Genomic DNA, 57671 nt, shown 5'->3' with positions numbered 1-57671 from the left:
AATACCAGATGCCCGCGCCGACCGCGACGAGCCCGGCAAGCAGCCACGCCCACAGCGGCGGATTGCCGTCACCGCCAGTCGCCGGAGCCGCGCCATCGCTAGGCGACGCCTCCGGCACCGGCGCGGTCGGATCGACCGAGAAGCCGGGCGTGGCGGGCGACGGCGCTTCGACGGCCGGTGTCGCCGAATCGGGAGCCGCCGCCACGGGCGCGGTGGGCTCGGGCGCGCTGGTCGCGGGCTCGGGTGCGGCGCGCGGCGCGCTCGTGGCCGCAGGCGGCGTATCGCGGCGTGCGGTGGGCGCAGATGGAGCGGGCGTCGGCGCCGGCCGGGTCGGAACTACCGTTGGTGTCGTGGTGCGCGGCGCGGGAGCAGGCGTCGGCGCCGGAGTCGGCGGGCCGCGCCGTTCCCCCGGAGCGAGCGGCGGCAGGCCGTTGTCGGACGGTCCCTGCACGCCCGATGTCCGCCCGTCGTCGGCAGGCGGCAGGCGGAAGGTCGAGGTGGGTGCGGGCGTCGGCGAAGGCGCGGGGCTCGGCTGCTCGGTCTGCGCGGCCGCGGGCGGAAGCCCGCCCGCCACCAGCGAAGCCGCCAGCGCCGCCAGCGACAAGCGCGCCGCTCTTTCCCCTCGCCCGAGTTTTCGCACCGTCATTTTCCGAATCCGCAATCCCGTACTGGCCATTCCGCTGCGCCGCTGAATCGGCGCTGAACCCCGGTCCCCCGTCGTTCGCCGGTGATCCGGGATGACTTCGGGATGACAGGGGCCGCGCTGCGCACTAGACGGTTTCCATGTCCGATTCCAGCCATCCCCCGCTCGCGCCGAAACATCTCGGCCAATCCAGCGAACTGCCTGCCTCGCCCGAGGCGGCGGCGCTCGACTATGTCCCCAATCCGCGCCCCGGCGATCTCTATCTCGTCCGCTTCGCCGCGCCCGAATTCACCTCGCTCTGCCCGGTGACCGGCCAGCCCGATTTCGCGCATCTCGTCATCGACTATGCGCCGGGCGAAACGATCGTCGAGTCGAAGAGCCTCAAGCTGTTCCTAGGCTCGTTCCGCAATCACGCGGGCTTCCACGAGGATTGCACCGTCGGCATCGGCCGCCGCCTGTTCGACGAGATGCGGCCGAAATGGCTGCGCATCGGCGGCTATTGGTATCCGCGCGGCGGCATTCCGATCGACGTCTTCTGGCAATCGGGTGCCCCGCCCGCGGACCTCTGGCTCCCCGATCAGGGCGTCGCCCCCTATCGCGGGCGCGGATAATCGGATTTTTCAACGAAATTCATCGAATTTCATCTTTCCGTCATCAAATATTGACATTAGTGTCAACGCCATGACCGCCGCAGCCCTTCCCCACGACCATGACATCAAGGTCGGTCCCGACGCGATCGACTTCATGGGGCATGTCAACAATGCCCATTATCTGAGCTGGGTGCAGGATGCGGTGCTGGCGCACTGGCGCAAGATCGCGCCGCCCGAGGCGGTCGCGCAGCATCTGTGGGTCGCGCTGAAGCACGAGATCACCTATCGCCGCCCCGCCTTCCTCGACGATCAGGTCATTGCGACCGTCATCCTCGAAAAGGTGCAGGGCGCGCGCGCCTTCTACGAAACGATCATCAAGCGCGGCGAGGACGTGCTCGCCGAGGTCAAGTCGAGCTGGTGCTGCATCGACGCCGAAACGCTGCGCCCCGCACGGCTGGCCAGCGACGTGATCGCGCGCTTCTTTCCGGGCGAGAAGGTCTAGGATTTAGGCTTCGGCCCGTTAGCTTTGGGATGGAGAGCGGCCGTAACCTCCTCTCCCCTTGAGGGAGAGGATAGCGCAGCTTGCTCCCCTGGGAGCTAGCGAAGCTTGGAGAGGGGGGCGACGCCAGCGGACGCAAAACCCCCTCTCAACTTCGGCTAGGCAGCAAGCTGCCAAGCCTTCGTATCTCTCCCTCAAGGGGAGAGAGTATGATCCTTACATATGCCCGCTTCCGGTCGCTAGCGGCCCTACGCCGCCTCGAACCGGATCGGCAACCGCTTGAGCCCGCCGACGAACACCGATTCGACCCGCGCCGGTTCGCCCGCGAGTTCGAGGCTCTTCAGACGCGGCAGCAATTCCTCCATCAATATCCGCATCTCCATCCGCGCGAGATGCTGGCCGAGACACACATGCGCGCCGAAGCCGAAGGCGATCTGCTGGTTCTTCGCGCGGTCGGGATCGAAGCCGAAGGGGTCATCGAAGATCGCTTCGTCGCGGTTCGCCGAGACATAGTTCAGCATCAGCCAGTCGCCCTCGCGGATCGTCTGCCCGCCGATCTCGACATCGGCCTTCGCGCTGCGCATGAAATGCTGGACCGGGGTCGTCCAGCGGATCGCCTCCTCGATCAGCCCCGCTTTCTCGGCCCTCGCGTCCTGGAAGCGCGCGAACAGCGCCGGATTCTTCGCCAGTTCCATGATCGCGCCCGCGGTCGAGGCGCTCGTCGTGTCGTGCCCGGCGGTCGCGACGATCATGTAATAGCCCGCCAGCTCACGGTCGGGGATCCGGCCGCCGTCGATCGTCGCATTGGCGATTACCGTCGCAATGTCCTCGCGCGGATTGGCGCGGCGGTCGGCGGTGAGCTCGCGGAAATAATTTTCGAAATCGGCAATGACATAATGGAGCATCGCGATCGCCTGCTCGGCGCTCGTTATTTCGACCTTGTTGCGGTTGAGTTCGGGGTCGGTCGACCCGAAGAGCTGCTGCGTCAGCATCAGCATCCGCGGCTCATCCTCGGCCGGAACGCCGAGGATATCCATGATCACGCGCAGCGGATAATGCGCCGCGACGTCGCGCGCAAAGTCGCATTCGCCTCCCAGCGACAACATATGCTCGACCGCGGCGCGCGCATGGTGGCGGACGCGCTCTTCGACTATCTTCAGATTCTTGGGCATGAACCAGCTCTGCGTCAGCAAGCGGTATTTCATGTGATCAGGCGCATCCATCTGCACCAGCGAGCGGATCAGGTGGCCGTCGTTCCCCGGCGTCGCGGCGCGCGCCAGCGCCTCGCCCTCGCGATTGGTCAGCACGGTCGGGCGGATGGCGCTGGCGAAACGCTGGGGGTCGCGGCCGATCGCCATGATGTCGGCGTGGCGCGTGACCAGCCAGAAGGGGTCGTGATCGGGGTTCTCGGCGACCGCGAGCGGCGCGTTGGCGCGCGCCCAGGCAAGCTGTTCGTGCAGCGCGTCCCATTCGCCATAAGCGGCGGGGTCGACGACGGCGGCGGATACCTCTCCGGGCAATATAGGTTTTGTCATGCAACCGAAGCTGCCTCAGTTTTCGTCGTCTGTCGAGAGCCATGGACCGCTCGCCGAAAGGGGCCGTTGCGTGGACCCGGGCATCGGCGTAGCCCGGTCCGCATCATAACCGGGGATCGCAGCCATGAAAATTTCGACACGCCTTCTGCTCGTCAGCGCCGTCTCGGCGCTCGGCCTCTCCGCCTGCGCGACGCAGCCGGGGGTCGCGCCGCCCGCGCCACCTGTCGCGCTGATGCCGGCGCCGACCGGCGCGCCGCTCGATGCCAGCGTGCCGAGCCAGCTTCCGCGCATCGCGCGCCCGCTCCATTACGACATCAGCGTCACGCCCGATGCGAAGGCGCTCACCTTCACCGGCGACGCGGCCATCGATCTCGAACTCTATGCGCCCTCGGCGACGATCGTGATGAACGCGCTCGATCTCGATTTCGCGGACGCAACGCTGACCGGCCCTGACGGCAAGCCGATTCCGCTGACCGCCGCGATCGACGCCACGGCGCAGACAGTGACCTTCACCGCCCCCGCGCCGATCGCGCCGGGCACCTATCGCCTCGCGACTCATTATAGCGGCATCATCAATACTCAAGCGAACGGCCTTTTCGCGCTCGATTATCCCGACAAGACGAGCGGCGCCGACACGCGCGGGCTGTTCACCCAGTTCGAGGCGCCCGACGCACGCCGCTTCGTCCCGAGCTTCGACGAACCGAGCTACAAGGCGACCTTCAGCCTGTCGGCGATCGTCCCGGCCGACGACCTCGCGGTGAGCAACATGCCCGTGGTGAACGAAACGCCGGTCGAGGGCGGCCGCAAGAAGGTGACCTTCCGGATTTCGCCGAAAATGTCGTCCTATCTCCTCTTCTTCGCGACCGGCCCGTTCGAGCGGCTCGCCAGGAAAAGCGAAAGCGGTGCCGAGGTCGGCATCGTCTCGCCCAAGGGGTCGGGCGAACAGGCGCGCTTCGCGCTCGACAGCCTCGCGCCGCTGCTCACCTATTATGGCGACTATTTCGGCCAACCCTATCCGCTGCCCAAGCTCGACAATGTCGCGGGGCCCGGCCAGTCGCAATTCTTCGGCGCGATGGAGAATTGGGGCGCGATCTTCACCTTCGAGCGCATCCTGCTCGACGATCCAAAGATCACCAGCGAAGCGACGCGGCAGGACATCTATGCCGTTCAGGCGCACGAGGTCGCGCACCAATGGTTCGGCGATCTCGTCACCATGGCGTGGTGGGACGATCTGTGGCTCAACGAAGGCTTCGCGAGCTGGATGGAAACCAAGGCAAGCGACCATTTCCACCCCGACTGGCAGCCCTTGCTCGGCCGCGTCGGCGGGCGCGAGGCTGCGATGAGTCTCGATGCTTTTGCAACGACGCACCCGATCGTCCAGACCATTCGCACCGTCGAGGATAGCAATCAGGCGTTCGACGCGATCACCTATCAGAAGGGCGAAGCGGTGATCACGATGCTCGAGGCCTATGCCGGGGCCGACAAGTGGCGCGACGGGCTGCGCGCCTATATGGCGCAGCATAAATATGGCAACACGCGCACCGACGATCTGTGGAACGCGGTCGAGGCGGCGGGCGCGACGGGGCTGACCGCGATCGCCCACGATTTCACGGGCCAGCCGGGCATCCCGCTGCTGCGCGTCGGCGCCATCGCCTGCGCGGGCGGAACCACGACCGTCCAGGTCACGCAAAGCGAATTTTCGCGCGACCGCAAGGACAGCATCGATGCCGAGGGGCGCCGCTGGCAGGTGCCGGTGCTGGCGCGCGCCGGTGACGGCGCGGTGGCGCGGCAGGTGATCACGGGCGGCGCGGGGACGCTGACCCTGCCCGGCTGCGGGCCGGTGCTAATCAACGCGGGACAGGCGGGCTATTATCGCACCCTCTATTCGCCCGCCGCGCTCGCCGCGCTGCGCGGCCGCTTCGCCAGCCTCGCGCCGATCGACCAGCTCGGGCTGCTCGGCGACAATTTCGCGCTCGCTTATGCGGGCTATCAGCCGATGGGCGCGGCGCTCGACCTGCTCGCCGCGGCGCCGGAGGCAGCGAACCAGAAGCTGACCGGCGACGTCGCGGGCCGTTATGAAGCGCTCTACGACCTCTTCGACGACCAGCCGGCGGTGCAGAAGCAGATCGCGGCGCGCGGCGCCGCGGCGCTTGCGCCGGCGATGCGACGGCTCGGATTCGACGCGCGGCAGGGCGAACCCGCGCTCGACAGCGTGCTGCGTTCCGATTTGATCGGCGCACTGGGGGCGATCGGCGACGCCACGGTGCTTGCAGAGGCACGCCGTCGCTTCTCCTTGCTCGACCACGATCCAGCGGCGCTCGACGGAGCGCTCAAATCGCGCTGGCTCGGCATCGTCGCGGCCCATGCGGGCGCGGCCGAGTGGGACAAGCTGCGCGCCATGGCGAAGGGTTCGAAATCGGCGGTCGAACGCAGCACTTTCTATACGCTGCTCGGCAACGCCAAGGACACGGCGCTCGCCAGGCGCGCGCTCGACCTCGCGCTGACCGACGAGCCGGGCAAGACGACGAGCGCCGCGATCATCGGCGCGGTCGCCCGGAATCACGCCGAAATGGCGGTCGATTTCGCGCAGGCCAACCAGGCCGCGGTCGACCGGCTGATCGACGCCTCGGCGCGGGCGCGCTTCCTCGCCGGGCTCGCCGCTTCCTCGACCGATCCGGCGATGGTCGCCAAGCTGGAGGCAATCGCGGCACCGCTGCCCGCCGACGTCCGCAAGCCCTATGACAAGACGATCGCGACCCTCAAGGAACGCAGCGTCAGCCGCCCGCGGATCAAGGGCGAGGTCAGCGCCTGGCTGAAGGGGAAATAGGCGGCCGAAACCATCCTGTCTTCGTCATCCCCGCGAAGGCGGGGATCCAGCTTTCCGGCATCGCGTTGAAGCTGGACCCCCGTCTTCGCGGGGGTGACGAGGATGGGTCTGTCGCGCATTATTTGAACAGGCTGCCCAAAATCCCGCGCATGAGCTGGCCGCCGAACTTGCCCGCGACCTGACGGCCAAGGCTCGTCGCCGCCGAGCGCGCCGCCGACTGGATCATTTTGTCGGCCATCGAGGGTTTGGCGGCTTCGCGCGCCGCGGCCTTTTCCTGCTGCAGTCGTACCCGTTCCTCGGCCGCCTTGCGCTTCGCCTCTTCCTTCGCGGCGATCGCCGCCTGCTTGTCGGCCTCGGCCTGCGCTTTCGCCTCGACTGCGGCGGCTTGTGCCTGCTCGGCCTTGGCGGCGAGCAGTTCCTCGGCGCTCTCGCGGTTGACCGGCGTGTCATATTTGTCGGCGACGGGCGAGATCGACTTGATGATCGCGCGCTCCTTGACGTCGAGCGGACCGGCGCGCGAGCAGGGCGGCTTGATCAGCGTGCGTTCGACCGGCGACGGCGCGCCGTCGGCCATCAGCAGCGAGACAAGCGCTTCGCCGACCTTGAGCTCGGTGATTTCGCGCGCGACATCGACCTTGGGATTGGGACGGAAGGTGTCGGCGGCGGCCTTCACCGCCTTCTGGTCGCGCGGGGTGAAGGCGCGGAGCGCGTGCTGGACGCGGTTGCCGAGCTGGCCCGCGACCGCCTCGGGCACGTCGATCGGGTTCTGGGTCACGAAATAGACGCCGACGCCCTTCGAGCGGATCAGGCGCACGACCTGCTCGATCTTGTCGGTCAGCGCGGGCGGCGCGTCGTCAAAGAGCAGATGCGCCTCGTCGAAGAAGAAGACGAGCTTCGGCTTATCGGGATCGCCGACCTCGGGAAGCGCCTCGAACATCTCGCTCAAGAGCCAGAGTAGGAAGGTCGCATAGAGCTTGGGGCTCGCCATCAGCTTGTCGGCGGCGAGGATGTTGACATAGCCGCGGCCATTGTCGTCGAGACGGATCATGTCCTGGATGTCGAGCGCGGGTTCGCCGAAGAAATGGTCGCCGCCCTGCGTTTCGAGCGTCAAGAGCTGGCGCTGGATCGTCCCCACCGTGGCCTTCGACACATTGCCATATTTGGTCGTCAGCTCGTCGGCATTCTCGGCACACCAGGCGAGCATCGCCTGCAGGTCGCCGAGGTCGAGGAGCAACAGATTCTGCTCGTCGGCGACGCGGAACGCGATCGCGAGCACGCCTTCCTGCACTTCGTTGAGCCCCATCAGTCGCGCGAGCAGCAGCGGCCCCATTTCGGAGATGGTGGTGCGGATCGGATGCCCCTGTTCGCCGAACAGATCCCAGAAGATCACCGGATTGTCGTGATAGGCCCAGCCGGTATCGCCGATTTCCGCCGCGCGCTTGGCAAAGGCCTCGTGCGTCTTCGCGGTCGCGCTGCCCGCCATCGCCATGCCCGACAGGTCGCCCTTCACGTCGGCGACGAACACCGGGACGCCGACCGCCGAAAAGCCCTCGGCCAGCCCTTGCAGCGTCACCGTCTTTCCGGTGCCGGTCGCGCCGGCGATCAGCCCGTGGCGGTTCGCGCGCTTCAGCACCAGCGATTGGCGCGGCCCGTCGGGCGCCCCTCCACCGCCAAGTCCGATGTAGATTTCGGTCGCTTCGCTGCCGTCGCTCACTATGCATTCCTCCACTCTGGGCACCTTGCCGAAGGTCTAGAACGACGCGCGGCGTCGGGCAATCGGCAAAGCCGCGGGCGGCGGCAGCACGCGGTGAAGATCGGACCGAGAATGGCGGAAAACTGCGCAACTTCATTCGCAATTCGCGGGGATACGGTATCAGCAGCAGGGAATGACTAGTTTCGACCGAAGGCGGAGCTATCCTTCATCGTCATCCCGGACTTGATCCGGGATCCATTCATCCAGTGCTGAGAGAATGGATCCCGGATCAAGTCCGGGATGACGAGATTCTGAAAGAGATCGGAAAACGACGCCTGGCATCTCATAACGTCGTCATTCCCGCGCAAGCGGGAACCCAGTGTGGGGTCAACCGAGGCACGCCCTGGGTTCCCGCTTGCGCGGGAATGACGAAGAGAGGGGGGGAATATCCGCCCCCACCCAACGTCCCTCACCCCATGATGAAGGCGTTGAGCTTGTTGCCGTCGGGGTCGCGGAAATAACCGGCATAGAAGCCTTCGCCGCGCGGCCCCGGAGGACCTTCGCAGGTGCCGCCGTTGGCGAGCGCAATGTCGTAGAGGCGGTGGACCTGCTCCTTGTCCTTCGCCTCGAGCGCGACCATCACGCCGTTGCCCACGGTCGCCGCCTGGCCGTCGAACGGGCGGGTGAGGCCGATGCCGGCGCCGCCGCCTTCCTTGCCCCAGGCGATGAAGCCGTCATAGTCCATCATCCGCGGCACGCCCAGTTCGCCGGCGATCGCGTCATAGAAGACCGCCGCCCTGGCGAGGTCGTTGGTGCCCAGCGTCACATATCCGATCATCGTCTCTCTCCCGACTCGTCATGATGTGAACATAATAGGAACATTTAACCTGCCAAGCAAAGAAAAAGAGCGCCGGACCCGAGGGTCACGGCGCTCTTTTTGCCTGTCGCGCGACGTGCGGAAAATCAGCCGCCCTTGATGCGGATCGCGATGAAGGCCGAGGGGCCGCCACGGCGCAGGATTTCGAGCAGCACCGCGTCGCGGCCCGCCTTCTTCGCATCGGCGATGACCTTGGCGAGCGCGTCGCTGGTCGTCACCGACGCGCGGTTGGCGCTGACGATCACGTCGCCGCGGCGCAGGCCCTTGCGACCGGCGTCGCTGCTCGACGAGGCGGCGGCGATCACAAGGCCCTTGGTGCCCGTATCGACCCCGATCGCGCGGGCGATGTCAGGGGTCAGCGGCTGCACGGCAAGGCCGAGTTCGTTCTGGATCGCGGTGTCGGCGCTGCCCTTCGGATCGTCGGGCATCGCCTGCTCGTCCTCGGGGTCGAAGGTCGTGCCCGCGAGCTGTTCCTCGGGCGGGCGCGTGCCGACGACCGCATTGAGGGTCAGCGTCTTGCCGTCGCGTACCACCTCGATCGGGATGCGCGTGCCGGGCTTGGTGTTGGCGACGATGTAGGACAGGCTCTGCGACGGGGTCACGTCCTTGCCGTTGACCTTGGTCACGACGTCGCCGCGCTTGATGCCGGCCTTCGCCGCCGCGCCGTCGTCCTCGACGCGCTGGACGAATTCGCCGCGGTCCTTGGGCAGGCCGAGCGCCGAGGCCAGATCTTCGCCGATCGGTGCGATGCCGATGCCGAGATAGCCGCGCTCGATCTTCTCGCCCGACCTCAGCGCGTTGATCACCGGGATCGCCGCTTCGGCGGGGATCGCGAAATTGACGCCGATGTTCGCGCCGACGGGCGAGATCAGCATATTGTTGATGCCGACGACATTGCCCTTGAGGTCGAACAGCGGCCCGCCCGAATTGCCGCGATTGATCGCGGTGTCGGTCTGGATATAGCGATCATAGGCGCCGCCGCCGCCGAGGTTGCGCTGCACCGCCGAGATGATGCCCGCGGTCACCGTCGAGCCGAGGCCGAGCGGGTTTCCGATCGCGACCACCCAGTCGCCGACGCGCGCCTTGGCGCTGTCGCCGAACTTGACGAAGGGCAGCCCCGTCGCGTCGATCTTGAGCAGAGCGAGGTCGGATGCGACGTCGCGGCCGACGATGCGCGCCTTATATTCCTTGCCGTTGGTCAGCGTTACCGCGACCTGATTCACCGCGTCGCCGCGCGGGCCGCCGGTGACGACATGGTTGTTGGTGACGATATAGCCGTCGTCGGAGATCAGGAAGCCCGAGCCACCGCCCTGCTGCTCTTGCGTCACCGGCTCGCGCGTTCCCGCGAACGGATCGAGCCGGACGCCGAGCGTCACCTCCTGCTTGGTCGAGATGTTGACCACCGCGGGCTGAAGCTGTTCGACGAGGTCGGCGAAGCTTTCGGGCGCGCCGGCGCGCGGCACCGCCTTTGCGATCTCGCTGCTCTCGTTCTGCGCAACCTGCGCGATCACCGGCGACTGGGTGACGAGCGCCAGCGCCGTGCCGCCCATCAGCAGGGCCGAAGTGATGCCATAAACATAACGCACGATCGCAAATCCTCTTCTGTTCGCGAAAAAACTCTGGCCCCGGCGCGACGCTATCTGCTCGGCGCCGGCTGAACCTCATTTGAACATGAACGGGACTTGCAGGTTCCGTTCACGTGCCGAACTTTCGTCAGCCTCCCTTGAAATGCCGCAGATATTCATTGTCGGGCGACAGGATCACCGATGTCGTGCCCTGGTTGTTTTCACCCAGGAAGGTCTGCCGATAGCTCTGCATCGCACGGTAGAAATCATAGAATTCGGGATCCTTGCCGAAGCTCGCGGCATAGATGCGCGCCGCTTCGCCGTCGGCGTTGCCGCGGATGATCTGCGCTTCCTTCTGCCCCTCGGCGCGGATCGTGATCGCTTCCTGCTCGCGCGCGGTGCGCATGCGGTTATAGGCCGCCTCGAGCGTCGCGCCTTCGGGCAGGTCGGCGCGTTTGATCCGGACGTCGATGATTTCGGCGCCATATTTATTGGCCTCGCGGTTGAGCGCGATCTGGATATTGTCCATCACCTGCCCGCGTTCGGGCGACAGCAGGGTTGCGAAGGTGCGCTTGCCGAGCTCGTTGCGCAGCGACGAGCCGAGGATCGTCGCGAGCTGCTGCTGCAGCCGCTCCTCGGTGCGGATCGCGGTGTACATGCGCACCGGATTGGTGATGCGAAAGCGCGCGAAGGCGTCGACCTGCAGCCGCTGCTGGTCGGTCGACAGCACCTGCTGCCGCTCCATGTTGATGCCGAGGATGCGCTTGTCGATATATTGGATGCCGTCGGTGAAGGGCACGCGCAGGACGAGCCCGGCGCCCGAATGGCCGAAGCTTTCCTTCGGTTTATAGCGGTTCACCGTGCGCTCGATCTCGCCGAAGCGCAGGATCAGCGCCTGCTTGTCCTCGGGAACGATCGCCAGCGTCTGCGACAGGATGACGAGCAGCGCGACGGTGCCGACGAGCAGGCGCAGCGGATGGCGGAACAGGCCCTCGAACATCATTGGCCTCCCTTCGCGGTGGCTTCGGGGGCCGTATTCGCCCGTCGCTGGATTTCGTTCAGCGGCAGATAGGGGGTCACCCCGCGCGCCTCAACGATCGTCTTGTCGATGTTCGACAACACGCTCTCCATCGTTTCATAATAGAGCCGCTTGCGGGTCACGCCCGGCGCGAGCTTATACTGTTCGTAGATCTTGTCGAACGCGGCGGTATCGCCCCGCGCGCGTTCCAGAATCTGTTGCTCATAGGCGCGCGCGAGGTTGATGTCCGATTCGCGCTTCTGGCGCGCGGCGGTCACTTCCTTGAACGCTTCGTCGACCTGGCTCGGCGGATCGGCCTGGCGGATCGCGATGCCCTGGATCGTGATCCCGGCGCGATACTGGTCGAGCAGATCCTGCATCCGCTGCTGCACCTGTCGCTCGATCTCGACGCGGCCGGGACCGATCGCCTGGACGAGGTCGAAATTGGCCACCGTCGCGCGCATCGCGCTTTCGGCGACCTCGCGAAGCGTTCCGTCGGGGTCGGCAAGCTGGAAGATATAGAGTTCGGGATCGCGGATCGACCAGCGGACCTCATAGGCGAGGTCGACGATGCTCTGGTCGCGCGTCAGCACGAAATTCTCGTCGGTCGCATTGGGCGAGCCGATCTGCATCGTGCGGATAGCGCGGACATCCTCCAGGCGGATGCGTTCGATCGGCGCCGGCCAGGTGAATTTGACCCCCGGCCCGACGGTGCGCGAATAGCTGCCGAGGCGGGTGACGACGCCTTCCTTTTCGGGCGGCACGATGTGGAAGGAGGAAAAGACGAACCAGACCACGACGAGCGCGCCGATGCCCCATTTCCAGACCTTCGCCGAATCGCCGAAGTTGAGGCCGTCCCCGCCGCCCGAGCCGCCGCCCCCGAAGCTGCCGCGCCCCTTGCGCAGCAATTCGTCGAGCGCCGAGGGGCCGCGCGGCTTGCGGCCGCGTGCCGGGTCGGCGGGATCGGGCGTTACCCACGGATTGCGCGGGCCGTTGCGGTCGCCGCCGTCATCCTTGCCGCCGTCCTTCCCGCCCTTGGGGCCGTTGCCCCACGGGCTGTTCGCCATCTGGCTGATCTGATGGAAAAATCGCCGCATTCCCATCGGGAAGCGGCCTGCCATCCTGCCGTCACTTTCGTTGCTCATGCCTGCTTTTATAGGGAGGACCAGCGCGATTAACAGGGGGGCAAGAGAAAATGGCTGGCTTTCACCCGCGCCGCGCCTATCTGCGCAGGGTATGACCGACACCGCACCGCTTGCCAGCATCGCGACCGACCTCAGCGGCGGGCGCACCTCGGGCCTCCGCTTTCTCGACGATCAGGGCACGCTCGCGATCGTGCTCGACGTCACCGGCCTCGCCGAGGCAGAGCGGAAGCCGCTGGAGGACAAGCTCCGCGCCGGATTGCTCGCCCGGCCCGGCGTGAGCTCGGTGCGCGTTGCGATGACCGCCGAGCGCAAGGGGCTGACGCTGATCGCGGTCGGCAGCGGCAAGGGCGGGGTCGGCAAATCGACGCTCGCCGCCAACCTCGCGGTCGCGCTCCAGCGGCGCGGGGTGAAGGTCGGGATCGTCGACGCCGACATCTATGGCCCCTCGCAGCCGCGGCTGATGGACAGCGAGGGGGTGAAACCCGAAGCGCGCGGATCGAAGCTCGTCCCCGTTCCCAACGCCTATGGCGTGCCGATGCTGTCGACCGGGCAGATCGCCGCGCCCGGACAGGCGATCGCGTGGCGCGGGCCGATGGCGGGCAAGGCGCTTGAACAGCTCGTCGATGCGAGTTGGGGCGACGTCGATACGCTGATCGTCGACCTGCCGCCGGGCACCGGCGACGTTCAGCTCACGATGATCCAGAAACACAAGCCTGCGGGCGCGGTCATCGTCTCGACCCCGCAGGACCTCGCGCTGATGGACGCGACGCGCGCGATCAGCTTTTTCGAGCAAGCCGACGTGCCGTTGATCGGGCTGGTCGAGAATATGGCAGGCTATGCCTGCCCGCATTGCGGCGAGGTCAGCGACCCGTTCGGGAGCGGCGGCGCCGAGGCGGCGGCGAAGACGATGGGGCTCGATTTTCTGGGCCGCGTGCCGCTGTCGATGGGACTGCGCCTCGCGAGCGACGGCGGCGTGCCCCCGGCGGCGGGAACCGACCCGCTCGGCGAGCCGTTCCACGCGATAGCGGCGAAGATCGCCGACTGGCTCGCGGCAAGAAAGGGCACATGATGGCGATCAACGACGAGGGTGAAATCCGCGACCTGCTGGGGCAACCGCGCCGCATTGCCGTCGTCGGCGCCTCGCCCAACCCCGCGCGCGCCTCGAACGAGGTGCTCGCCTTCCTGATCCGGCAGGGGCACGACGTGATCGCGGTGAACCCCGGCCATGCCGGCAAGATGATCCACGGCGCGCCCGTCGTCGCGACCCTCGCCGATGTCGAGCCGCCCGCCGAGATCGTCGACATCTTCCGCAACAGCGCCGACGCGGGCGCGGCGGTCGACGAGGCGATCGTCCATGGCGCAAAGGCGGTGTGGATGCAGATCGGGGTGATCGACGAAGCCGCGGCGCAGCGCGCCGAGACGGCGGGGCTGACCGTGGTGATGAACCGCTGCCCGAAGGTCGAGATCCCACGGCTGGGACTGCTGCGGTAAAGCGGCGTATACAAGCCCATCCCTTTTCCCGTTCGTGTCGAGCGAAGTCGAGACACCCCTCGAAGCAGCGCGACACAGATGGGTGTCTCGACTTCGCTCGACACGAACGGAATTGAGGTGATGCCGATTTAACCGGAAAGCCTTTGCCTCGCTCAACCGCGCCGACTATCAGCGTCGGCAATGACGGGCATCAGGGACAAGGTGGGGCAAAGCGGCACGCGGCTGCCGCATGTCAGTCGCCGCCAGCTTCTCGTCGGCGCGACCGCCGCGGGCGGGCTGGCGCTCGCCTGGACCTTCTGGCCGCGCGACTATGAACCCAATCTCACCACCGCGCGCGGCGAGCATGTCTTCAACGCTTTCCTCAAGATCGGCGAGGACGGCCATATCGCCATGGTCGTCCCGCAATGCGAGATGGGCCAGGGCGTCACCACGCTGCTGCCGCAGATCATGGCCGACGAGCTCGGCGCCGACTGGCGGACGATCGCGGTCGAGACCGCGCCGATCAACCCGCTCTACACCAACACGCTGGTCGTTGACGAGGACAGCGCGGTCTTCACCCCGCGCCGCCTCGTCCCCGATTTCATATCCGACGTGCGTGGCTGGGCGCGGCGCGAATGGGCGGTGCGCCACGCGGTGATGCTGACCGCGAACAGCTCGTCGGTGCGGATGTTCGAAGGGCCGTGCCGCGACGCTGCGGCGCAGGCGCGCGCGCTGCTGATGATGGCGGCCGCGCGGCGCTGGGACGCCGACTGGCAGCAATGCGATACCGAGGGCGGCTTCGTCACCTTCGGCAAGAAGAAGCTGCGGTTCGGCGACGTCGCCGCCGCCGCCGCGCTGCTCGAACCGCCCGCCGAGCCCGTCTATCGCGCCGCGAGCGTCGACCCGCTCTACGGCAAGGAACTGACGCGGCTCGACCTGCCGTCGAAGGTCGACGGGTCGGCCAATTATGCCGGCGACATCCGCCTGCCCGACATGGTCTTCGCTGCGATCCGGCAGGGGCCGCTCGGCGCGACGCGGCTGAAGAGCATCGACCGCAAGGCGGGGATGAAGTCGCCCGGCCTGCTCCACATCGTCGAGCACGACCGCTGGTTCGCGGCGGTGGCGCGCAACTGGTGGGCGGCGAACCGCGCGCTCGACCATTTCGCGCCGGTGTTCGAGACCGCCGGAACCCCCATTTCTTCGGATCGCATCGACAAGGTGCTAGCGGCCGCGCTCAAGGCCGACGGCTATCGCGTCGCAAAGACCGGCGACGTCGCCGAGGCGATGGAAGGGCGGACGAAGATCTCGGCGCATTACGCCGTCGCCCCCGCGCTCCACGCCCCGATCGAGACGCGCACCGCGACCGCCGCGCCCGATCGCGGGCGGCTGCGCGTCTGGGTCGCGACGCAGGCACCCGCCCAATGCCGCGACGCGATTGCGCAAGCGACCGGCCTGTCGCCGTCCGACGTCACTCTCTTTCCGATGATGGCGGGGGGCTCGTTCGACGCCTGCCTCGATCACAGCGTTGCCGTGCAGGCGGCAATCATCGCGATGCAGATCAAGAGGCCCGTCCAGCTGGCCTGGTCGCGCGCCGAGGAGATCATGCGCGACATCCCGCGCGCACCGGCGCGCGCGAAGATGATCGCGACACTGAATGCGGCGGGTGGTATCGACGCGCTCGTCGCGCGCATCGCGGTGCCGCCGACCAATCACGAGGTTCGCGCCCGTCTGTTCGACAATATCCCCGCCGACGTCGCCCAGCGCGATGCCGCGGGCGTACCCGACGCCGTCGCGGTCGAAGGGCTGGCAAGCGCCTATGACATTCGGCATTTCGCGGTCGATCATTGTCCGGCCGACATCGGCCTGCCGACCGCACGCTGGCGCGGCAATGCCGACAGCTACACCGCCTTCTTCACCGAATGCTTCATCGACGAGATGGCGGCGCGCGCGGGGTCGGACGCGCTCTCCTATCGCATGGCGATGCTCGGCAAGTCGCCTTTGCTTGCCCGCTGCCTGCTCACCGCGACCAGCCTCGCGGGGTGGGAGGGCGGCCTGTCGGGCACCGCGCAGGGCCTCGCCTGCCATGCGATGCGCGGCAGCCATATCGCGCTGGTCGCGACCGCGCGGCCGAGCGAGCGCGGGCTGCAGGTCGAACAGCTCGTCGCGGTCGTCGATGCCGGGCGGCTGGTGAACCCGGCGATCGCGCGCCAGCAGGTCGAAGGCGGGCTGGTCTTCGGCCTCGCCGCCGCCGTCGGCGCGACGACCGATTATGAGGGCGGCCTCGCGACCGCGCGCAAATTCGGCCAGCTCGGCCTGCCCCGCCTCGCGCAAATCCCCGAGATTTTGATCGAATTCGTCGACAGCGACCGCGATCCCGGCGGGCTCGGCGAAATCGGCGTTCCCGCCGTCGCCCCCGCGATCGCCAATGCGATGTTCGCCGCGACCGGGCATCGCATCCGCCGCCTGCCGCTGTCCGCGCAGCCGCTCTGATGTCCGGCATCGGCGTCCTGCTCGTCAATCTCGGTACGCCCGACGCGCCGACGCCTGTGTCGGTGCGCCGCTATCTCGCCGAGTTCCTGTCCGACCCGCGTGTCGTCGAGATTCCGGCGCTGCTGTGGCAGCCGATCCTGCGCGGCGCCATCCTGCCGACGCGGCCGCGCAAATCGGCCGAGGCCTATGCACAGGTCTGGACCGATGAAGGTTCGCCGCTTGCCGCGATTACCCGCCGCCAGGCGGCAGCCCTGCAAGCCGCGCTCGGCGCGCATGTCCAGGTCGCTTATGCGATGCGCTATGGCGAGCCGGCGATCGGCGCGGCGATCGACGCGCTGATGGCTTCGGGCTGCCGCCGCATCCTGATCGCGCCGCTCTATCCTCAATATTGCGCCGCGACGACCGCCACCGCCGTCGATGCGGTCGCCGCGCATCTCGCGGCGCTCCGCGAACAGCCCGCGCTGCGCTTCCTACCGTCCTATCCCGCCGATCCCGCCTATATCGAAGCACTCGCGGCGTCGGTCGAGGCAGGGCTCGCCGCGCTCGATTTCACTCCCGACACGCTGGTCGCGAGCTTTCACGGCATGCCCGAGCGGACGCGCGCGCTCGGCGACCCCTATTATAACCAGTGTCTCGCGACCGCGCGCCTGCTCGCCGAAGCACTGGGCCGCCCGGTCGAGGTCGCGTTCCAGTCGCGCTTCGGCCGCGCCAAATGGCTGGAACCCGCGACCGACGCGACGCTCGCGCGGCTCGGCCTTGAAGGCCGCAGCGTCGCCATCCTCGCCCCCGGCTTCGCCGCCGACTGCCTCGAAACGCTCGAGGAACTGGCGATTCGCGGCAAGACGGGGTTTGAGGCGGCGGGAGGGCGGCATTTCGCCTATATCCCCTGCCTGAACGACAGCGCGGCGGGGATGGCGATGCTCGAAACGCTCGTCCGCCGCGAACTCGCTGGATGGTGCTAGACCAGAACCCTAAGGGTTCGCGCTTACCTCCTTTTTAACTCCTTGCATTAGACTTGCCGTCTGGCGGTGCCGGGTCTGGCCGGTGCTGCGCTTTGCAAAGGGTGGATCATGAGCGATCTCGATCGGGCGGCATTGATATTGGCCGGCTTAACGGCGGTGTTTCTGTTCCTCCTGTTCGCAGCGTGGCGCGCGCGCCGTCCGCGCCCCGAACCCGCCGCTCCGAGGTTGCCGAAGATCGCGCGCGAACCGGGCGAAAGCCGCTTTTCAGGCTTCGCGCGCAAGAAGGAGCCCGCGGTCGAGCCCGTTGAAATCGCGCCGTCGCGCCTCGCGCGGGTCAGCCGCGCCGCGGTCGAACGGCCGATCGAACCCATGCCGTTCGATGACCCCGATCCGATCGCCGGGCAGTCCACCGAGGCCGAGCCGGAATCGGCGGACGCGGAATCGGCGGATGACATCGCCGATCTGCACCGCCTCCCCGATCTTGCGCCTTCTTCGCAGGCCGAAGACCCGCTTCCCGAAACGCCCGCGATCGACGAAGCGGCGCTCGACGCGCTCGCGGCCGAGGTCGAACGGCAGGCGCATGGCGCCGATCCGGTCCCGGCCGCAACGCGCGGCGTCCGGCTGATGCCGCAGATTCCGCCGCGCGACGCGATCCTGCGCAAAAGCTGGATGGGCGGCCGTCCGCGCCTTCCCGCCATGACTTCCTGGCCGGTGATCGACGGCCGCGAGGGCGACTTCATCGCGCAGATCGCCTGCGCCGACCTGCCGCCGATGGTGTGGGACGGGCTCGGCCCACGCACCGGCTGGCTCGCCTTCTTCACCCATCCCGACAGCGGCGCGGCGACCGCGCTGCATCTGACCGAAGACGGCGCGCCGCGCGATCCGCCCCGCGCCGTGGGCCCCGCCTATTTTCATCCTTATGGAATGGAGGACGCCGACATGGCCGCGCTGGTCGTTCGGGCCTTGCCCGAATGGCCGGTCGACCTGTCCGCCGAAGCCGCCGGGCCGCATGGGCCCGATGCGGCGGCACTGCTCGCGGCGGATTATGATATCGCCGACCCTGCCTTTCACCCGTTCGACTGGCCCTCGATGCTCGCGATGGCCGCGATGCTCGAAAGCCGCATCCTCGCGCTGCCCACCGACGGCGTGCCGCCCGCGGACGCCAACGACGAACTGGCGCAGGCGATCGAGGACGCCGCCGAGGCCAATCGCGACGCCGCCGAGCGCACCGCCGAGATCGTGGCGATCATCCGCGAAAGCGCCGCCGCCGATGCCGGTTTTCTGCCCAGCGACGCGACCGCGGTGATGGCGGCGCTCCACGCGATCCGCTGGACGCAGGTCGCGGCGCATCCCGACCCCGAAAGCGGTGAGGATGCCGTCGAAACGCTCACCCTGCCGCTGACGCGTCGCCGCCCCGACGGCGACCTGTGGGTCGATGCCTATCGCGCGCTGCTGTTCGATCAGGTCCGGCATGCTTATTGCGCGAATCCCGACCGGCTCTCCGCCCCGGCGCGCGGTTTTTTCGAGCCTTTGTGGCAGGCGATGGCGGCGAACGGAATCGGCATGATGGCCGACCGCCCGTCACGCCCCGTCGCGGGCTTCGACGAAGAGCGCGACACGGTGCTCCTCGAACTGCCGCCGACCGGCATGCTCGGCCTTACGCACGCGAATGGCGCCGCGCTGGTCTTTACGATCCGCAAGGCCGATCTGGCCGTGGGTGATTTTTCCCGGATGCGGGTTCTGGGGAACAATTAGGATCGTGCTCCCTTGACGTTCCGGTCAACTTGCGGGGCGCGAATCCGCGTCTTAAGCAAGGAACAGGATCGCTTTTGGGAGAGCATCGAACATGGCACGAATCGCAGTCGTCACGGGTGGCAGTCGCGGGATCGGCGAGGCGATCAGCCTCGCGCTGAAGGAGGCCGGCGTCACCGTCGTCGCCAACTATGCCGGCAATGACGAAAAAGCGCGCGCCTTCACCGAACGCACCGGCATCGCGGCGCGCAAATGGGACGTCGGCGACCATCAGGCGTGCATCGACAATTGCGCGGCGATCGCGGCCGAATTCGGCCCCATCGATATCGTCGTCAACAACGCCGGCATCACCCGCGACGGCACCCTCGCCCGCATGAGCTACGACGACTGGCACGATGTCATGCGCGTCAACCTCGGCGGCTGTTTCAACATGGCGAAGGCAACCTTTGGCGGCATGGTCGAGCGCGGCTGGGGCCGCATCGTCAACATCGGCTCGATCAACGGCCAGGCGGGACAATATGGCCAGGTCAACTACGCCGCCGCCAAATCGGGCATCCACGGCTTCACCAAGGCGCTGGCACAGGAAGGCGCCAAGAAGGGCGTGACGGTCAACGCTATCGCGCCGGGCTATATCGACACCGACATGGTCGCCGCCGTGCCCGCGCCGGTGCTCGAAAAGATCGTCGCGAAGATTCCGGTCGGCCGCCTGGGCCAGGCCGAGGAAATCGCGCGCGGCGTGGCGTTCCTGTGCAGCGAGAATGCGGGTTTCGTCACCGGATCGACGATGAGCATCAACGGCGGGCAGCATATGTATTGACGGCGGCAGGCGCGTAACGAAGGCGTTCGCAAAGCGAACGAATAAGTCGGAGCATGATCGTCTTCCATTGAAACCCGTGTTCCCCCGCGAAGGCGGGGGTCCATCTCCTGCCGGTGCAAGATAGAACCGGCAGGAGATGGGTCCCCGCCTGCCCCGAAGGGGCAGTTTATCCTGAGCGCCGCCGCAGGCGGCGTCGAAGGGCGGGGACACAGTTGTTTTACGCAAGGTCGATCGCACCCAAGGCGCAGCGCCTGTTCGACAGCCTCTCGACTTGGCGCGATGCGAACGGCAGATAAGGGGGATGGATGGCCCTGCCCCTCTCCACCCGCCCGTCAAACGCTCGGTCACCATCGCCGGTCATCCGACCTCGATCAGCCTCGAACCGATGTTCTGGGCCGCGCTCGAAGACGAAGCCCGGCGGCGGGGCTTGCCGGTCAACGCCCTTGTCGCGCGGATCGACGTCGAGCGGATGGACGCCGACGAGCCGCCGAACCTGACCTCGGCGATCCGGCAATGGTTATGGCGAGAACGCGGGGTGCGGGAATGAACCCCGCTGCGGACGACACGGGCTTCGATCCCGCCACTTTGGCCTTTTATACGAAAGAGGCGCCCGACTATGTCGCGAGCGGCCCCGGCGGCGTCAGCCGATGGCTCGCCGCCTTCCTCGACCGGTTGCCGAAGGGTTCACGCATTCTCGAACTGGGATGCGGCAGCGGCCGCGACGCCGAAGCGATGATCGCGGCGGGGCATGATATCGATGCGACCGATGGCACACCCGCTATGGCAGCGCTCGCCAGCGCGCGCCTCGGCTGCCCCGTGCGCGTCATGCGTTTCGACGAACTCGACGTGCGCGACGCTTATGATGCCGTCTGGGCGCATGCCAGCCTGCTACACGTTCCCCGCCTCGCGCTGCCCGGCATATTGAGGCGCGTCTTCGATGCCCTCAAACCGGGCGGCCTCCATTTCGCGACTTACAAGGGCGGCGGGACCGCCGGGCGCGATGCGGCGGGGCGCTATTTCAATTATCCCGACGCCGAAGCTCTCCGCGCGGCCTATGCCGCGGCGGCACCGTGGCAGATCGACGCGATCGAGGATTATATCGGCGGTGGCTATGATGGCCGGCAGGGGCCTTGGCTGGCGATCAGCGCGCGGCGACCAGACCAGTGACCGCCCCCGCGACCGCCCGCCCGAACGCGGCGCCCTTGTCGGGGGCATGGTGCAGGAACAGCGACGGTTCGATCAGTTCGAGTTCGATGATGCGGAGCGCGCCCGCGTCATCGCCGACCATGTCGACGCGCGCATAGACCGGAGCGGCGGGCGCCGCGGCGAGCGCGGCAGCGGCGAGATCGCGGGCGGCGGGGCTCGCATCCCAGTCGCTCTCGCGGCCGCCGAACTGTTCCTGGACGCGAAAGTCGCCCGAAGCGGGGCGCTTCACGATCGCATGGCTGAAGCGGCCGTCGAAGAAGAAGAGCGACATCTCGCCCTCGACCAATATTCCCTGCATCAGCGGCTGGACGAGACGGCGGCGGCCACGTGCATCCGCCGGGATCGCCGCGCCGGGCGCAAGACGGTGGGTGCCATCGGCGCCGCCCGAGATAGCGGGCTTGATCACCACCTCTTCGGCGCCGAGCGCGGCGCGCGCTTCGGCGAGGCCCGCATCGTCCAGCGCCGCGACCTCGACCGTCGGCACCACCGCCACCCCCTTTGCGCCGAGTTCGGCGAGATAGGCCTTGTCGCTGTTCCAGCGCAGCACCGGCACCGGGTTCGCGACCGGCAGTCCTTCGGCCTCCAGCCGGTCAAGCAGGCCGTACCAGGCGGCAACGTCGCGTTGATAGCCCCAGGCGAAGAGCGGCAGGATCAGGTCGAAACCCGCAAGCTCGCCGGGATCGGTCCACGGGCGCTGCTCGACGGCCAGCCCGGCGGCGGTCAGCGCCGCCGCCTTGCGCGCGAAGGCGGGCTGCCATTTCTCATAATAGCCCGGCGCAGGGACGAGGATCGCGACGCGTGGCTGATAGGGCATCGACTCATTGACTTTCTTTCATTCGTCATTGCGAGCGAAGCGAAGCAATCCAGGGCGGTTTACGCCACACTGGATTGCTTCGCTTCGCTCGCAATGACGAGATCGGCTACCGCCCCAGCAAGCCGCGCGCTTGTCCCGCGATGTGCGAGAGCATCGCGCCGTTCGGGTTGGGGATCGTCCGCGCGCGGTCGACCGTGGCGCGGAATTGCGCGACGCGCGGGGCATTGTCCGCGAGCCATTTGGTCACCGCCTTGTCGAGATCGCCCTTCGGCAGCCCGGCGAGGAAGCCGAGGCGCATCTGCTGGAAGTCGCGCGCAAGACTGTTGACGAGCAGGCGTTCCCACGGGTCGGCGGGGCTCATGTGCGCCGCCAGCGTCTGCGCCCAGTCGAGGCCGAGCGCTTCGCCCAGATGAGTGAAGGCGCTGGTCACCGCAACCTCGTCGTCGCCGCGCCGCGCCGCGAGGTCGACGATGCCGATCGCGCCATCGGTCTTGAACAGCCGCACCACCGCCGCGGTCAGCGCCTCGGGCGCACCGGCGTCGAGCAATTGCTGCGCGAGCGCGTCCCATTGATGGCGGACCGAAGTACTGAGCAGCGTATCGACGGTCGCGGTCAGGCGATCGACGCCGGGTTCGAGCCGCGCGACGATCGGCCCCGGCTGCGCCAGCGCCGGGCTGACGCGGAGCAGGTCGGCCATCTGCGAGGTCATCGCCGACGCCGCCTGGCTGAACAGCGACAGACGAATGCTCTCGTCGATCTTCGCACCGTCGAGCTTGCTCCACAGATCTTTCATGTCGAGCAATCGTTCGACCGCGACGAAGGCCGCCGCGACCTCGCCGAGCGAACAGCCCTCCTCCTCGACCAGTTCGAAGGGATGGACGACGCCCATGCGGTTGATCATCCGGTTCGCGAGCTTGGTCGCGATGATCTCGCGCCGCAATTGATGCTCGGCGATCGCGGCTCCGAAATCGCGCTGCATCTCCACCGGGAAAGCCGCGGCGAGGTCGCCGGCAAGCGCCGGATCGTTCGGCAGCTCGCTGTCCTCGATCGCGTCCTGCAGCGCGAGTTTCGCGGTCGACAGCAGCACCGCGAGTTCGGGGCGCGTCAGCCCGCGCCCTTCCTGCGCGCGGCGCAGCAGCTCGTCGTTCGCCGCCAGCCCCTCGACCTTGCGGTCGAGCCGGCCCGATGCCTCGAACGTTTCCATGATCCGCACCAGCGACGGCACCGCCGCCGATCCGCCCTTTTCGGCGATCGACAGCGCAAGCGCCTGCAGCCGGTTGTCCTCGAGCACCAGCGCCGCGACATCGTCGGTCATGCGGACGAGCAGCGCGTCGCGATCGTCCTGCGCCAGGCGGCCCTCGGCCATCTCGCGATTGAGGGCGATCTTGATATTGACCTCATTGTCCGAGCAGTCGACGCCCGCGCTGTTGTCGACGAAGTCGGCGTTGATGCGCCCGCCCTTCGCCGCGAAAGCGATGCGCGCGGCCTGCGTCACGCCAAGGTTCGCGCCTTCGCCGATGACGCGGACGCGCAGATCCTCGGCATCAACGCGCAGCGCGTCGTTGGCGGGGTCGCCGACCTCGGCATTATTCTGGCTCGCCGCCTTCAGATAGGTGCCGATGCCGCCGAACCACAAGAGGTCGACCGGCGCCTTGAGGATCGCCGAGATCAGCGCCGTCGGCTCGATCTCCGCCTGCGACAGGCCGAGCACCGCCTGCACTTCGGGGCTGAGCGGGATGCTCTTCTGACTGCGCGCGAAGACGCCGCCCCCCTTCGAGATCAGCTTCTTGTCATAATCGTCCCAGCTCGACCGCGGCAGCTTGAACAAACGGTCGCGTTCCTTCCAGCTCTTCGCGGCATCGGGATCGGGGTCGAGGAAGATGTGGCGGTGGTCGAACGCCGCGACGAGCTGGATCGACTTCGACAGCAGCATCCCGTTGCCGAAGACGTCGCCCGACATGTCGCCGCAGCCGACGACCTGCACCGGGTCGGCCTGCACGTCGATGCCCATTTCGGCGAAGTGTCGCTGGACCGAAATCCACGCGCCCTTGGCGGTTATGCCCATCGCCTTGTGGTCATAACCGTGCGAGCCGCCGCTCGCGAACGCGTCGCCAAGCCAGAAGTCACGCTCCATCGCCAGCGCGTTGGCGACGTCGGAGAAGGTCGCGGTGCCCTTGTCGGCGGCGACGACGAAATAGGGATCGTCGCCGTCGCGGATCACGACATTCTTCGGATGCACGACCTTGCCGCCGACCAGATTGTCGGTGACCGACAACAGCGAGCGGATGAAGATGCGATAGCATTCGGTGCCCTCGGCGAACCAGGCGTCGCGGTCCTCGGCCGGGCTCGGCAGCGCCTTGGGATAGAAGCCGCCCTTCGCGCCGGTCGGCACGATGACGGCGTTCTTGACGCGCTGCGCCTTCATCAGCCCGAGGATTTCGGTGCGGAAGTCGTCACGGCGGTCGGACCAGCGGAGCCCGCCGCGCGCGACCGGGCCGGCGCGCAGGTGCACGCCCTCCACGCGCGGGCTGTAGACCCAGATCTCGCGCCACGGCAGCGGCTTCGGCAGGCCGGGAACCTGGCTCGAATCGATCTTGAACGCCAGCGCTTCGGCGGCGGCGGGCGCGAAGGCGTTGGTGCGCAGCGTCGCGCCGATCACCGCGTGGAACAGCCGCAGGATGCGGTCGTCGTCGATCGACGCGATATCGGCGAAATCGGCGAGGATTTCGGCACCCAACGCCTCGGCGCGCGCGGCATCCTTCGCCTTGGGATCGTGGAGCGCGCGGAAGCGCTCAACGAGCGCCGCGGTCAGCTTCGGCGCGTGGCGGAGTGCCGCGACCACCGTGTCGAGACCATAGGACGAACCGCCCTGGCGCAGATAGCGGAACCAGGCGCGCAGCCAGACGATCGCCTGCGGATCGGTCTGCGTCACGAGCACGAGCTGGTTGAACGCGTCGTTCTCGGCGTGGCCGTCGAGCACCGCGGCGATCGCCTTTTCGATCGTCTCGACATGCGGCAGCAGCGCGGTCTCGTCGACCGACGCGGGCAGGCGCAGCGAGAAATCGTGGATGAAGGTCGGCTGTTCGGCCGCCTCGTCGTCGGCGCCGCGGACATGCAGTTCGGTCGGGATTTCCTCGAGCACCTCGAAACCGAAATGTTCGAGCGCCGGAACGACGTCGGACAGCGCGAGCGGACCCGCGGCGCTGTAGACCTTGAGCCGCAGGCGATCGTCGCCGTCGAGGCTCTTCTTCGCGAGCCGGACGCTGCGCGGATGCTCGGCGTCAAGGTCGCGCAGCCGCAGGATGTCGCGCGCCGCTTCCTCGGGATTGTAGAGGTTGCGGTAATTGGCGGGAAAGAGCGGCGCGAAGCGCGCGGCGAGCGCCGCGGCACGGCCCGCGTCACCGCGAAGCGCGAGCGCCGCCTCGACCTCGGGCTGCCAGCCGCGCACCATCTGTTCGAGCTGCGTGCCGAGCGCGTCGGCATCGGGCACCACCCCGTCGCCGCGCAGGTCGAGCGTGAAGCGGAGCAGCGCGGCGCCGCCATCCTCCAGCACCATCGTCCAGCCGATCACCCCGGCTTTCGCCTCGCGCACCAGCAGCGATTCGACCGCGAGACGGCGGCCCGTCGACACTTCGTCGCGCGGCAGCCACACGAAAGCGAAGAGGTGACGGCCGAGCGCGCTGCGCACCATCACGATCTTCGGCCGCGGGCGGTCGGTGATCGACATCGAGGTCAGCACCAGTTCCTCAAGCGAGGCGCTGTCGAACGCGATGAGCAGGTCGTGCGGCAGCGCGGTAAGCGCGTGGGCGAGCGCCTTGCCCGCATGGCCGGTCGGATCGAAGCCGAACTTCGTCATCAGCGCGTCGAGCTGCGCGCGCAGCACCGGCACCTTCGCGGGCGGGGTCGATAGCGCGGCGCTGGTCCACAGGCCCGCATGGATCGACAGACGATCGGCCTTCTTGCCCTGATATTCGGGAACGACGACCAGATCGAGCAGCACGCGGCGGTGGACCGCCGACAAGCGGTTCGACTTGAGGAGGAGCGGCGAGGCGCCGCCCCGGTCAAAATAGTCGAAGGCAGCCTTCAGCGCGTTCGGCGAAAGAAGCTGGCCCGGGCTGCTCGTCGAAATGCCGAGCGCGTCGTGGACCGCGCCGTCGCGGGTGCGCCATTCGTGGCCGAGCTGCGTCATCGCTCCGCCCTCGAACCAGCGCAGCAGTTCGGCGGCCTCGCCGTCGGCGCGCATCGCGGCATCGGCGAGCATCGCGGCGCGCATCGCCTTCCAGTCGGCGACCGCGGCGCGCACATCGGCGAGCGAGGCTTCGAGCGCGTCGAGCAAGCGCCTGCGCGCGCGCGCATCGCCGCGCTCGATCTCCATATAGATGACCGATTCGCGGCGACTGCCGGCCTTGCCCGCGTCGGCGCCGGTCAGCCGGCCCTTCGCGTCGCGCTCGACCGAGACGACGGGGTGGAGGATGCGGTGGATCGCCAGCCCCTGCGAGCTCACGATCTGCGAGGTCGAGTCGACAAGGAACGGCATGTCGTCGTTGACGACCACCAGCCGCATTCGGCGGTCGGGGCCATCGCCCGCCATCGGTTCGAGAAGCAGCGACGGCTTGCCCTCGCCGCGCTCGAGCGACGCGCGCGCGGCAAAATCGCCCGCGGTCGCGAGCATCTTGGCATCGAGATCATCGCCCTCGCCCGGCAGCGCGCTGCCCGCAAGCGCGGCCTGATAAGCCTTGGAGATTTGGGGGGCGATCTTAACAGCGGCGGGCGCCGCCGAAGAGGATTCGGCGTCGACGGATTCGGTCAATTTGGAAGACATAGGGTTGCAGCATCCCGAACGAAAAGAGGCGGGTCATCGCCCGGGGGATGGCAATGAACCCTTTCGCTCCGCCCCTATGGGCCCGCGGCGCGCGCGGCTCAACCCCTGCGCGGGGTTCACGCAAAATAATTTCAACTTTCGGATTTCCTGTTGCGCAGCAGCAAATTGGCTCCGGCTTCGTTCCGTTTCTTCAAGTTTCTTTGAGAAACGATGCCGACCGAATGGCGGCTTACGGAAATATTTGGCGCAAAGACCCGGAGATGTCGCGCCGGCCGCGATGCAGCTTTTGCCTGCCGCGACCGTTTCCGAACGCCGCGACGATCCTCGAGCATGGTCATTTTTGACGGAATCGTCGTCCCGGCGAAGGCCGGGATCCCGCCGGTGCGTCAGGTCGAGATGATGAGATCCCGGCCTTCGCCGGGATGACGAGATAAGAAAGGCGATGTTTCAGCCTAACCCGATCACGACTTAAACGCCGCTGATCGGGACCGCCTTCTTCGCGAGCCGCGCGACCAGCGCCGCATCGTCCGCCGCCTTGGCGACGATTCCGATGTGGCCGCCCGGCATCGCGCGCGCGATCAGCACGACGAATTCGGCCTCGCCTGCGTCATGTTCGAGGATCAGCGCCGGATGGGCGCCGCGCAGCGCCTCCAGCTTCGTATCCGCGTCGGCCCGGTCCGGCGCATCCGTCTTGCGGCGCGCGCGCGCATCCTTGACGAGGCCCTTGAGGCCGCCGGGATAGCGATCGAGATAGGCCGCCAGCGCCCCCGCGCCGACCCCTTCTTCCTTCGCGTGGCCGAGCGCGCAGGCATATTCGGCCAGCCGCGTCTTGTCGTAACCCGCGCCGAAGACCAGCTTGACGACCGGGGTCAACGGCGCCCGCGCCTGCGCCGCGATCCCGGCATCGGCGAGCAGTTCGGCGAAAGCGTCGGGCTGCGCCTCGGCCGCGAGCGCGAAATCCCACGCCTTGCCGACCGCCTGATAGAGGGCGGAGCGGCTGCGGCTGTCGGCGGCGAGCGCGCGCTCGGCGGTTTCGCGCGCCAGCGCCAGCCAATCGGCGAGCGCGGCGTCGGCGCCCGGAAGGGCATCGGCGTGCTCGTCCGGGGTCTCGGCCTCCGGCATCGCGCCTTCGTCGGCGAACGCGGCAAAGCCCGGCGCGGCGTCGGCTTCGTCCTCGATATGTCCGGAATCGGGGCCGTCCGCCCATACCGGCACCGGCGCGGTGAGCGGCGCGGCGCTGCGCAGCGCCTGCTCGACCGAAAGCTGCAGTTCCTCGGCCTGGTCGGCGGGCGCGACCTCTTTCCAGTTGATCACGCCCATGATGAAATCAATCGTGTCGTCGTCGGACGAAAAGGGCAGCAGGATGCCGCGATACATGATCGTCACGCCGCGATCGCTCACGAACTCGGCCTCGAAGCCGATCGGCGCGCGGTTGGCGATGATCTGGAGATAATGGTCGGTCAGCCGCGACAGCAGCGAGCGGCCGGGAATCTGGTTGATGTAATGAACGTCATCGTCGATCTCGGATTCGGCGCGCAGCCGGTCGCCGATATAGGAAAGCCCGGGATTCTCGATCCCTGCGGTGAAATCGAGCAGAACCGCGTAGGGACCGAAATCGGCGGATTCGAGATCGAGATCCTCGACCGAGGGGTAAACGCGGTCGGCGAGCAGCGACGCCCAGTAATTATAGGCCCTGACCTGCATCCGCCGTTCGTCGACCCCGACCATGGGCGGCGCATCAATCGCGCTCTCGTCCTGGTCGTGGCTGCCCGAAAGCAGTCCGCGCAAGCTGTCCATCACATGTCCCCAGTCGCAAACATCGCCCGCGGTCATGCACCGGGAGTGGTAAAGGCGGCGTAAACGATGGCTGGAGGGGGGGTGCGGCGCTCTGCGCGATCGAACATGAAGCAGGTGCAGGATAATGGTCATTTGCCAAAATGCAAAGTCCCCCTCCACGGGAAGATGCCTGCGGCTCAAGTAATAATCATCCCAAAACCGTCATATTCTGTTTACCAAAAACGCATCGTTCATCTTAATCACTTTCTGCGATTGCCGCAGGGAAGGAGACTTCCCATGCGCCTTTCTTCGTCGTTCGCCCTATTATCTTGCCTTGCCTGTGCCGCCCTTCCCGCTGCCGCACACGCCAGCAGCGATGCTTCGACGAACTTCCGGATTTCGGCCACCGTGCCGGAGGCCTGCGAGATCGTCGTCCCCGACCTGACGGTCGATACGGGGTCGGGCCTTGCTGCCGGTACGGTACTCGAAAGCTGCAATACGCAGCGCGGCTTTCAGGTCGTAGCTTCCTATCGGCCGCTCGACCCTGAAGAGAAAATCACGCTGACCTATGCCGGCCAGTCGAACTCACTCCATGCCGACGGCTGGCAGGTGATCGCCAATCGCGCAGGCGCGCAATATGGTGCGAGGCCGGTTAGCATTTGGCACGACAATCTCGCCCAGCCCCTCACGATCAACCTGACCATCACCTATTTCTGATCCCCCTGCGCCCACGCCAGACGGCCGGCGGCGATCAGATGGGGGTTACGGTGATCGTCACGCGGTCATTGTAGGTGCCCGCGTGGCGGGTCGGGTCGGGGTCGATCACGATCGACAGCGGATGGACACTTCCCGCCGGACCGGGATGGCTTGTGACATCGACGCCGTCACTGGCGGCATTCAGATTGAGCGGGCGGCCATCGACCGACAGGTGATAGGGAATCCGCTCGCTTCCTCCGACCCGCAGCAATGTGCCATTATTCTGCGACGAAAATTCCATGCGATAGACGGAGGTGCTGAACACCCGAATCGCAAAGGGTGGGGAAGATGTCGGTGCGACCGGCGATAAATCGCCCATTTCGATCTTTGCGGGCCCTTGGGCGCTGCTCGCTCCCGCAAAACGGATGCGCGCCATCGCCGGAATCTCAAGATCGAGGCGGGTGCGGTGACTGGCCAGTTCGGTGGGCGCATCCGGTTCAAAGAGCTGAAATATCAGATATTGCTCATAATTGCCGGCCTGCAGATCCCACCCGGCCCCAAAGCTGACTTCGTAGGGGATGCTGATCTTTGCGCCCCCCGCTATGGTGATCTGAGTGGAGGCATTGGGGTTGGACATCGCCCCCGCACTATCACCCACCAGCACCACACCGCTGGGCCCGGTCAACGTAAAAGGCGGAAAGCGCGGATCCGATGTAGCCGTTTCCCGACCGACAGCCAGCCGCAGAACACAGGCATCGCTACCGTTGTTGCGGATATCCACATTGATACGCTCGGTCACTCGCTCGACCTCAAACGACGGCGCCAGAACGATCGGCACGGAGGCCACTGTGTCAACAAGGCTGGGCTCGCATGCCGCATGTGCGGCCGCAGGCAATAAAAATGCCGCAATGCCGATTACCAGGCCAAATCTTGTCCGCATCATTTTTCGCCCTGCCTCTTGTCCTTTGCGGTCACTCCCGGCGCAATCGCAACATCGCCTAGTTGAAGCAGCGAGCCGGAATCCTTCGGCACGCTGATCCTATAGAACCCCGCCGAGTCGAACAATCGCGCCTCGTATGTCTTGCCGGGTCTGAGCCCGCTGATAACGAACCGCCCTGCCGAATTGGTGAAGAAGGGCTGAGTCCCGAACTCGTCATCGTCGGACGAAGTGACGGTGCCTGACACCAGGCCTGCCCGCTCAGCGCCCAGATTGAGAAAGCCGATGGCGGAGACCGTAGCGTCGGTACCGACGACTAGGCGATAGCCGCTGCGATAGAGCGGCTCGACCGTTTCGACGCCAGGGCCAATGTCATAGCCCTGCGCGCCCTTGGCGAGATCATAGAGGATGCTCTGCCGCGAATAGGATGTGAGACGCGGGCCCAACGCAGCACCCAGCGAGCCGCTGAGCGCATCGTAGCGGCGCGACTGGACCGACTGGCCGATCACAACCTGCTGGTCCTCCATGCCCTCGTGCGGGGACGCGATCACGAAACTGTCGTTGATCGGCCGTCCGATCGCCAACGCGCCTCCCGCATAGGCAATCGAGGTACCAATTTGCAGACGCGCAGTCTGGCGATCGTCGATCCGGTCGAGCCCCGACCCGGTCGATGTGATAGTGGCGCGACTGTAGAAACGGTTGCCGATATAAGCGCCGGACGCATCGAGCGATGCCGATCCCGGCGAGCGGCGCACCCCGACATTATAGCCCCAGGATCCGACTGTGTCGCTTTCGCTCCGCGACACGAAGGCACGCGTCTCATCCCGGCGGCTATTATAGCTGGCGTCGCCGCGAGTCGATCGGCCGAATGGCACGGAGATACCGATCCGAATGCCGAAGTTTCGCCGCTGCCCTCCCCCTTCGCCATATTCGATCCCGCCCACCAGCCGGTATGTTCGAGCGCGATAGGTGAGGTCGGCATAGGCGCTGCGGTTAACTCTGATCCCTTCGCGCTTGAACCAGTTGGCGCCAACGGTCAGGATAAGCCGCTCATTGAGGCTTTGCGCGTAATTGGCATTGATGCTCAGCGCCTCGCCTTGCACGAATCCTGTCTGGTCGATCAGGGTGGTGAAGCGAGCGTTGCGATAATCGGCCGCGATCGAAAATTGGCCGCCGCCCCGATCCCCTCCGATAGCCAGCGAATAATTGCCGCGCAGCGCATAACCGAAACCGTCGCCTCGGCTCACCGCGCCGGACAGATCGAAGCGTCCCGGGATCGCACGGGGCGCCGCCACGATCTCTGCGCCGAGCGTCTGGGTGCCACGCGAAAGCTGGAGCGCACCGCCCAACGAGAGCCGGTTGGAGATGCCGCGGCGGTAATGACCCGAAAAGGCTGGGGTGCCATGATAGCTGGGGTTGAGATTGAAGGCGCGGGGCAGAAATCCGATCGCCGCGCTATATTCCTCCTCCCCCTGGGCCAAGTCGATCGTGCTGGCATAGGTATCGAAATCAGTAAGCTGACGGCGCCCGGTCACGTCGGTGATGAAAAGCTGGGCGTTCCGCCCACTATATTGCGCCCGCAGCGACGCCAGATCATAGGGACCGGCCGCCAGCTGCATGGTCTGAACCTGCTGTCCGTCGACAACCACGTCCACCGTTGCGTCGCGTTGCAGCAGAATCTGCTGGCCGCCGATCGAAGTCAGCGGATTGGCGCCTATGAAATTCTGCCGCCCCTTTTCGACGCCGACACCACCCAGAAAGGTACCACCGATCAGGCTCAGGCTGGGAATCTGGATATCGCCGGCGCTCCACCGCCGCTGATGGTCGGGTTCGTCGCGGATCAGTCGCACCGCCCGACGATAAAAGCCGCTACCGGTCGCCAGGTGCTTGTCATAACCGCCATCGAATTCCAGCACCATGCCGCCGGTGCGGATGGCGCCGTTCAACAGGAAGGCGGGGCGGTCGAAATCGCGGAAATCCTCGACCAGAAAATCGCCGACGATGTTGAGATAGGCGCTGAACCGTTCGGGCTGCATCGTGATCGGCGGCTGGTTGGCGTTTGGCACCCCCCCCAATGGCCGGACGGGCGCGATGTCCGGCGCGATCCGGTCGACATGGATTTCAAGCAGGCCGGGGTCGTAGCGCAAGGTCACCCCCGCCAGCGCCACCTGCTCGGAGGTCAGCGTATCGCCGCCGCCCAGCAAGCGCACGAAACTGGGTCGCGACTGGTCCGAGATCAGCGGCGCGAGTTGCTCGATCAGGCTTTTCCGATCATAGCGAATCTGACCGTCGGGATAGAGATCGACGAAGACGTCGCCATGGACCCGATCATTACTGATAATGGGCAGCGTCATATGCGTTGCCGGACCCGCGGGAAGCGGCACCGGCTCGGGATTATCAGCCACTGCGGGCTGCTCACCCCACGCGCCGTCCGCCGTTGAAGGAGCGTCGGCCATGGCTTTCGCCGCCGGGGATTCGGCGAGCAGCAGCAGCGCGACGCTGGTGAATATGGCTGAACCCAACGCTCCCCCTCCAACCGATCGCGTCGGTCAGTGTTCGAAACTAACCCTCAAGCTATTCATGACGGGTTTCCGCTCCATGGGGATAACGAAAGTCCGCGCCCGCCCCGGCGCGACGATTCCCATGCCGATCATTCCCGACATCGCCTGCACGTCGTAGTTTTGATCGATGACGGCGCCCGTTTCATCGACGCCCTTTACGGACCAGGGAGTCCGACCGGCCGCGAAATAGCGCGTTCCTCCATTGGTCACCCGCACCTCTAGGCCGCGCTCATGCGGAGGCGGAACATTCTTGTCGGCGTTGGCCTTGGCGGCATCGGGCGGCAGTTCTACCATGCGATCGACCCACTGCACCGATTCCAGCGCCGGCTTCGCAACCGTCCCATCGGGAACGACGTTGAGCAATATGTTGAAACGCATCAACATTTGAATGCGCGAGCCTGCCTCCTCCAGCTTCACGGGAAGCTGACTGATACTGGCGTAATAGATTTCCGATTGCGTCATCTCGCCCTGCGGGATGAACTGGACGCGGAATATCTGCCGCCCATTGGGCGGAATCACGACCTGGGGCGGATAGGCTGCGAAATGATCCTCCGCGGGTTCCAGTTCCAATTGCCCTGTTTCATCGATCTTTCCGCGATACATGCGGATTTCGACCGGCAGGTCGATCGCGTCGGTGTTCGTGACTTCGACCCGCGCCGTCGCACCGCGACCCGTCGGTGTCATTTCCACGATCATCGGGGTAACGCGCGCCGCCTCCGCCGATACCGCCCCCAGTCCCGATACAGCCGCCATCAGCGCCCACAGGAAAGGCCCGTACGACACGATATGTCCCCATTTTTTTGGCATGTCAGGATCACCCGAACGAACGAAGGGGGCACGCGCCCCCTTCACCGGCGCCGCCGCTAGTCCGGCGCTCATCTATGCGAGGAAGGAGCGAGCAGCCCTCACGGCCACCGCCCCTTCCAATCCATCACGCCGCGATTGCGACCGTGACCGTGACATTGTCCGTGTAGTCGCCCGCCAGCGGACGCGTATTCGCGGCCTGATCGGTCGTGCGAATGCGGACATACATTTCCACATTCCGGTGGATCGCACCACGCGAGGTGCCCTGATGGAACGTGGCGCCCGTCACCAGCGCCGGCTGAACCTGCCAGGTGCCGGTGTCGAGATAATTATAGGGGCTGACGCCATAGCCGATCTTGTCGGTAAAGCCCTCCGCTGCTTCCGCCGCAGTCGGCGCTGCGCCGTCACGTTTCAGGAAACCGTTGTTGTCCGACGACAGCGTCATCTTGTTGGTGTCATTGCAGCTGACCCAGAAATCCTGCCGCTTGTCGATGCTCGTATTGATGCTCAGCGTGCTCGCCTGCGCGGCGGTCAGGTTGATGCTCAGCGGACCCATTTCGAAAGTGCCCGGATCGCTGATCGTGCAGGTTGCCGGCACGCTGGCATTGATGTCGAAATCTTCGGTGTCCGAATCGGCCGCAAAAGCCGGTGCAGCCGCAAAAACAGACGCCGCAGCAGCGGCGAGAAGAAGCTTTTTCATTGATATTCCCCCATCCGTAAAGGTCCGATCCCATCATGGGATTAAAGAGCCGCGGCTAACGCGGCGCTGACCGCAAAAGCTGCGGTTAGGAGGAACTTAACTTTTATTAAATCATTGTCGAGTCCGAATCGCGCGCACCTGTGGCTGGCGTCTCATTTCAGGGCATCGCCCGCATCAAATCCTACCGCAATGAACGAGCGCCCCAAGAGCGGCCTCAACCTGAAACCGCTTTTTAATATTTATAATTGCATAATATAAAATGATTATTTTGCTCTTCGCGAGCCACCGCCCCCAAGCGCCCCTTCTTTTGGCGCTACGGCCACGACCGAGGCCGCCCTAAATTATTTCGGCTTTTCCCAACCGGGCAGGCCTTTAAGATATTTAGAAAATAGTTAATTTACATTCAAATCTCTGGAGACTCGGAAACCCGTCATCGCCCCGAGTACCGAAGGCGTTCGCCCATAGTCCGGCAGGGCCAATTTTTTCGCGTCACCCCAGCCGCGTGTCGATCGGCAGGCCGTTCTTCAGCGTCAGCGTCACCGGGGTGCGTTCGGCGATGTCGGCGAGGCGGGCTTTCTGCTCGTCGTCGAGGCCGGCGATGGTCAGCGTCCGCGCGATGCGGCGTTCTTCCTGCCCATGGAGACGAAGGCCGACCTCGAGCGATTCGAGCGGCCAGCCCTTGCGGTCGGCATACATGCGCAGCGTGATCGCGGTGCAGGCGCCGAGGCTCGCGAGGAGCAGGTCATAAGGCGCGAAGCCCGCGCCCTGCCCGCCGAGCGCCGGCGGTTCGTCGGCGACGAGCGGGCGGCCGCCGACCTCGATCTCGGTGCGATAGCGGTCCTTGCCGATACGTGCGATGCCTTGGGCCATGGCCTTGCTCCTGCCGTGCGCGGACGGTGCGCACGCGTCAGCCATGCCCCGCCCGGGCAAGCGGCGCAAGCGGGGGGCCGCAGGATCGTCAGGCCGCCGCGCGGCGCGCCGCCCACAGCCCGAAACTCGCGATGATCGCGTAGCAGATCAACGGCACCACGAGCGCGAGCCGGATGTTGCCGCCGATATCCGCCACCGTCCCGAACAGATAGGGGACGATCGCGCCGCCGACGATCGCGGTACACATGATGCCCGATCCCTGCGGCGTCTGCTCGCCCAGCCCTTCGGTCCCCAGGCTGAAGATCGTCGGAAACATCAGCGAATTGCAGAAGCCGACCAGAATCAGCGCCCAGCCCGACACCGTGCCGGTCGTAACCGCCGACAGGATGATCAGCGAGATCGCTCCCGCGGCAAAGATTGCAAGCACGCGTCCCGGCTTCGCCAGCCGCAGGATGAAGCCGCCGAGCAGCCGTCCGACCAATGCTCCCAGCCAATAGATCGCGACCAGCTTGCCCGCGGCCTGAAGGTCCAGCCCCATGACGCTCGGTTCGCCGAGATAGGCGATGAGGTTCGAGCCGATCGCCACTTCGGCGCCGACATAGGTGAAGAGGCACAGCGCGCCGAACTGGACGCGGCGGTTGTGGGCGAGCAGGCCCCAGGTGCCCTCGAGCTTCACATCGTCGGCCTTGGCGCGATCGAGCGCCGAGCGAAACATCCAGAACAGCGCCGCAATCACCAGCATCAGCACACCGAGCCACATATAGGCGGTGCCGATCGAAGCCCCCTCGGCGACGCGATATGCCTGAATTTGCGCTTCGCTCGCGGTCTCGGCGTCGAGCGGTTGCGAATCGCCGAGCAGGAAGGTGGCGCCGCCATAGACCATCAGGAACACGCCGATCGAATTGAACGCCTGCGCAAAGGTCAGGCGGCTGTGCGAGGTTTCGACCGGTCCCAGCGTCGTGATCACCGGATTCATCGCTACCTGCAGAACCGTGATCCCCGCGCCGATGCAGAAAAGCGCGGCGAGGAAGCCGGGGTAGGAGGCGGCCGCCGATGCCGGAATGAACAGGAAGGCCGCCGCCGCGACGATCGCGAAGCCGAGCACGAAGGTGCGGATATAGCCGAGCTTCGACATGATGATGCCGGCGGGGATCGAAAAGGCGGCATAGGCGATGAAAAACGCCATCTGCACCAGATTCGCCTGCGCGTGCGTCAGGTGGAACATCGGCTTGAACTTGCCGACCAGCAGGTCGTTGATGTTCGTCACCCCGCCGAGCAGGAAGAACACCGCAAAGGCGAGGATCAGCACGACCCGCGTGCTGCCGCCGCTCTTGCCTGCCTCCGGGTTCGGATCGGTGCTCGTCGCGACATTCGGCGCCAATGCCATGGCCTTCTCCCCAGATTATCCCTCGGACCCGTAGCGCGGCCCCATTTTTCCCTTGGCTTACTTGCTTAGCCGTGCGCTGCGGGTGGACAAGCCAGATTTTCACCTACCGCCTCGACATTCGTATTCACCAGCGTCACCGCCAGCCCCTTGTCGCCCGTAATCGTCACCGGCGAATCGACATGCGCCAGATCGGCACCTGCGTCGGCGAAGCAGCGCAGCGGGATCTTGATCGTCGCTACCTTACCTGCGGGCGCCGCCGCGACGAGCGCGGTCAGATCGAAGGCCTTGCCGCCGAACGCCAGCGTCGCCGGCCCCGCCGCATCGATCCGCCAGTCGATCCTGAGCGCGAAGCTGTTGTTTAGCTGCCGCGTCATGTCGGCGGGCGGTCCCGCGAGGCGGAAGGAGGCCGGCCCCGTCCAGACGAAGCTCTTGCCATCCTCCTGCGCCGCGACGTCGACCGAGCGGGTAGCGAGCAGGCCATAGCTGCTGTCCACCGGCGCCGATTCGACCTGCCGCGAGCCGCCGCCGTCGGTGATCGAGAGCAGCCACGGCGCGCGGGCGCGGCCGCCCGAGAAGAAATTGGCGACATTGAGCATCGCCGCAACGTCGACCCCGAGTTTTTCGGACAGCGGCGGCACGGTCTTCCGGTCGGCATAGGTCAGGCCATAGCCGACCGGGAACTCGGGCTTTTCGATCGGCGAGCGCGCGTCGGCGGGCCAGGCGAAGGGCAGCGTGCCGGTGAAGTCGCGCGCCGCCTTGCCGTCCCGCTGCGCGACCAGCACCTCGGCGACGCCGGCGCCCTGCGACCCCGGCAGCCACGCCGCGACGAAGGCATCGGCGGCGTTGATCTCGGGATTGGTGAACAATGGCCGTCCCGACAGGAAGACCGCAACGACCGGAATCCCCGCCGCCTTGAGTTGCTTGAGGACGGCAAGATCCTTCGCCTCGGCAGGCTGATAGTCGAGCGTCGGAACGTCGCCCTGAAACTCGGCATACGGGCGCTCGCCGAAGACGACGACCGCGACGTCAGGCTTTTCCACATAGGTGCCGCCCTCCGACAGCGTCGCGGTTCCGCCCGCGTCGCGCACCGCCTGGTCCAGCGCTTCCCAGATCGTCTGGCCGTTCGGGAAATCGGCGTGGGTGACGTCGGTGCCCTGCCAGCTGATCGTCCAGCCGCCGGCCTGCATCGCCATGTCGTCGGCGCCGGGGCCGGTCACGAGCACGCGCGCGCCGGGCCGGATCGGCAGCATGCCGCCATTGTTCTTGAGGAGAACGAGCGATTTCGCGACCGCCTCGCGCGCGATCGCCAGATGCTCGGGCGCGCCGACCGCCGACACGTCGCCGCGGTCGACATGCTCGACGTCGAACAGGCCGAGCTTATACTTCACGCGCAGGATGCGCCGCACCGCGTCGTCGAGCCGCGCCGCGGTGATGCGCCCGTCCTTCGCCTCGGCAAGCGTCGAGGCATAGAGGCCCTTCCAGCTGTCGGGCGCCATGATCATGTCGAGCCCCGCCATGATCGTTTGCGGGCAATCGGTGACGCTGCATCCCGCGACCTGGCCGTGGCCGTTCCAGTCGCCGACGACGAAGCCCTGAAAGCCCATGCGGCCCTTGAGCGCGTCGGTGAGCAGCCCCTTGTTGCCGTGGTTCTTGACCCCGTTCCAGCTCGAGAAGCTCGCCATCACGGTCAGCGCGCCGGCGTCGATCGCGGCGGGATAGCCCTGCGCGTGCTTCGCGATCAGCTCCTCCTCGCCGATCCGGGCGTCGCCCTGATCCTTGCCCTCGAAGGTGCCGCCGTCGGCGAGGAAATGCTTCGCGGTGGCGGCGACATGCGTGCCGTCGACCGAACGCCCGGCGACGAGCGGTCCCTGCAGCCCGAGCACCATCGCCTTCGCATAGTCGGCGACAAGCTTCGGATCGGACGCATAGCCTTCGTAGCTGCGCCCCCAGCGCAGATCCTGCGGCACCGCGAGCGTCGGGGCGAAGGTCCATTCGATGCCGCTGCCCGCGATCTCGGCCGCGGTGACCTGCCCGATGCGCCGGATCAGCTCGGGATCGTGCGCGGCGCCGAGACCGATATTATGCGGGAACAGCGTCGCGCCGGGGACATTGTTGTGGCCGTGAACCGCGTCGACGCCGAAGATGATCGGGATCGCGACGCCATTCGCCTGCGGCTGCAACGACACGGCGCGGAATTCGCCGACCAGCTTCGCCCAATCCTCTGCGCTCGACCGCTCATTGCCATTGGGGCCGCTGTTGCCGCCCGCAAGGATCGAACCGAGCGGGTAGGTTTCGAGGTCTTTGGGGGTGATCGTGCTGATGTCGGCCTGGATGAGCTGGCCGACCTTCTGCTCGATCGTCATGCGCGCGATCAGCGCGTCGATCCGCGCTTCGGTCGCGGCATCGGTGATCGCGGCAGGGCTTTTCGCTTCCGGCCAGCGATCGGGATGGACCGTCGCCGAACCCGGCGCGGGGCTGTCCGCCATCGCCATGCCGGCGCTTCCCGCCAGCAGCAGCGCCGTCGCCAGAGCCATCGCCTTCCGCATCGTCTCTCCCATCCTCAATATTTGTGAACGTTATCAATTTTCCTCTCGCACAGCCCCTGCGCGAAATCAAGCATCCTGTTCGGCAACGGGAATCAGGCGGTGCGCGCTATCGTGACGAGGAGCAGCACCGCCGCCGCCGCGAGCGCCGCGAGCAGCAGGAACAGCGCGTCGAAGCCGAAGCCGGGGACGAGCGAGATGGTGAGCCACGGCATGATCAGCGAGGGAATGGTGTTGGTGAGGTTGAAGATGCCGAGGTCGCGCCCGCGATGGTCGGCGCGCGGCAGGACACGCAGCGTCTGTCCGCTATGGAGCGACAGAAAGGCGGTCGTCGCGATCCCGAAAACGAGATAGGCCGCCTTCGCCGACGTGGGATCGGCGGCGAGCGCCATGCCGATCAGCCCGGCGCAGGTCAGCACCGCGGCGGCGGCGAGCGGCACGAAGGGGCGGTTCCGGCGGTCGGCCCAGCGCCCGGCGAGCAGCGCGACCGGCACGGCGATGGTCAGCGCGAGGCTGAAGATTCGCGCCTTTTCATGGTCGCCCATCGTGGGGTCGATCGACCGGAACCAGAAATAGAGATAGGCGAAGAGTGCCGCCTCGGCGATCTGGACCAGCAGCCGCGCCAGCCACATGCGGACGGCCGGACGCGCGTCGGAGCGATTGGGGGCGCGGTCGGGGACGCCGGAACGGGGCTCGACCGCCATCAGCTCGGGAAAGGCGCGCGGGCGGCCGAAGAGCAGCGCGGGCAGGATCGCCGCCGCGACGAGCAGCGCGATCGCCGTCACGCGCTGCTCCATCGATACGAGCCCCGGCAGCGTGACGAGCGCGCCCGACCAGGCGCCGAGCGCGGGCGAGAGCGCGAGGAGACCGCCGAGCAGCCCCTTCTGCGCGTCGGGAACGACATCGCCTGCCCAGGCCGACAGCGGCCCGAGGATCATGTTGAGCGCGAGCTGCCACGCGAGCAGCAAAGCGAGCAGAGTCGCCATATCATGCGCGTGCGGCACCGCGAGCAGCAGCGCGATGGTGAGGACCAGCCCCGCCAGCACCCACGGACGGCGGCTTTGCGTGCGATCGCTGAGCCAGCCGAAGAGCAGACCGCCCGCGCTGGCCGCGAGCGCACCGAAAAAGGTCAGATAGCCAAGCCAGCGCACGTCGTCAGCGCCCGCAAGTTCGGCCATGCGCGCGGGGAGCAGCAGGGTCAGGAAGGGCACATAGGCGATCGCGCCGCCCGCAGCGGCAAGCGCATAGAGCAGCAGGAAACGCACCGACTGGCGGCGCGGCGGCGCGTCGCCGTCAGCCAATGGGCCGTCAACCAATGGGCGCCGCCGTCGACCCGCGCTCGATCAGGCTGCCGCTGACCACCGTCGGCGCGTCGGGCCGCTTCTCGCCGCGCTGCGCCGCGATGATCAGTTCGACCGCGCGCGCGACCGTCGCCGCCACCGGCTGGTCGACCGCGGTCAGCGGCGGCTGGGCGAAATGGACGATCGGCGTGTTGTCGAAGCTGACCAGCGACAAGTCGCGCGGCACATCGAGCCCGCGTTCGCGCGCGACTTCCAGCGTCGCGAGCGACATCTGGTCGTTGCTCGCGATGATCGCGCTCGGCGGGACCGCACTTTCGAGCAGGCGCCGCGCCGCCGCCTCGCCCGAGGCATAGCTGAAATCGCCCTCGGCGAGCAGCCCCTCGACCGGCAGCCCCGCTGCCGCCATCTCCGCCTTCCAGCCGTCGATGCGCCAGTGGCTGAGGTCATATTCGACCGACCCCGAAATGAAACCGATGCGCCGGTGGCCGAGCCCGATCAGGTGCCGCGTCGCGCGCGCCGCCGACCCTTCGTCGTCCATCGTCAGCGCGATCCCCGCCTCGCCGCCGTGCGAGCCGATGCGCGCGAAAGGAATCTTCTGCGCATGGAGCAGGTTCACGATCAGCGGATTATCCGAGTGCGGCGGGGTCAATATCACCCCGTCGGGCTGAAGCGCCGCGATCGTCGCGCGCAATTCGCGCTCGACATGGTCGTTGTGCGTATCGACCAGTTCGAAGATCATCCGATAGCCATATTCGGCGCATTTCAGCATCCCGCCGAACAGCATCTGGTCGACCCAGTCGGTGCCCTGCCGCGCCCTCCAGTCGGCGATCGTGCGTTCGCGGTCGTTGATCGCGAGGATCAGATAGGATCGCGACCCGCTCATCCGCTGCGCCGCGATCGACGGGACATAGCCCAATTTGTCGATCGACGCCTGCACGCGCTCCTTCATTTCGGGGCGCACGTTCGGTTCGTTGTTGATGACGCGGCTGACCGTCTGCAGCGACACCCCCGCATCGGCCGCCACATGCTTGATCGTCACCGATTGCCGCCGGCGCCCCATCAGTCCGTTCCGTTCCCCACCACCTCGGTCCCGGCCCTGATAGGGCCGCGGCGGGCGCATGGCCAGACGGCAAGATCCGCGTTTTCCATCTTTTTCACGCCGCTTGCGGTTCCCGCGCGCCGCAATAGCGCGCGACATAGGCGTGATGCTCGGGCAATGTCGCGGCGGTGCGCGCGGTGCTCTCGCGCAGGCCCGCCATGAAGCGGTCGAGTTCGTCGGGCGACAATTTCTCGGCGATCGGATGCCAGCTTTGCGGGTCGATCCCCTGCCCCATCATCACCTGTACCCAGCTATTCTCGCCGAACAATTCCTCATTCTTGCGGAACACCCGGCCGGTTTCGCGGAACAGCTCGATCTTCTGTTGCAGGCTGTCGGGGATCGGCATCGCGGCGACATGGCGCCAGAAGGGGCTGTCGCGGCGCTCGGTCGCCTTATAGTGCAGGATCACGAAGTCGCGGATCTGCTCGATGTCGCGGCGCTGCTGCTCGTTGAACTCGATCGCGTCGCGCTCACTCACGCGGCCGTTGGGCATCAGGCGGATGAAGCGCAGGATCGCGCGCTGGATCAGGTGGACCGTCGTCGCCTCGAGCGGCTCGACGAAGCCGCCCGCGAGCCCGACCGCGACGCAGTTGCGGACCCATTGCCGCCGCCGCACCCCACCGCGGAACTTGATGTCGATCGGCTCGACCAGCGGTTCGCCGAGCGACGACAGCAGGCGATCGAGCGCCGCGTCGCGCGACAGATAGCGGCTCGAATAGACGATCCCCGCGCCCATCCGGTGCTGGAGCGGGATGCGCCATTGCCAGCCGGCGTCGTGCGCGATCGCACGCGTATAGGGCATCGGCGGCCCCTGATGCTTCGACTGGAGCGCGACCGCGCTGTCGTTGGGCAGCCAATGCCCCCAATCCTCGAACCCCCCGTGAAGCGCGCCGTCGATCAGCAGGCCGCGAAAGCCGGTGCAGTCGACGAACATGTCACCCTCGACGCGCCGCTCGCCGTCGAGCAGCAGCGCGGCAATATTGCCGCTCTCGCCGTCGAGTTCGACCGACTGAATCTTGCCCTCGACGCGCTTCGCCCCGTCGGCCTCGGCGAGCTCCCGCAGGAAGCGGCCATAGAGCGTCGCATCGACATGATAGGCATAGTTCATCCGCTCTTCGGGCAGATGCGCGAACTTGCCCTGCAGCCCGGCGACGAGTTCGAGGCAATAATCGTCATAGCTGTGCGGATAGCCCGCGGCTCGCGCGCGCAGCCAGAAATGCTGGAAGCCCGCCGACCAGTGATCCTTGCCGCTGAGGCCGAAGCTGTGGAAATAGCTGTGCCCGTCGTATTTCCAATTGTCGAACAATATGCCGAGCTTGAAGGTCGCCTGCGCCGCGCGCATGAAATCGGGCTCGGGAATCCCGAGGATGCGGTTGAAATTGACGAGCGGCGGAATTGTCGATTCGCCGACGCCGATGGTTCCGATCGCCTCCGATTCGACGAGCGTCAAATCGACCGTCGCCCCCATCGTCCGCGCGATCGCCGCCGCCATCATCCACCCCGCGGTCCCGCCGCCGGCGATCACGACGCGACGGCGCGGCCTGTCTTCGCTCAGCCTGTCTTCGCTCATCTGCTCAATGTCCTCAGCAAGAAGGCGCGCAGCCGCCCCGCGCTCTCGGGTGTGAGAGGAGCGAGGACGCCGCGCGCCGGTTCGGGGATATGGTCGGTCGCCCGGCCGTCGTTGTCGAAGACATAATGATCGAACAGGTCGCGCCAGATCGCCTTGTCCGCGGGCGCCATGTCGCGGATCGCGAGGATCGCATGGTTGAGCGCTTCCTGCGGCTGGCCGAACCAGGCCGGGGTGCGGCGCCACCAGTAATTGACCAATATGTTGAAGTCGGCGCGCGCCTCGACATGATGCCACCACATCGAGGGAATGAAGATCGCGTCGCCGGGTTCGAGTTCCGCCGTTTGCGCGTGCGCCATCGCCTCCGCGAAGCGCGGATAGGCGGCAAGATCGGGCGCGGCGAAATCGACCATGCTGACGGTGCGGCCGGCGGGGGTATTGTCGATCGGCCCCAGATAGAGGTTGCGGAACTGGTCGGGCGGGAACAAGGTGAAGCGCCGCCGTCCCGCCGCGCAGCAGGCGAGATTGTCGGGATAATCATTGTGCGCGGCGATCCGCGTCCGCGTCCCGATCCAGATGCTCTTGAGCGGGTCACGCGCGCCGAGATCGATCGGGTTCGCGGTGTCGAGCCCGTCGAAATGCGCCGGAATGTCGATCGAGGCGAGATAGACGGTGCGGATGTCGCCCAGCTCCTCACCCTTCGCCAGCCCCGCGAAGATGTCGGCGAGCTTGCCCGTGCCGGTGCGGAAATTCATCGCCATGTCAGCGTCGTAGAACAATCGCCCGTCGTGCCCCGGCGGACCGATCGAAACCTTGAACGCGCGGTCGCGGGCATGATCCAGCAGATAGCGGCGCGCCGCCTCCGCCGAGGTCCGGCCCGCGGTGACGAGCGGCCAGTCGGCGACGAGCCCGCGCAGCACGAACGGTTCGCGCGCGCCGTCGAGCAGCGCATCCAGCCCCGCGTCCCGCCATTCGTGCTCGGGCACGCGCGCGGCGCGGGTGTCGATCGGGGCGTCCCGCTCAGCCATCACGCCGCCTGCGGTTCTTGCGCCGCGCGAGTTCCGCGAGCTGCGACAGCGAGGCGACCGCCATGAAGATCGGCATCAGATGCCCCGCCGCGTGCAGCGCGGCGAGCGCCGCGGCATCGAGCGCGCGCAGCCGCGCCTCGTCGATGATGTGGAAGCCGACGAGCGAATGGAGCGACCCGTCCTCCAGCGTCACCTCGAAAGTGAAAGGTTCGAGCAGGTCGTGCTCGGCAAGCGCGTCGAAGAAGGCGCCGCTCTCGCGATAGCCGTCGTCGAGTTCGCCGAGCTTTCCGGCGATGTCTTCGAGGAAGGGCGTCGCGAGGCCGTTCGCATCGAACAGCCGCACGCCGCCGTTCCCTTGCGCGATACGCGGATGTGCAAGATCGACATGCACCTGTCCCGGCCCGTCACCGTTCGCCGGTCGGCCGATCAGGAAAGGCTGGATCGCCAGCGACAGCGGCCGATAGCCCGCGTTCCAGCCCGCACCGTCGAGAAAGAGATTCTCGCCCGTCTCGAACCCCAGCAACGCGACCGCGAAAAAGCGCTCCTGCCCCGCCTCGCGCCGGAAAAGGATCGGAAAATCGGCCTGCACGCGGCGGAATTCGGACGGCACGATCAAGGTAGCCATCACCCCGTCGCCCAGCTCCGCCCCCGCGTCGGCGCGGACGCGAAGGTCGCGGTGGCTTTGGTTGTCGAGAGGGGCGTGACTGGTCATCCGATCCTTTGTCTCCCGTTCGGCAGCGGCGGTTTTCGCCATTGGGAACGTTCCTACGCCACCCGCCCCCGCCCGTCACGCAAAAGAGCCGCGCCCCGGAGGCGCGACTCTCTCGCCGGTTGGCGGCAGGGAGGGGTTGCCGCGCCTGGAGGTTAGAAGTTGAACCGGATTCCGGCCGCGTAGCGGGCGAAGCCCGGCGACACGAAGGTCACATTATTGCTGCTTCGCATATGCGCGCGCCGCCCCTCCCCGGTCAGGTTGATCGCCTCGACGAAGGCGGTGAAGCCGGGAATGAATTCATAGCTCGCGCTGGCGTCGATCTGCCAATAGGCCTCGACATAGGTCGGGTTCGGCCCCGTCGATTGCAGGAACTTGTCGCGCCAGTTCCACGCGACGCGCGCCTGCAGACCGCCCTTGTCGTAATAGGCGACCGCGTTGGCGCTGTCGGAAAGGCCCGTCAGCGCGAATTGCGGCACCGACGCCGGCTGCGTATTGTCGTAGACTGCGTCGCCGTTGACGATCGTATAGTTCAGCAGAACGCCAAAGCCGGTGTCCCAGAAGCTGTGCTGGAGCGCGAACTCCCAGCCGTTGAGCGACGCGGTCTGATCGCTGTTGATCGGCTGCGTGATCTGGAAATTGAGCAGCGGATCGCCGGGCGCGCTGTTGATGACGCCGACATAAGTGCCCGGCCCGCCGCCGGTGATCGTCACCGTATCGGGATAATGTTCGAAGATATATTGGCGGATCTGCGACACCGTCGCTCCCTGCCCGATCGCCGCGACCGCGGCGTTCCAGCGCGGCCCGTTCACCGGGGTGGTCAACCCGAAGGCCGGGGTATCGACGCGGGTGGTCGAGATGAAATTGCTGACATCCTTGTGGAACCAACCGACCGACACATAGCTGCCGGGCGCGTAATACCATTCGGCGGACAGATCGATATTCTTCGACTTGTAGGGGACGAGCCCCGGATTGCCCTGCGCCCCCGTGCCGCCGCCGACGCGGAACAGCGTGTCGAGCGTACGCCCGCCCTGCATATTCGCATAGTCGGCGCGCGTGATCGTGTGGCTGTACGACGCGCGAAGCTTGACGTCCTGCAGCGGCGAGACGTCGAGGTCGAATGCCGGCAGCCAGTTTTCATACGATCCCTTGAAGCGCGTGAAGTCGCTGTCGCCCGACAGGACGATGTTGAATTCATTCTCGCCCACCCAGCGCGTATCGACGGGCACCGGCACCAGCGCCGCCGACGAAATGTCGGTGCTTTCGTAACGCAGTCCGGCGACAAAATGCGCGGGATTGTCGAACAGGTCGAATTTGGTCGCGACCTGCACATAGGGCGCCAGCGTCTTTTCGGTGATGCGCCGGTCGGTGTTGTAGGCCGCGATGCAGGTGCCGGGGATCGCCTGCGCGCCGGTCAGCGGGTTGCTGCAGGTGCCGTAGAGATTTTCGATCAGGTCGGCCATCCGCTCGAAATCGAACGAGTAGAAGCTCTGGATCATCCCCGGCTGCGCGAGCCCGGGGAATTTGTCGGGCAGCGTCTGGAGCGTGAAGATGTCGTCGGGAATATCCGACGCGGGGCCCGCGCCACCCCAGGTATCGTTCTGGATCGTGCCGAAGGCGGACCGCACGTTATTTTCGACATAGGATACGCCGAAATCGATGCTGTCGAGGAAGCCGCCCTCATGATCATAGCGGCCGTGCAATTGCACCTGGTTGATCTCGTCGCGGAAATAGGCGGCGCGGAACGCATTGCCCGTCGGCTGGATCAGCGCGGCGTTCAGCGGATCGATCCCCGGATACATTTCGTAGGACAGGATCGGCAGGTCGTTCTCGAAATTGATCGTCTGGTTCTGAACGCCGAAGATCGCGTTGCCGACCGACATGCTCGACCCGAAACGATTGACGGGCTTCACTGTCGCGGTCGAATGATGCGCGTCAAGGTCGATCGTCACGCCGTCGTCGCCCTGCCAGGTCAGGTTAAAGCCCAGCGAACGGTTTTCGGCGCGGTTGTCGCTGAGCGCGCCGCTGTAGGACAGATCCTTGCCGCTGTTCAGCGTCGTCTCGCTCGGCGGCGCGGTGGGCGCCGCGAAATGTTCGGAATAGAAGATCGGCCCCGCGACGGGACCGTCGGTCCACGCGCTCGTCGTATCCTCATGGTTGAACCAGATGCCGACATTGCTGTTCCGCGTCTGCACCGTGTTGCGCGAATAAGTGTAATCGAGCGTCGCGGTCAGCCCGTCGACGGGGCGGAATTGCAGCACCGCCTGGCCGTTGATCCGCTCGCGGTCGATGTCGTTGAGGTCGTAGGAGCCATTCTGCGGCACCTGATAGACGTCGTCCGGCCCCGGGCGGTTGGTGATGTTGGCGAAGCGCGGATCGCCCGGGAAGGCCAGTCCGCCCCACATATTCTCATCGGACCCGAGATAGCCGTCGCGCCAGCCGACATTGGCCTGGTTCGTGCTCGACTTGCGCTTCTGATAGGAGCCGGTGATCAGGATGCCGATCCTGTCGTCGGCGAACGTCGTGCTGAAGATGCCCGAGATTTCGGGCGTGATCGGATGGCCTTCGTTGCGCGACGAATCATAGACGCCCTTGACCGAGAGGCTGCCGTGCATCCCCGGCTTGTCGAGCGGGCGCGGGGTGCGGATGTTGATCGTCGAGCCGATGCCGCCCGATTCGACCGTCGCGCGACCGCTCTTGTAGACCTCGACCGCGGCGATGCCTTCGGACGCGAGGTTGGCGAAGTCGAACGAGCGCGACGAGGGCGCGCTGCCGCCGTCGCCGATGATCGCGGTCGGCATCTGGCGGCCGTTCAGCGTCACCAGGTTGAATTCGGGGCCGAAGCCGCGAACGGTAACGGTCGAGCCCTCGCCGTTCGAACGGTCGATCGACACGCCGGTGATGCGCTGGAGCGATTCGGCGAGATTGGTGTCGGGGAATTTGCCGATGTCCTCGGACGAGATCGCATCGACGACGCCCTGCGCGTCGCGCTTGATCGCAGCCGCCGATTCGAGGCTGGCGCGGATACCGGTCACGACGATCTCGTCGCCGCCGCCATTGTCCGCCGGCGCTTCCTGCGCCATCGCGGTCTGCGCCGCCCCCATCAGCGACAGCGCCGACGTGCCGACCAAAAGCCTGGCGAGCCAATGCCTGTGCGAAGCCTGCATCCTGAACCCTCCCGATTGAGCCGCTCTGATGACGGCGTTTTCATGTGAACGTTCACCTAAATGATAACGTTCCCTTTGTCAATGCGTCCCACCGGGTCGCCCTGCATCAGACGCGGCGGCGGGTCGATCGTTGCATGGGACGGTCAGACGCATTCGCCTGTCCGGATTCCGCTTGAAAGGATATTGAATTCAAACGCTTTTATATGGGAATGCCAGCGACAGCCGGCAACAGCCATCCGGGCGGGAGAAGGATTGCGGACCGGTTCCGATTACGAATGCAATGCGCAAGCACAGGCGCATTTCCCGTGCCCGAGATGCGGGCCGCGGGAGAACGGCCGCGATCGCGGGGGAATCCTCTTTCGTTGAACCGCAATGGAAAGGGCCCACCGGCAGGCGGGCCCTTTCGGGCCTCCGACACATGACGTGCCGGAGGCCCATCCTTCTGCTCAGGGTCGCGGCGAGCATCGGGATATCTCGTCTCTATCGAATGGGGCCGAAGCGATTGACCCTGCTCCGGCCCCGAACCGCGCGTCTTCCATCCAACCGGGGTAGTATGGTCAGAAGGCGATCCGCGCGGTTATCCGCAAGCCATGCGTGCTACGATCCGACGCGAGCGTGCCGCTGTAGGCCGCGCCGATCCGCAGATTGCCCGCGCTATAGTCGAAGCCCGCTTCGACCTCGGCCGAGTTCTTCGGGATCAGCGTGCCGAGCAGCGCGAAGCTGCCGCCACCAGTCGCGAAGCCGGCCAGGGCCGGAGCGCCGCGGTCGCCCGACGCACGGTTCCACGCCGCCGACAGATAGGGCTGGAAGCCCGACTGATCGGCGTTGAGACGCGCCCGGGCGCCGAGGCTGAGGAAGGTCGTTTCCTGCTCGGCCTTGGCGAGCGCGAGCGCGGCATTGCCGCCCGTCTCGACGAAGGCGTCGCTCTTGGTGCGGACATGCGCGATCCGGGCGAAGGGGGTCAGCGCGAGGCTGCCCGTCTTCACATCATATCCGGCCTCGGCGAACAGTTGCAGCGTGGTCGCGTCGCGGTTCGATTCGAGCGTCTGCGCGAGCGGCGTGAAGCCGATCGTGCGCACCGTATCGACATCGTGCCAGCCATAGGCGAGCCCGGCCGCGCCGCGGAAGCCCGCGCCGGTGCCATAGGTCAGGTGCGCGGCCAGATATTTGCTGTCGGCCTTTGCCCGGTCGCTGCGACCGCCGAAGCGGAAGTCGGAATTTCCGATCCCCGCCGACAGCGCCGCGGCGAAGCCCTTGCCGCCATAGCCGATGCCGGTCACGAAGCCCTTGTGATCGGTGTCCATCGCGAAGCGGCCCGCCTTGGCGTCGAAATCGCCCCAGCCGCCGAAGGCCGAACCCCAGACGAACAGGCTCGCTTCCTCCGGTCCCGTCAGCCCGTAGAGCGCATTGCGCAGATGGCGGCTGTCGTCGGTGAGCCCGCTGATCGTGCTCGCGAGGATTTCGCCCGACAGGTCGCCGAACGCCGCCTGCGCGCCCGCCGCATTCTGGTTCACGACCGCCTCGAACAGCGGATCGTCGATACCGCGCGACTGCACCGCGGCGGCGACGCCCGCCTGGTTGAAGCCGATCGCGACATCGGCGAAATCGACGTCGTTGCGATAGAGCGACAGCGTCACGGCCGTGGCGCTGTAGCGCAGCAGCGGATCGAGGAAGGCAAGGTCGCTCGTCACCGAGCCGAAGCTGCCGTCGACGCCGCCCGCGCCGGTGACGATCACATAATCGGTGCGGCCGTTGTAGTCGCCGTCCTCGGCGAGGACCGCGACGCTCGCGCCGCTGTCGATCGTGACGGTGCCGGTCGCATCGACCCGGTCGCCCTGGCCCGCGGCGTTGACCTCGACCTCATAGACCGAACCCGCCGCGAAGGTCAGGTCGCCCGCGACGGTCAGGCGGCCGATCGAATTGCCCGGGGTCAGCTTGCCGTCGCCGTTGATCGTCGTCGATCCGACGCTGCCGTTGCCGCCGAGCGCGCCGCCCGCGTTCACGGTGACGTCGGAGACGATCGAGCCGTTGACCGCGAGCTTGCCGCCGTCGACCGTGGTCGGGCCGGTATAGTCGCTGTCGCCCGACAGGTTCAGCGTGCCGTCGCCCGTCTTGACGAAGCCGCCGCTGCCCGAGATCGCGCCCGCGAACTCGCTGTTCGTGCTCTGGTCGACGGTGAGCTGGTTGTCGCCGAGAACGACCTGGGCATCGCTCTCGCCCACCAGACCGCCGATCGTCTGGTCGTTGCCGGTAATATCGAGCGAACCGCCTTCGCCGAGGTTGAACTCGGTTTCGGGGTTGATGATGCCGCCGATGCGGACCGCGCCGCCGAAGATGTTGGTGACGCCCTGGAAGGCATAGTCGCCCATGAAGGTCAGCGTGCCGGCGCCGCGCTTGTCGAGCGTGCCGCTGCCCGAGAAGGCGCCGAGGAAGTCATAATCGTCCGACCGGTTGAAAACGAAGCGGCCGTCGTTGACGATATTGCCCTCGAAGCTGCCCTCGGTGCCGCCCGCGCCCAGTTCGAAATAGCCGTTGCCTTCGGTGACGACATCGCCCTGGAGCAGGCCGGTCAGGACGAGGCCGCCGTTCGAGACGATGGTGCCGCCGGTGTGTCCCACCGTATCGGTATCGACGGTGAACACCGCGTCGCCGATCAGTTGCAGCTTGCCGCTGCCGCTGATCGTCAGTTCGTCGAGGTTGGACACGGTCTCGTCGTCGCCGAAGTTCAGCACGAGGAGGCCGTTGGTGACGACCGACGCGGTCAGGATCGGCGAATCGGCTTCGCCGCCGACCGTCACCTCATTGACCTGAAGCGCCGCGCCTTCTTCGATCGCGACATGGCCGAATTCACCGACCACGCCCGATGTCGACCAATAGCCCGCCGCGACCTGCAATTCCTCGAATCCGGCCGCCGCAGTGAGCTGCTGCGCTTCGGTGAGTTCCAATATGTCGCCGTCGAGGGTCAGCCTGTCGGTCCCCTCGCCCGCGTCGACGAGGCCGGTGATGGCGCTGCCGGTGTGCAGGGTCACATTGTCGTCATAGGCGTCGAGCTGAACCGCAACCCCGCCTCCGCCGGTGAGCGTCCCCGAATTGGTGACGTTCGACTGGACATGGGCAATGATCGCCGCGCCCTCCGCGCTCGAAATCGTGCCGCTGTTGGTGAAGACGCCGGTGAGCCCCGCGGTGTCGGCGAGATCGGTCTGGATGAGCACGCCTCCGACGGCACCGTCGATCGTGCCGGCATTCTCGACCGATCCGCCACCCGACAGGATGATGCCGAAGCGGTCGCCGCCGATCGTGCCGCCTTCGCTGTTGACGACGCTCGCCGCATAGTCCGCGGCATCCTGTCCGTCATAGGCGAACATCGAGATGCCGTCGGCGAGCGCGCTGCCCGTTCCGGTGATCGTGCCGCTGTTGGTGACGCTGCCGCCGCCGATCAGGCGGACGCCGTCGTTCGATTCGCCCGCGATGGTCCCGCTGTTTTCAACCTCGGTGCCGATGGCGAGGCCAACCAGCCCATTGATGTCTTCATCGAATTGATAGGCGGTGGTGATCCCCGCGCCCGCGCCCGAGATGGTGCCGCTGTTGGTCACGCTCGACGCGGCGGTGGTGATCGTGATGCCCGCATCGGGCGCCGCGTCGAAGCCGTCATAGCTACCGTCGCCGCGGATGGTGCCCGCATTGTTCACCGCAAGCGTGCCGGTCGCGAAGGAATAGATGCCCGAGGTCGCGCCGGTGATCGTTGCGCCCTCGGCATTGGTGACCGTCACGTCGGCGCGCGAGCCCTGCGAGACGGCGGCACCGAAATCGCTGACGATCATGCCGCTATTCTCGAGAGTAGCGGTCGACATGTCGCTGCCGAAGCCGACGCCATAGCCGCCGCCTCCGCTACCGCCGAGCTCGCCGGTGCCGCGGATCGTCCCCGAATTGATGATGCTGGCGGTCAGGCCGCTGCGGTCTTCGCTCACATCGGTGTTGATCGCCGTTCCCTGGATGAAGACGCCGCCGGCGACGCCCGTAATCTCGCCTGCATTGTCGACGGCGCCGCCGCCCGACAGGATGATGCCGAAGCGCTGACCGACGATCGAACCGCCGTCCTGATTGGTGACGAGCGCGCTGTAATCCTCGTTCGCCTGATCGACCTGCGCATACATCGAGATGCCGTCGGCATCGCTTCCGATCTGGCCGTAGATCGTGCCGCTGTTGGTCACGCTGCCACCGCCGATCAGACGAACGCCATCGCTGCTCTCGCCGATGATCGTGCCCTCGTTGACGACGCTGGTACCGGTCGCCCGGCCCTCGAAGACGCCGGGGCTGACCTGAAAGGGGCCGGTGGTGATGCCGAACTGGCCGCCCACGATCGTGCCCCGGTTGGTGATCAGCGCATCGGGGGTCAGGATATTGATCCCGGTCTGCGCATCGCCGCGGATCATGCCGTCATTCTCGACGATCAGCCGGCTGGTATTGGCCGTGATGGCGGTTCCGCCCGAAGCGATTTCGGCATCTTCCGCATTGTTGATGACAAGGTCGCCGGTCGACTGGCCGACGATGCCGAGCGCCTGACCATTGATGATCCCGGCGTTATTGATCGTCGCGGTTTCGAGCGAGCCGCCGGCGACGAGACCGAGGAAGCCGGTCACCACGCCTTGATTATTGTCGAGCGTCGCGCTGCGGCCTTCCTGTTCGGGAGTCGCGCCCATCACGATGCCGATGGGCGTGACCGCCGTAGCGGGGTTGTAGACGCCGGTGCTGCGGATCGTGCCGCTGTTCGTGATCGTCCCGCCACCCGACAGCACGGCGCCGAAGGTCTGCCCCTCGATCAGGCCGTCCTCGTCGTTGACGATCGACCCGATGCCCGTGACCCCCTCGGCGATCACGCCTTCGAATTCGCTGATCGCGACGCCGATTCCCGCCGCGCCAGTGGCGCTGTTGCTGCCCTGGATGGTGCCGCTGTTGACCACCGAACCGCCGCCGGTCAGCGCAACCGCTGCGCCGCCGCCGCCGATGATCGTGCCGCTGTTGGTGACGCTGCTATTGGCCGCCAGCGCCTCGAAGACTCCCGGGCTGCTCTGGAGCACATTGGTGGTGATGCCCGACAGCGCGCCACGGATCGTGCCGCTGTTCTCGATCACCGCATCGGCGCTCAGGATATTGACGCCGTTCTGGCTCTGGCTCTGGATCAGGCCGGCGTTGTTCAGCGCCAGCGTGCTCGTGTTGACGGTGATCGCATTGCCGCCGACGAGAATCTGGCCGTCTTCCGCATTGTTGACCGCCAGCACGCCGCTCGACGCGCCCAATATGCCGAATGCCTGTCCGTTGATGATGCCATCGTTTTCGATCGTGACGGTGTCGAGCGATCCCGCCGCGACAATGCCGATGAAGCCCTGAACGAGCCCCTCGTTGGTCAGCGTCGCGCTGCGCCCTTCCTGCTCGGGGGTAGCCCCCATGACGATGCCGATCGGGGTCTGGGCGCCGGGGATCGTCGGGTTATATTGGCCCGTGGCGCGAATCGCGCCATGGTTCTCGATGGTCCCGCCGCCCGACAGCACCACTCCGAAAGTCTGTCCCTCGATCGCCCCATCGCCGTTGTTGACGATCGTGCCGATGCCATCGACACCCTCGGCGATCGCGTCGGGGAATTCGGAGATCGCGACGCCGATCCCGTTGACGCCGCTGCCGGGAAAGCCGTTCAGACCACGGATCGTGCCGTCGTTGGTGACGCTACCGCCGCCGGTCAGCGACACGCCGGCCCCGGCCTCGCCGCTGATCAGGCCGCTATTGACGACCACCGTGTCGGCCGCGCGTGCTTCGGGCGGAAGATTTTCGCCCTCTTCGTCCTCGCTGAAGAAATAGGAGGTCGCGATGCCGTTCGCGGCGCCGCTGATCTCGCCGCTATTGGTGATCTCCGAACCCGGCTGCGCGATCACGATGCCGCCGCTCGGGCGGCTGTCGAGGCCGCCCGGCCCGGTGCCGTTGCCACGGATCGTCCCCGCATTGTCGACGATCACCGCGCCATTGTCGGCATAGATGCCGATGTCGTCCCCGACGACTTCCTCGTCCGCACCGACCGAGATTTCCTGCGTATCGGGCTGATCATTGTGGATGCCGAAGGATTGCGCCTGCACAGGCGTTCCGAGTTGCAGAATCGAAAGTCCGGCGATCGCGCTCGTCGCGAGCAGGCGCGATTTTGAAATGGTCGACATGATATGGTTACCCCCTGGTTCTGAAGTCCGAGCGAAAGGGTCTCCGCAAGCGCACTGCGCTACGGCCTTCCTTCTTCCGCGATGTTCGTCACGACCCCCGTGATCGACGGCTTATTAACCGCTTAACAACAGCCCTATTTTATCCGCCGCCTTGGCGTCATCCCCCGGCGGGGGGGTCTTCACGCAAAAAATGGTGCCAACCGGCGCATCAGCGCCGCCTCGCCATTGACGCCGCATTTCTGATAAATCTGCTTGATTTGGCCGCGCAGCGTCTCGCTCGTGACGCCGCGTTCCTCGCTGATCTGCGGCCGCGTCTTTCCCTCGAACAGCCGCAGCGCGATATCGGCTTCGGCCAGGCTCAGTCGATAGATTGCCGACAGATAGGCGGTCACGCCCGCGCGGTCGCGCCGCGGTGCGTTGACGACCAGAATCGCGTGGGGCAGCCTGCCGAGCGACCACTCGCGCTCGGGCAACCGAAAGCCTTCGATCATCAGCGGTTCCGATTCATCGGTCGCCGCGAGCATCGTGCGGACATGCGGCGCGCCACCCTCCACCAAAAGTTCCTGGATCAGGGCGCGCAGCGTGTGGGGCGCACCGTTGGCGTCGATGGACTGCCCCACACACCGCACGGCCCCGGACTGCAACAGAGCCTCCGCCGCGACGGTATGGGCGAGCAGATGGCCGCGCGCGTCGATGATGAAGGCATTGATGGCGATCGCGTCGAAGGCACCCGCAAATAAATGCGCCTGATGCCCCTCGAGCTTCTCCTGCAACCGCACCGCGCGGCGCGCTGCGACGGCGGCCTCCGCAAAGATCTGGCGCTGGGCCGGAGTGGTTCGCCCGTCACGCCGGCTGCGCAGCGTCGACAGCCCGACGATCCCGAAATCGTCGACGACCAGATTGGTCTGGCAGCCGAAGGGAATACCGATTTCCTCGCACCATTCGATATAGTCGCGCGATGCGAGGCTCGGGATCACCGCGTCATAATGATCTTCGTGCAGGATCGGATCATAATGTCCGCGGGCGACCTGGCGGTTCGAGGCCGCGACGCGAAAATTGGCCGTTTCGCTGTACCAGTCATGGCTTTCGGGCTTTCGGATCATGGCGGGCGTGAAGCTGGTCACCATGTTGAAGGGGATATCCCGCCCCGCGCCGACGCCGATCAGCTGCCCGCGGGAGGAACCCGTGCGGCTCGCCATCGTGTCGAGCGCGCCGAGCCATTTGCCGGGATCGAGCGCCGCATCGAGAAAAAGATCGTCCCAATCATATGGGTGCCGCTGCCGCATCCGCTTTTCTACCCCCGTCCGCGCGACCGCGGCGGGTGGTCAATCCGCGCGCGCCGCAATGGCATTGCCCCATCCGATCCGCCCCCCCGGCGGATCCGTGACAGGCCCTCATGCTATCGGCCGCGGCCCGAAAGCGTCCATCCCGGAATGTATGGTCGTTTCAAAAAATCATGCCGGACCAAGCGCATCGGCGACATGTTCGGGATGGGAATAGGCCAGCATCTGGCCGGCGCCCTCGACCCGCTGCAGCGGCGTATCGGGCAATCGGGCGCGCCAATAGGCGATCGCCGCTTCGGGCGCGTGGAGCACATAGTCGGCCGCCTGGACGATGCGCCACCGATCCTTGCCGGGCAGCGGCGCGACGTCGAAACCCGTCGCCCAGGCGCGCTGCTCCTCGACATAGCCGCGAATGCGCCCGCGCCCGAAATCGCGCGTCGCGCGCAGATAATCGGCGATGAACTGCGGATCGCTTTCGGCGAGCGCGAGATCGGGGGCACTGTCGCGGAACGAGCGGATCATGCCGTCGCGCAGCCGCGTCGCGGTCCCGAAACGGGCGAGCGTGCGGATCGTCAGTTCGATAAGGGCCGGATTCGCCGCGAATCGCCGTTTCACGATGCCGAGCGGGCCGCGATCATGCGGCGTATGCGAGATGGCGGGCGTCGGATTGACGAGGATCGCGCGATCGACAAGATCGGGTTGGTGGAGCGCCAGGCTCACGGCCGCCTGCCCGCTGCCCCGCGCGATCAAGTCGATCCTTTCGATGCCCAGCCTGTGGCATAGCGCAGCGACATCGTCCGACGCCACGCGATACGGCGGCAGTTGATCGCGCGGCGCGTCGGTGTCGCCGAATCCGGGACGATCGATCGCCAGCGCGCGGAAGCCCCGCTTCGCCAGCACCCGCACGAGACGGGTCGGCGGCGCCCGCGCCGTGATCGTGCTGTGGAGGATGAGGATCGGCCGCCCGCCCGCCGGTCCATAATCCGAATAGGCGACCGTGCGGCCGCCGACCTGGATCGACGCATTGGGAAGAACATGGCCGCCGAGGATCGACACTTCGGGTTCGGCATCGACCTGGTCGTGCGACAGGGCGGCGGAGACCAGTCGCACGATTTCCGCCGCATTGCTCGCGCCGAGGATGAGATGGATATTCTTCATCTCGGCATCGACGACCGCGTCCGACAGCCCCAGGGCCTCGGCGATCTCCGCGCGGCTCTTGCGGACGGCGATCGCGCGGGCGATCGCGAACTGCCGGTCGGTCAACCCGAAAAGGTCATGAAAGGCGGCGCCGACGTCCCGATCGTCACTCATCGCGAGCGTCTGTCCCACGAGCATGGGAATCGTATCGAGCCCGAACTTCGTCTTGATCTCCGCGAGCATGTTGCGCGCCGATACGTAGGAACAATCCATCGATCGTGCCGCCTCGCGCAGGCCGCCGGTTTCGACCAGATGCCACAGAAGCTCCGATTGACGGTCGGACAGCGCGAATATCCGAGCCACGTCGCCCCGCGACGCTGGATCATGGCGGCCGGCTGCGTCGCACAAGGAAGTGGTCATCAGATGAAGGGCGCCCCGCTTTGATCGAGCCTCAATCCACACGATTCCTGCCCGGAAAACAAGCACCGAAAGCTGCCGGCCGGCACAGCATTATATTAACTGGTCGCGCTCTATTTTCGGTCCGATAGCAACAGGCTGGGCGAACGATGCGGCAACCGAACAGCGCGATTCTTGCGGCCCTATGGCTCGCGTCATCCACCAGTTCGGTCGCGGAAGCTCAGCAGGCTGCGGTTGACGGCATGCCGGCCGTGCTGATCGAACCGCTGCGCGAAGGGGCCAGGATCGAAAACTATGTCGCGGAGATGGTTCGGCTGGTCCGGTCGGTCGATCGAGCGGACGATGGTCTCGATGCCGACGACATAAGGTTCGAGATGGCCGAGCGCGCGGCCCGCACCCGCGCCGGCGAGATTCAGCGTGTCCTGACCCACGATTTCGATGGCGACTTCCGGGTCACGCGCGAAGAGGTCGAATGGGCTGCGCTGGGCCGGAATCAGTCGCGAAGCCACGAGACGAAAGAGATGTTTCGCCGCTTCGACGGCAATCGCGACGGCGCCATCACGCTTCAGGAAATTGCCGCGGGGGTGCGCGATCGAGGGCCGACCCGGCAGCTCGACGATCTGCTCGCGCTCGATCCCGATGGTGACGCCAAACTCAGCGCAAAGGAACTGCGTTTACTCGTGCAGGCTATATTCGAGGCGCTCGACAAGGATGGCGACGGCGAGTTGTCGAAGGCCGAGTTCTCGGCGATCGAGGCGCAG

At 66.4% G+C, this 57671-nt stretch carries 40 protein-coding genes (2 of these 40 cut by a window edge); 13 read left to right on the top strand and 27 right to left on the bottom strand.

Going from position 1 to position 57671, the window contains the following annotated elements; genetic code table 11:
* On the bottom strand, nt 1-646 hold the start of the coding sequence (locus NP825_RS00485) for a hypothetical protein (protein ID WP_257547505.1). Its footprint begins 710 nt before the window's first position; the window shows 646 of its 1356 coding nt (coding positions 1-646); the start codon lies at nt 644-646; its stop codon lies beyond the left edge, outside the window.
* A 137-nt stretch (nt 647-783) separates the two neighbouring features.
* On the opposite strand from NP825_RS00485, the gene queF reads away from it, so the two are divergent.
* Both queF and NP825_RS00475 read left to right on the top strand, forming a co-directional pair.
* Nucleotides 784-1254, top strand: coding sequence for a preQ(1) synthase (gene queF / locus NP825_RS00480; protein ID WP_257547503.1), 471 nt, complete (start codon nt 784-786; stop codon nt 1252-1254).
* A gap of 70 nt (nt 1255-1324) precedes the next feature.
* Nucleotides 1325-1735 (top strand): thioesterase family protein, encoded by a 411-nt coding sequence (locus NP825_RS00475; protein ID WP_257547501.1) that lies wholly within the window; start codon nt 1325-1327, stop codon nt 1733-1735.
* Nucleotides 1736-1980: 245 nt separating this feature from the next.
* Here NP825_RS00475 and NP825_RS00470 read toward each other — a convergent pair whose 3' ends face one another.
* Complete coding sequence (locus tag NP825_RS00470; protein ID WP_257547499.1) at nt 1981-3267, bottom strand: cytochrome P450; 1287 nt, start codon at nt 3265-3267, stop codon at nt 1981-1983.
* A gap of 124 nt (nt 3268-3391) precedes the next feature.
* Here NP825_RS00470 and NP825_RS00465 point away from each other — a divergent pair, with 124 nt between their 5' ends.
* Nucleotides 3392-6094 (top strand): M1 family metallopeptidase, encoded by a 2703-nt coding sequence (locus NP825_RS00465; protein ID WP_257547496.1) that lies wholly within the window; start codon nt 3392-3394, stop codon nt 6092-6094.
* Nucleotides 6095-6212: 118 nt separating this feature from the next.
* Here NP825_RS00465 and NP825_RS00460 read toward each other — a convergent pair whose 3' ends face one another.
* The 5 genes from NP825_RS00460 to hflK form a co-directional block, all read right to left on the bottom strand.
* Nucleotides 6213-7808 (bottom strand): helicase HerA-like domain-containing protein, encoded by a 1596-nt coding sequence (locus NP825_RS00460; protein WP_374046513.1) that lies wholly within the window; start codon nt 7806-7808, stop codon nt 6213-6215.
* Nucleotides 7809-8256: 448 nt separating this feature from the next.
* Nucleotides 8257-8625 (bottom strand): VOC family protein, encoded by a 369-nt coding sequence (locus NP825_RS00455; protein ID WP_257547494.1) that lies wholly within the window; start codon nt 8623-8625, stop codon nt 8257-8259.
* A gap of 125 nt (nt 8626-8750) precedes the next feature.
* Nucleotides 8751-10250 carry a trypsin-like peptidase domain-containing protein gene (locus tag NP825_RS00450; protein WP_257547492.1) on the bottom strand — a complete coding sequence of 500 codons (1500 nt, stop codon included), beginning with the start codon at nt 10248-10250 and terminating at the stop codon, nt 8751-8753.
* A 127-nt stretch (nt 10251-10377) separates the two neighbouring features.
* A complete protein-coding gene (hflC, locus tag NP825_RS00445) occupies nt 10378-11229 on the bottom strand; it encodes a protease modulator HflC (protein WP_257547490.1) in 852 nt (283 codons plus the stop codon).
* A complete protein-coding gene (hflK, locus tag NP825_RS00440; RefSeq protein WP_257547488.1) occupies nt 11229-12392 on the bottom strand; it encodes a protease modulator HflK in 1164 nt (387 codons plus the stop codon). The genes hflC and hflK overlap by 1 nt, the downstream gene beginning before the upstream one ends.
* Before the next feature lie 91 nt (nt 12393-12483).
* Here hflK and NP825_RS00435 point away from each other — a divergent pair, with 91 nt between their 5' ends.
* From NP825_RS00435 to NP825_RS00400, 8 genes are all read left to right on the top strand, one after another.
* A complete protein-coding gene (locus tag NP825_RS00435) occupies nt 12484-13461 on the top strand; it encodes an Mrp/NBP35 family ATP-binding protein (RefSeq protein ID WP_306997960.1) in 978 nt (325 codons plus the stop codon).
* Nucleotides 13461-13883, top strand: coding sequence for a CoA-binding protein (locus tag NP825_RS00430; RefSeq protein ID WP_257547486.1), 423 nt, complete (start codon nt 13461-13463; stop codon nt 13881-13883). Before NP825_RS00435 ends, NP825_RS00430 begins: the two co-directional genes overlap by 1 nt.
* Nucleotides 13884-14063: 180 nt before the next feature.
* A complete protein-coding gene (locus NP825_RS00425; protein ID WP_257547484.1) occupies nt 14064-16352 on the top strand; it encodes a xanthine dehydrogenase family protein molybdopterin-binding subunit in 2289 nt (762 codons plus the stop codon).
* Nucleotides 16352-17314 (top strand): ferrochelatase, encoded by a 963-nt coding sequence (gene hemH, locus NP825_RS00420; RefSeq protein WP_257547482.1) that lies wholly within the window; start codon nt 16352-16354, stop codon nt 17312-17314. Before NP825_RS00425 ends, hemH begins: the two co-directional genes overlap by 1 nt.
* Nucleotides 17315-17422: 108 nt before the next feature.
* The gene (locus NP825_RS00415) at nt 17423-19069 is read left to right on the top strand and encodes a DUF1963 domain-containing protein (RefSeq protein WP_257547479.1); all 1647 of its coding nucleotides are present in this window, start codon (nt 17423-17425) and stop codon (nt 19067-19069) included.
* Between the two features lie 91 nt (nt 19070-19160).
* A complete protein-coding gene (gene phbB, locus NP825_RS00410; protein WP_257547477.1) occupies nt 19161-19883 on the top strand; it encodes an acetoacetyl-CoA reductase in 723 nt (240 codons plus the stop codon).
* Between the two features lie 301 nt (nt 19884-20184).
* Entirely contained in the window at nt 20185-20430 is a 246-nt protein-coding gene (locus tag NP825_RS00405) for a ribbon-helix-helix domain-containing protein (protein ID WP_257547475.1), read from the top strand.
* Nucleotides 20427-21050, top strand: a complete 624-nt coding sequence (locus NP825_RS00400; protein WP_257547473.1) for a bifunctional 2-polyprenyl-6-hydroxyphenol methylase/3-demethylubiquinol 3-O-methyltransferase UbiG — start codon at nt 20427-20429, stop codon at nt 21048-21050. The genes NP825_RS00405 and NP825_RS00400 overlap by 4 nt, the downstream gene beginning before the upstream one ends.
* Here NP825_RS00400 and NP825_RS00395 read toward each other — a convergent pair.
* From NP825_RS00395 to NP825_RS00380, 4 genes are all read right to left on the bottom strand, one after another.
* Nucleotides 21025-21903, bottom strand: coding sequence for a RimK family alpha-L-glutamate ligase (locus tag NP825_RS00395; protein WP_257547470.1), 879 nt, complete (start codon nt 21901-21903; stop codon nt 21025-21027). The genes NP825_RS00400 and NP825_RS00395 overlap by 26 nt on opposite strands.
* Nucleotides 21904-22009: 106 nt before the next feature.
* Entirely contained in the window at nt 22010-26725 is a 4716-nt protein-coding gene (locus NP825_RS00390) for an NAD-glutamate dehydrogenase (protein ID WP_257547468.1), read from the bottom strand.
* Between the two features lie 131 nt (nt 26726-26856).
* Nucleotides 26857-27063 (bottom strand): hypothetical protein, encoded by a 207-nt coding sequence (locus NP825_RS00385; RefSeq protein WP_257547466.1) that lies wholly within the window; start codon nt 27061-27063, stop codon nt 26857-26859.
* Nucleotides 27064-27193: 130 nt separating this feature from the next.
* Complete coding sequence (locus NP825_RS00380) at nt 27194-28522, bottom strand: hypothetical protein (protein WP_257547463.1); 1329 nt, start codon at nt 28520-28522, stop codon at nt 27194-27196.
* A 276-nt stretch (nt 28523-28798) separates the two neighbouring features.
* Here NP825_RS00380 and NP825_RS00375 point away from each other — a divergent pair, with 276 nt between their 5' ends.
* On the top strand, nt 28799-29218 hold the full coding sequence (locus tag NP825_RS00375) for a hypothetical protein (RefSeq protein WP_257547461.1): 420 nt from the start codon (nt 28799-28801) through the stop codon (nt 29216-29218).
* A 34-nt stretch (nt 29219-29252) separates the two neighbouring features.
* Here NP825_RS00375 and NP825_RS00370 read toward each other — a convergent pair whose 3' ends face one another.
* The 16 genes from NP825_RS00370 to NP825_RS00295 all read right to left on the bottom strand — a co-directional run bounded on the left by NP825_RS00370 (nt 29253) and on the right by NP825_RS00295 (nt 56913).
* The gene (locus tag NP825_RS00370) at nt 29253-30035 is read right to left on the bottom strand and encodes a hypothetical protein (protein WP_257547459.1); all 783 of its coding nucleotides are present in this window, start codon (nt 30033-30035) and stop codon (nt 29253-29255) included.
* Nucleotides 30036-30136: 101 nt separating this feature from the next.
* A complete protein-coding gene (locus tag NP825_RS00365; RefSeq protein ID WP_257547457.1) occupies nt 30137-32656 on the bottom strand; it encodes a fimbria/pilus outer membrane usher protein in 2520 nt (839 codons plus the stop codon).
* Nucleotides 32657-32683: 27 nt separating this feature from the next.
* Nucleotides 32684-33502 (bottom strand): molecular chaperone, encoded by an 819-nt coding sequence (locus NP825_RS00360; protein ID WP_257547454.1) that lies wholly within the window; start codon nt 33500-33502, stop codon nt 32684-32686.
* A 124-nt stretch (nt 33503-33626) separates the two neighbouring features.
* On the bottom strand, nt 33627-34199 hold the full coding sequence (locus NP825_RS00355) for a spore coat U domain-containing protein (protein ID WP_257547452.1): 573 nt from the start codon (nt 34197-34199) through the stop codon (nt 33627-33629).
* Between the two features lie 489 nt (nt 34200-34688).
* Nucleotides 34689-35069 carry an OsmC family protein gene (locus NP825_RS00350; RefSeq protein ID WP_257547450.1) on the bottom strand — a complete coding sequence of 127 codons (381 nt, stop codon included), beginning with the start codon at nt 35067-35069 and terminating at the stop codon, nt 34689-34691.
* An 88-nt stretch (nt 35070-35157) separates the two neighbouring features.
* Nucleotides 35158-36456, bottom strand: a complete 1299-nt coding sequence (locus NP825_RS00345; RefSeq protein ID WP_257547448.1) for a sugar MFS transporter — start codon at nt 36454-36456, stop codon at nt 35158-35160.
* Nucleotides 36457-36521: 65 nt separating this feature from the next.
* A complete protein-coding gene (locus NP825_RS00340; protein ID WP_257547446.1) occupies nt 36522-39002 on the bottom strand; it encodes a glycoside hydrolase family 3 protein in 2481 nt (826 codons plus the stop codon).
* 92 nt (nt 39003-39094) lie between these two features.
* Entirely contained in the window at nt 39095-40300 is a 1206-nt protein-coding gene (locus tag NP825_RS00335; protein ID WP_257547444.1) for an MFS transporter, read from the bottom strand.
* 7 nt (nt 40301-40307) lie between these two features.
* Complete coding sequence (locus tag NP825_RS00330; RefSeq protein WP_257547441.1) at nt 40308-41360, bottom strand: LacI family DNA-binding transcriptional regulator; 1053 nt, start codon at nt 41358-41360, stop codon at nt 40308-40310.
* A gap of 94 nt (nt 41361-41454) precedes the next feature.
* Nucleotides 41455-42969, bottom strand: coding sequence for a tryptophan halogenase family protein (locus tag NP825_RS00325; protein WP_257547439.1), 1515 nt, complete (start codon nt 42967-42969; stop codon nt 41455-41457).
* The gene (locus tag NP825_RS00320; protein ID WP_257547437.1) at nt 42966-43994 is read right to left on the bottom strand and encodes a cupin-like domain-containing protein; all 1029 of its coding nucleotides are present in this window, start codon (nt 43992-43994) and stop codon (nt 42966-42968) included. The genes NP825_RS00325 and NP825_RS00320 overlap by 4 nt, the downstream gene beginning before the upstream one ends.
* A complete protein-coding gene (locus NP825_RS00315) occupies nt 43987-44748 on the bottom strand; it encodes a SapC family protein (RefSeq protein WP_306997953.1) in 762 nt (253 codons plus the stop codon). The genes NP825_RS00320 and NP825_RS00315 overlap by 8 nt, the downstream gene beginning before the upstream one ends.
* A 110-nt stretch (nt 44749-44858) precedes the next feature.
* The gene (locus NP825_RS00310) at nt 44859-47870 is read right to left on the bottom strand and encodes a TonB-dependent receptor (RefSeq protein ID WP_257547435.1); all 3012 of its coding nucleotides are present in this window, start codon (nt 47868-47870) and stop codon (nt 44859-44861) included.
* Nucleotides 47871-48427: 557 nt separating this feature from the next.
* Entirely contained in the window at nt 48428-54073 is a 5646-nt protein-coding gene (locus tag NP825_RS00305) for an autotransporter domain-containing protein (RefSeq protein WP_257547433.1), read from the bottom strand.
* A 179-nt stretch (nt 54074-54252) separates the two neighbouring features.
* Nucleotides 54253-55359 carry a helix-turn-helix transcriptional regulator gene (locus NP825_RS00300; RefSeq protein WP_257547430.1) on the bottom strand — a complete coding sequence of 369 codons (1107 nt, stop codon included), beginning with the start codon at nt 55357-55359 and terminating at the stop codon, nt 54253-54255.
* A gap of 168 nt (nt 55360-55527) precedes the next feature.
* Nucleotides 55528-56913 (bottom strand): alpha/beta fold hydrolase, encoded by a 1386-nt coding sequence (locus tag NP825_RS00295; protein WP_257547428.1) that lies wholly within the window; start codon nt 56911-56913, stop codon nt 55528-55530.
* A 146-nt stretch (nt 56914-57059) separates the two neighbouring features.
* Between NP825_RS00295 and NP825_RS00290 the strand changes: the two genes are divergently transcribed.
* Nucleotides 57060-57671: the 5' end (the start) of an EF-hand domain-containing protein gene (locus NP825_RS00290; protein ID WP_257547426.1), read on the top strand. 894 nt of this gene lie beyond the right edge of the window; 612 of the gene's 1506 nt are visible here — the first part of the coding sequence; its start codon is at nt 57060-57062; the stop codon falls past the right edge of the window.

Origin of the sequence: Sphingopyxis sp. DBS4 (assembly GCF_024628865.1) — a bacterium.
In the GTDB taxonomy this organism is placed as follows: Bacteria; Pseudomonadota; Alphaproteobacteria; order Sphingomonadales; family Sphingomonadaceae; genus Sphingopyxis.
The sequence above is the reverse complement of the archived record's forward strand: the minus strand, read 5'-3'. Positions and strand labels throughout refer to the sequence as shown.

Coding starts and splice junctions, on each gene's coding strand:
- NP825_RS00465 (WP_257547496.1), top strand. CDS start 3,392: ATGAAAATTTCGACACGCCTTCTGCTCGTCAGCGCCGTCTCGGCGCTC.
- NP825_RS00435 (WP_306997960.1), top strand. CDS start 12,484: ATGACCGACACCGCACCGCTTGCCAGCATCGCGACCGACCTCAGCGGC.
- NP825_RS00375 (WP_257547461.1), top strand. CDS start 28,799: ATGCGCCTTTCTTCGTCGTTCGCCCTATTATCTTGCCTTGCCTGTGCC.
- NP825_RS00325 (WP_257547439.1), bottom strand. CDS start 42,969: ATGAGCGAAGACAGGCTGAGCGAAGACAGGCCGCGCCGTCGCGTCGTG.
- NP825_RS00390 (WP_257547468.1), bottom strand. CDS start 26,725: ATGTCTTCCAAATTGACCGAATCCGTCGACGCCGAATCCTCTTCGGCG.
- queF (WP_257547503.1), top strand. CDS start 784: ATGTCCGATTCCAGCCATCCCCCGCTCGCGCCGAAACATCTCGGCCAA.
- NP825_RS00455 (WP_257547494.1), bottom strand. CDS start 8,625: ATGATCGGATATGTGACGCTGGGCACCAACGACCTCGCCAGGGCGGCG.
- NP825_RS00295 (WP_257547428.1), bottom strand. CDS start 56,913: ATGACCACTTCCTTGTGCGACGCAGCCGGCCGCCATGATCCAGCGTCG.
- NP825_RS00385 (WP_257547466.1), bottom strand. CDS start 27,063: ATGACCATGCTCGAGGATCGTCGCGGCGTTCGGAAACGGTCGCGGCAG.
- NP825_RS00345 (WP_257547448.1), bottom strand. CDS start 36,456: ATGGCATTGGCGCCGAATGTCGCGACGAGCACCGATCCGAACCCGGAG.
- NP825_RS00380 (WP_257547463.1), bottom strand. CDS start 28,522: ATGGACAGCTTGCGCGGACTGCTTTCGGGCAGCCACGACCAGGACGAG.
- NP825_RS00355 (WP_257547452.1), bottom strand. CDS start 34,199: ATGAAAAAGCTTCTTCTCGCCGCTGCTGCGGCGTCTGTTTTTGCGGCT.
- hflK (WP_257547488.1), bottom strand. CDS start 12,392: ATGAGCAACGAAAGTGACGGCAGGATGGCAGGCCGCTTCCCGATGGGA.
- NP825_RS00320 (WP_257547437.1), bottom strand. CDS start 43,994: ATGGCTGAGCGGGACGCCCCGATCGACACCCGCGCCGCGCGCGTGCCC.
- NP825_RS00315 (WP_306997953.1), bottom strand. CDS start 44,748: ATGGCGAAAACCGCCGCTGCCGAACGGGAGACAAAGGATCGGATGACC.
- NP825_RS00400 (WP_257547473.1), top strand. CDS start 20,427: ATGAACCCCGCTGCGGACGACACGGGCTTCGATCCCGCCACTTTGGCC.
- NP825_RS00310 (WP_257547435.1), bottom strand. CDS start 47,870: ATGCAGGCTTCGCACAGGCATTGGCTCGCCAGGCTTTTGGTCGGCACG.
- NP825_RS00360 (WP_257547454.1), bottom strand. CDS start 33,502: ATGCCAAAAAAATGGGGACATATCGTGTCGTACGGGCCTTTCCTGTGG.
- NP825_RS00415 (WP_257547479.1), top strand. CDS start 17,423: ATGAGCGATCTCGATCGGGCGGCATTGATATTGGCCGGCTTAACGGCG.
- NP825_RS00340 (WP_257547446.1), bottom strand. CDS start 39,002: ATGCGGAAGGCGATGGCTCTGGCGACGGCGCTGCTGCTGGCGGGAAGC.
- NP825_RS00350 (WP_257547450.1), bottom strand. CDS start 35,069: ATGGCCCAAGGCATCGCACGTATCGGCAAGGACCGCTATCGCACCGAG.
- NP825_RS00470 (WP_257547499.1), bottom strand. CDS start 3,267: ATGACAAAACCTATATTGCCCGGAGAGGTATCCGCCGCCGTCGTCGAC.
- NP825_RS00300 (WP_257547430.1), bottom strand. CDS start 55,359: ATGCGGCAGCGGCACCCATATGATTGGGACGATCTTTTTCTCGATGCG.
- NP825_RS00395 (WP_257547470.1), bottom strand. CDS start 21,903: ATGCCCTATCAGCCACGCGTCGCGATCCTCGTCCCTGCGCCGGGCTAT.
- NP825_RS00405 (WP_257547475.1), top strand. CDS start 20,185: ATGGATGGCCCTGCCCCTCTCCACCCGCCCGTCAAACGCTCGGTCACC.
- NP825_RS00475 (WP_257547501.1), top strand. CDS start 1,325: ATGACCGCCGCAGCCCTTCCCCACGACCATGACATCAAGGTCGGTCCC.
- NP825_RS00330 (WP_257547441.1), bottom strand. CDS start 41,360: ATGGGGCGCCGGCGGCAATCGGTGACGATCAAGCATGTGGCGGCCGAT.
- NP825_RS00425 (WP_257547484.1), top strand. CDS start 14,064: ATGACGGGCATCAGGGACAAGGTGGGGCAAAGCGGCACGCGGCTGCCG.
- hflC (WP_257547490.1), bottom strand. CDS start 11,229: ATGTTCGAGGGCCTGTTCCGCCATCCGCTGCGCCTGCTCGTCGGCACC.
- hemH (WP_257547482.1), top strand. CDS start 16,352: ATGTCCGGCATCGGCGTCCTGCTCGTCAATCTCGGTACGCCCGACGCG.
- NP825_RS00430 (WP_257547486.1), top strand. CDS start 13,461: ATGGCGATCAACGACGAGGGTGAAATCCGCGACCTGCTGGGGCAACCG.
- NP825_RS00305 (WP_257547433.1), bottom strand. CDS start 54,073: ATGTCGACCATTTCAAAATCGCGCCTGCTCGCGACGAGCGCGATCGCC.
- phbB (WP_257547477.1), top strand. CDS start 19,161: ATGGCACGAATCGCAGTCGTCACGGGTGGCAGTCGCGGGATCGGCGAG.